Annotated in this window: 41 protein-coding genes (1 of these 41 only partly in view); 5 read left to right on the top strand and 36 right to left on the bottom strand. The window is 64.0% G+C overall.

Going from position 1 to position 48,959, the window contains the following annotated elements; genetic code table 11:
• Positions 1 to 120: 120 nt before the first annotated feature.
• On the bottom strand, positions 121 to 273 hold the full coding sequence (locus ACS5Q0_RS15935; RefSeq protein WP_473127632.1) for a hypothetical protein: 153 nt from the start codon (positions 271 to 273) through the stop codon (positions 121 to 123).
• A 700-nt stretch (positions 274 to 973) separates the two neighbouring features.
• Here ACS5Q0_RS15935 and lexA point away from each other — a divergent pair.
• Positions 974 to 1,678 carry a transcriptional repressor LexA gene (lexA, locus tag ACS5Q0_RS15930; RefSeq protein ID WP_473127631.1) on the top strand — a complete coding sequence of 235 codons (705 nt, stop codon included), beginning with the start codon at positions 974 to 976 and terminating at the stop codon, positions 1,676 to 1,678.
• Here lexA and ACS5Q0_RS15925 read toward each other — a convergent pair.
• Positions 1,656 to 3,926, bottom strand: coding sequence for a ComEC/Rec2 family competence protein (locus tag ACS5Q0_RS15925; protein WP_473127630.1), 2,271 nt, complete (start codon positions 3,924 to 3,926; stop codon positions 1,656 to 1,658). The genes lexA and ACS5Q0_RS15925 overlap by 23 nt on opposite strands.
• A 141-nt stretch (positions 3,927 to 4,067) precedes the next feature.
• On the opposite strand from ACS5Q0_RS15925, the gene gltX reads away from it, so the two are divergent.
• Together gltX and gltA are read left to right on the top strand one after the other, a co-directional pair.
• Positions 4,068 to 5,495 carry a glutamate--tRNA ligase gene (gene gltX / locus ACS5Q0_RS15920; protein ID WP_473127629.1) on the top strand — a complete coding sequence of 476 codons (1,428 nt, stop codon included), beginning with the start codon at positions 4,068 to 4,070 and terminating at the stop codon, positions 5,493 to 5,495.
• A gap of 175 nt (positions 5,496 to 5,670) precedes the next feature.
• Complete coding sequence (gene gltA / locus ACS5Q0_RS15915; RefSeq protein WP_473127628.1) at positions 5,671 to 6,960, top strand: citrate synthase; 1,290 nt, start codon at positions 5,671 to 5,673, stop codon at positions 6,958 to 6,960.
• Positions 6,961 to 7,674: 714 nt separating this feature from the next.
• Here gltA and lpxB read toward each other — a convergent pair.
• From lpxB to ACS5Q0_RS15830, 17 genes are all read right to left on the bottom strand, one after another.
• Positions 7,675 to 8,853 carry a lipid-A-disaccharide synthase gene (gene lpxB / locus ACS5Q0_RS15910; RefSeq protein ID WP_473127627.1) on the bottom strand — a complete coding sequence of 393 codons (1,179 nt, stop codon included), beginning with the start codon at positions 8,851 to 8,853 and terminating at the stop codon, positions 7,675 to 7,677.
• Complete coding sequence (locus tag ACS5Q0_RS15905) at positions 8,846 to 9,730, bottom strand: LpxI family protein (protein WP_473127626.1); 885 nt, start codon at positions 9,728 to 9,730, stop codon at positions 8,846 to 8,848. Before ACS5Q0_RS15905 ends, lpxB begins: the two co-directional genes overlap by 8 nt.
• 8 nt (positions 9,731 to 9,738) lie before the next feature.
• The gene (lpxA, locus tag ACS5Q0_RS15900; RefSeq protein WP_473127625.1) at positions 9,739 to 10,551 is read right to left on the bottom strand and encodes an acyl-ACP--UDP-N-acetylglucosamine O-acyltransferase; all 813 of its coding nucleotides are present in this window, start codon (positions 10,549 to 10,551) and stop codon (positions 9,739 to 9,741) included.
• Positions 10,548 to 11,012, bottom strand: coding sequence for a 3-hydroxyacyl-ACP dehydratase FabZ (gene fabZ / locus ACS5Q0_RS15895; protein WP_473127624.1), 465 nt, complete (start codon positions 11,010 to 11,012; stop codon positions 10,548 to 10,550). Before fabZ ends, lpxA begins: the two co-directional genes overlap by 4 nt.
• Positions 11,013 to 11,049: 37 nt before the next feature.
• A complete protein-coding gene (gene lpxD, locus ACS5Q0_RS15890) occupies positions 11,050 to 12,114 on the bottom strand; it encodes a UDP-3-O-(3-hydroxymyristoyl)glucosamine N-acyltransferase (protein WP_473127623.1) in 1,065 nt (354 codons plus the stop codon).
• A gap of 35 nt (positions 12,115 to 12,149) precedes the next feature.
• Positions 12,150 to 14,513: an outer membrane protein assembly factor BamA gene (gene bamA, locus ACS5Q0_RS15885; protein ID WP_473127622.1), complete on the bottom strand. Its 2,364-nt coding sequence runs from the start codon at positions 14,511 to 14,513 to the stop codon at positions 12,150 to 12,152.
• Between the two features lie 211 nt (positions 14,514 to 14,724).
• A complete protein-coding gene (rseP, locus tag ACS5Q0_RS15880; protein ID WP_473127621.1) occupies positions 14,725 to 15,867 on the bottom strand; it encodes an RIP metalloprotease RseP in 1,143 nt (380 codons plus the stop codon).
• A 31-nt stretch (positions 15,868 to 15,898) separates the two neighbouring features.
• Complete coding sequence (dxr, locus tag ACS5Q0_RS15875; protein ID WP_473127620.1) at positions 15,899 to 17,065, bottom strand: 1-deoxy-D-xylulose-5-phosphate reductoisomerase; 1,167 nt, start codon at positions 17,063 to 17,065, stop codon at positions 15,899 to 15,901.
• A gap of 6 nt (positions 17,066 to 17,071) precedes the next feature.
• On the bottom strand, positions 17,072 to 17,920 hold the full coding sequence (locus tag ACS5Q0_RS15870) for a phosphatidate cytidylyltransferase (RefSeq protein WP_473127619.1): 849 nt from the start codon (positions 17,918 to 17,920) through the stop codon (positions 17,072 to 17,074).
• A gap of 2 nt (positions 17,921 to 17,922) precedes the next feature.
• Complete coding sequence (locus ACS5Q0_RS15865) at positions 17,923 to 18,690, bottom strand: isoprenyl transferase (RefSeq protein WP_473127618.1); 768 nt, start codon at positions 18,688 to 18,690, stop codon at positions 17,923 to 17,925.
• A 27-nt stretch (positions 18,691 to 18,717) separates the two neighbouring features.
• Positions 18,718 to 19,278 carry a ribosome recycling factor gene (gene frr, locus ACS5Q0_RS15860; RefSeq protein ID WP_473127617.1) on the bottom strand — a complete coding sequence of 187 codons (561 nt, stop codon included), beginning with the start codon at positions 19,276 to 19,278 and terminating at the stop codon, positions 18,718 to 18,720.
• 229 nt (positions 19,279 to 19,507) lie between these two features.
• On the bottom strand, positions 19,508 to 20,221 hold the full coding sequence (pyrH, locus tag ACS5Q0_RS15855; protein WP_473127616.1) for a UMP kinase: 714 nt from the start codon (positions 20,219 to 20,221) through the stop codon (positions 19,508 to 19,510).
• An 80-nt stretch (positions 20,222 to 20,301) separates the two neighbouring features.
• A complete protein-coding gene (gene tsf, locus ACS5Q0_RS15850) occupies positions 20,302 to 21,231 on the bottom strand; it encodes a translation elongation factor Ts (protein ID WP_473127615.1) in 930 nt (309 codons plus the stop codon).
• 109 nt (positions 21,232 to 21,340) lie between these two features.
• The gene (locus ACS5Q0_RS15845) at positions 21,341 to 22,357 is read right to left on the bottom strand and encodes a 30S ribosomal protein S2 (protein WP_473127614.1); all 1,017 of its coding nucleotides are present in this window, start codon (positions 22,355 to 22,357) and stop codon (positions 21,341 to 21,343) included.
• Between the two features lie 216 nt (positions 22,358 to 22,573).
• Positions 22,574 to 23,020 carry a hypothetical protein gene (locus tag ACS5Q0_RS15840; protein WP_473127613.1) on the bottom strand — a complete coding sequence of 149 codons (447 nt, stop codon included), beginning with the start codon at positions 23,018 to 23,020 and terminating at the stop codon, positions 22,574 to 22,576.
• 208 nt (positions 23,021 to 23,228) lie between these two features.
• Positions 23,229 to 23,822, bottom strand: a complete 594-nt coding sequence (locus ACS5Q0_RS15835) for a hypothetical protein (RefSeq protein ID WP_473127612.1) — start codon at positions 23,820 to 23,822, stop codon at positions 23,229 to 23,231.
• 166 nt (positions 23,823 to 23,988) lie between these two features.
• Positions 23,989 to 24,939 (bottom strand): LysR family transcriptional regulator, encoded by a 951-nt coding sequence (locus ACS5Q0_RS15830; RefSeq protein WP_473127611.1) that lies wholly within the window; start codon positions 24,937 to 24,939, stop codon positions 23,989 to 23,991.
• A 121-nt stretch (positions 24,940 to 25,060) separates the two neighbouring features.
• On the opposite strand from ACS5Q0_RS15830, the gene ACS5Q0_RS15825 reads away from it, so the two are divergent.
• Entirely contained in the window at positions 25,061 to 26,344 is a 1,284-nt protein-coding gene (locus ACS5Q0_RS15825; RefSeq protein ID WP_473127610.1) for an MFS transporter, read from the top strand.
• Between the two features lie 28 nt (positions 26,345 to 26,372).
• On the opposite strand, the gene dnaE is transcribed toward ACS5Q0_RS15825, so the two are convergent.
• Entirely contained in the window at positions 26,373 to 29,846 is a 3,474-nt protein-coding gene (gene dnaE, locus ACS5Q0_RS15820) for a DNA polymerase III subunit alpha (protein ID WP_473127609.1), read from the bottom strand.
• A 493-nt stretch (positions 29,847 to 30,339) separates the two neighbouring features.
• Positions 30,340 to 30,891 carry a Crp/Fnr family transcriptional regulator gene (locus ACS5Q0_RS15815; protein WP_473127608.1) on the bottom strand — a complete coding sequence of 184 codons (552 nt, stop codon included), beginning with the start codon at positions 30,889 to 30,891 and terminating at the stop codon, positions 30,340 to 30,342.
• A 65-nt stretch (positions 30,892 to 30,956) separates the two neighbouring features.
• Here ACS5Q0_RS15815 and ACS5Q0_RS15810 point away from each other — a divergent pair, with 65 nt between their 5' ends.
• Complete coding sequence (locus ACS5Q0_RS15810) at positions 30,957 to 31,511, top strand: hypothetical protein (protein ID WP_473127607.1); 555 nt, start codon at positions 30,957 to 30,959, stop codon at positions 31,509 to 31,511.
• 31 nt (positions 31,512 to 31,542) lie between these two features.
• Here ACS5Q0_RS15810 and ACS5Q0_RS15805 read toward each other — a convergent pair whose 3' ends face one another.
• The 15 genes from ACS5Q0_RS15805 to nuoG all read right to left on the bottom strand — a co-directional run.
• A complete protein-coding gene (locus ACS5Q0_RS15805) occupies positions 31,543 to 32,238 on the bottom strand; it encodes an ABC transporter ATP-binding protein (protein ID WP_473127606.1) in 696 nt (231 codons plus the stop codon).
• A gap of 2 nt (positions 32,239 to 32,240) precedes the next feature.
• Positions 32,241 to 33,515, bottom strand: coding sequence for a lipoprotein-releasing ABC transporter permease subunit (locus tag ACS5Q0_RS15800; protein WP_473127605.1), 1,275 nt, complete (start codon positions 33,513 to 33,515; stop codon positions 32,241 to 32,243).
• A gap of 6 nt (positions 33,516 to 33,521) precedes the next feature.
• Positions 33,522 to 34,847, bottom strand: coding sequence for a proline--tRNA ligase (gene proS / locus ACS5Q0_RS15795; protein WP_473127604.1), 1,326 nt, complete (start codon positions 34,845 to 34,847; stop codon positions 33,522 to 33,524).
• Positions 34,848 to 36,361: 1,514 nt separating this feature from the next.
• Positions 36,362 to 36,697, bottom strand: a complete 336-nt coding sequence (locus ACS5Q0_RS15790; RefSeq protein WP_473127603.1) for a DUF1467 family protein — start codon at positions 36,695 to 36,697, stop codon at positions 36,362 to 36,364.
• 10 nt (positions 36,698 to 36,707) lie between these two features.
• Positions 36,708 to 37,112 (bottom strand): methylmalonyl-CoA epimerase, encoded by a 405-nt coding sequence (gene mce, locus ACS5Q0_RS15785; RefSeq protein ID WP_473127602.1) that lies wholly within the window; start codon positions 37,110 to 37,112, stop codon positions 36,708 to 36,710.
• Positions 37,113 to 37,143: 31 nt separating this feature from the next.
• Entirely contained in the window at positions 37,144 to 38,817 is a 1,674-nt protein-coding gene (locus ACS5Q0_RS15780) for a ribonuclease J (protein ID WP_473127601.1), read from the bottom strand.
• A 28-nt stretch (positions 38,818 to 38,845) separates the two neighbouring features.
• Positions 38,846 to 39,652 carry a biotin--[acetyl-CoA-carboxylase] ligase gene (locus tag ACS5Q0_RS15775; protein ID WP_473127600.1) on the bottom strand — a complete coding sequence of 269 codons (807 nt, stop codon included), beginning with the start codon at positions 39,650 to 39,652 and terminating at the stop codon, positions 38,846 to 38,848.
• Positions 39,652 to 41,091: an NADH-quinone oxidoreductase subunit NuoN gene (nuoN, locus tag ACS5Q0_RS15770; protein ID WP_473127635.1), complete on the bottom strand. Its 1,440-nt coding sequence runs from the start codon at positions 41,089 to 41,091 to the stop codon at positions 39,652 to 39,654. The genes ACS5Q0_RS15775 and nuoN overlap by 1 nt, the downstream gene beginning before the upstream one ends.
• Before the next feature lie 7 nt (positions 41,092 to 41,098).
• Entirely contained in the window at positions 41,099 to 42,610 is a 1,512-nt protein-coding gene (locus tag ACS5Q0_RS15765) for an NADH-quinone oxidoreductase subunit M (protein ID WP_473127599.1), read from the bottom strand.
• The gene (nuoL, locus tag ACS5Q0_RS15760) at positions 42,610 to 44,643 is read right to left on the bottom strand and encodes an NADH-quinone oxidoreductase subunit L (protein ID WP_473127598.1); all 2,034 of its coding nucleotides are present in this window, start codon (positions 44,641 to 44,643) and stop codon (positions 42,610 to 42,612) included. The genes ACS5Q0_RS15765 and nuoL overlap by 1 nt, the downstream gene beginning before the upstream one ends.
• A gap of 84 nt (positions 44,644 to 44,727) precedes the next feature.
• On the bottom strand, positions 44,728 to 45,036 hold the full coding sequence (nuoK, locus tag ACS5Q0_RS15755) for an NADH-quinone oxidoreductase subunit NuoK (RefSeq protein WP_047187180.1): 309 nt from the start codon (positions 45,034 to 45,036) through the stop codon (positions 44,728 to 44,730).
• A gap of 11 nt (positions 45,037 to 45,047) precedes the next feature.
• Complete coding sequence (locus ACS5Q0_RS15750; protein WP_473127597.1) at positions 45,048 to 45,662, bottom strand: NADH-quinone oxidoreductase subunit J; 615 nt, start codon at positions 45,660 to 45,662, stop codon at positions 45,048 to 45,050.
• A 239-nt stretch (positions 45,663 to 45,901) separates the two neighbouring features.
• Positions 45,902 to 46,390 carry an NADH-quinone oxidoreductase subunit NuoI gene (nuoI, locus tag ACS5Q0_RS15745; RefSeq protein ID WP_473127596.1) on the bottom strand — a complete coding sequence of 163 codons (489 nt, stop codon included), beginning with the start codon at positions 46,388 to 46,390 and terminating at the stop codon, positions 45,902 to 45,904.
• A gap of 14 nt (positions 46,391 to 46,404) precedes the next feature.
• Entirely contained in the window at positions 46,405 to 47,430 is a 1,026-nt protein-coding gene (gene nuoH / locus ACS5Q0_RS15740) for an NADH-quinone oxidoreductase subunit NuoH (protein ID WP_473127595.1), read from the bottom strand.
• A gap of 18 nt (positions 47,431 to 47,448) precedes the next feature.
• A protein-coding gene (nuoG, locus tag ACS5Q0_RS15735; RefSeq protein WP_473127594.1) for an NADH-quinone oxidoreductase subunit NuoG crosses the window boundary here: on the bottom strand, positions 47,449 to 48,959 show its 3' portion. It continues 568 nt past the right edge of the window; the window shows 1,511 of its 2,079 coding nt (coding positions 569-2,079); its start codon lies off the right edge, out of view; it ends in the stop codon at positions 47,449 to 47,451.

Below are 48,959 nucleotides of genomic sequence, written 5' to 3'. Positions count from 1 at the left end.
TACATCGACCTGACGTAACTTGGCGACGATCTCTTCCGGCTTGTGGCGCTTCCTGGGCATTGTGGTCCTCCTGTCTGCCTCAAGACATACTTCAAGGTGGACCAATTCAATGGGGGTGAATCACTGCTTGACGGTCTTTCCGGACGCGCTCTTGCGCGGTTGGACCAACGTGGCGAAGAACGAACCGTCGTTCAGAGCCAACAGTTCTGAACTGAATGCGGATGCCGCCTGGATGAGAGGCTCGAGTTCGCGACCGGCAATCGGCTTCGTCATGGCTTTCCCCTTTATACGCGTCACGCAAATGCATTAACATAACGTAACATATCAAACCGCGATCGCGTTGCAATGGTGTATCAAAAGAGGAATCGCAACCTACTCGTGTGCGGCCCGCATTCTCGCCAGCAAAACCCACCTCAGGTTGCATTTCGATCGGCAACGAACGCCGCCTCCCTCAACCGGCGGTGGATGTATTTTCGCCATCGACACGATCGCCCGAGACGTTCAGGAACAGGAGAAAACCAAGGGATTCCGTGAACGTCAGGTGGTCACGGCTGGGTTGCTTCCCGGCAGACGGTGCGCTTGAAGCGATTCCTCGCGCAATGGAGCAATGCAAAATCCGCAAGCCTCATTTGCGTTTATGCAATCATCCGCGACGCGCTCATGGCCAGACGCCGTTCACCGGCCAGATGGCCGCTGCCCGGGATGTCTCAATCCCGCCCGTTGCCGTGATCGCGAGTAAAAGAATTCCTTGCCGGAATCGGCGGACGTGGAGAAGGTGTCATTCAGCAGATGGAACAGTTGCTGCGAGGCTCCACCGAGCGAAAGCCCGCCGCATCGTTGACTTTCCGGGCCCTGTATTTCGCCCCAGCGACAGAGCACTTTGGCATGGACTTGCGGAACACAGCGAGAACAGCTACCTTGTTCTCGCTTTGTTTTCCAGAATCGCTCCGTTCCGGAGCAGTAAGGGTCTGTCATGCTCACGCGCAAGCAGCACGAATTGCTCCGCTTCATCCATGAGCGGCTGCGTGAAACCGGGGTCCCACCGTCCTTCGACGAGATGAAGGACGCGCTCGATCTCAAGTCGAAATCCGGCATTCACCGCCTCATCACGGCGCTCGAGGAGCGCGGTTTCATCCGCCGCCTGCCGAACCGCGCCCGTGCCCTGGAGGTGATCCGCCTGCCCGAATCCGTCGGCGCGGCCGCCGGTCAGCGCCGCTTCACCCCGAGCGTGGTCGAGGGCGGCCTTGCCGAGAAGAAGCCCGCGCCGCAGCCGGTGGCCGAGGAGCGTTACCGCGACAGCGCGACGATCCCCGTCATGGGCCGGATCGCTGCCGGTACGCCGATCTCCGCGATCCAGAACCGTAGCCATTCGATCACCCTCTCGGGCGATTTCCTCACGCAAGGCGATCATTTCGCCCTGGAGGTGCGCGGCGACTCGATGGTGGAAGCCGGCATTCTCGACGGGGATCTCGTGGTGATCCGCAGACAAGACACGGCGAATACGGGCGACATCATCGTGGCCCTCATCGACGACGAGGAGGCGACCCTCAAGCGCTTCCGCCGTCGCGGCTCCTCCATCGCTCTCGAAGCCGCCAATCAGGCCTACGAGACCCGCGTTCTCGGTCCCGACCGGGTGAAGATCCAGGGCAAGCTCGTCAGTCTGGTCCGCCGCTACTGATGTCCTCTTCAGACCAATCCTGCTCGGGGACCGGCCGCGCCATGCGCGGCCTCTCCCGAGCGGGAGCAGAAGGCGCATCCGCCACCGCTCCCCAAGGTCGGACCTCCCTTCCCTTCTTCACGGATTGAATGTCCAAGGCTTCGGTTTTCAAGCGGATCGCGGTCGCCCCGCGCACGTCGAGGGCCTTGCGGTCGAGCACGACGGCCGCTCTGCAATAATCCGGCGCATCGAGGCGCGTAATGACGATTGCGGCGCGGCGGCAATCCTCCTCGAACGCCGCCGCCTCCAGCACGAAGGCTATGGAGCCGTGCGCCCCATGCTCCACGATGCAGCCCAGCCTATCGCATCGCGCAGCCTTCCTGAGCGATGTGTCGTCGGCGGTGCGGCCATCGCCATCCGCCCGCAGCCATTGCTCGGCCACGAATCCTGACGGCCTGCCGACCAGCGTGAGTTCTCCGCTCGCGGCGCGGATCGCAGCCCCTGCTCCGTCGCGGTCGACGTAGATGTCGTAGCGCAGCGGCGTCGCCGCGACTGCCAGTCCCGCGCCGGCGGGAATGAGCGCAAGCCATCGCAAATGCGAGGCGGAGATCGTCAGGATGAGAAGGCCCGCGCTCAACAGCGCCAATGCGCCTGTTCCGAGCGCGGGCACGACGAGCGTCGATCCGTCGAAAGCACCGACCCATGCGGAGACATCGAGCACCTTCGAGACGGCCAATCCCATCACTTTCCACACCGGCACGTCCAGGCCGAAGGGATAGGCCAGCACGCCGAGAACGGCAGCAGGCATGACGACCAGCGATACGAGCGGCAGAGCGAGCGCATTGCCGATCAGCCCGTAAGGGTTGAGGCTCTGAAAGTGATAGGCCGAGAAAGGCGCCGTCGCGAAGCTCGCGACGAGGGTCGTCGTGACGAGAGCCAGGGCCGAGCGTCCGGCCCAGGACAATCCCCTGTCGAGCAGCGTCGCGGGCCCGCCTTCGGTCCGTCTGCGTTGCATCAACGGCACGAGAGCCATCATCGCGGCGACCGCGCTGAACGACATCTGAAAGCTCGGCCCCAGCAGCGCCTCCGGCTCGCGGGCGAGCACGACGATAGCCGCGATGGACAGATTGCGCATGCTCAGCGCCGGGCGATCGACCAGCACGGCGCCGAACATCACGAGCGTCATGATGAGTGATCGCTCGGTCGCCACATCCGAACCGGAGAAGACGCAATAGGCCGTAGCTCCGATCATCGCGGCAACCGCGGCGATCTTCTTCACCGGCCACAGCAGAGCGAGGCTTGGACTGAGCACAAGAAGCGCGCGCACGAGCCAGAAGAACGTCCCCGCCGCGAGCACCATGTGAAGGCCCGAGATGGAGACGATGTGGTAGATCCCAGCCGCGCGCAGCACATCGTTCGTCGGCTCGCCGATCAGCCCGCGCTTGCCGGTCACGAGGGCCGCGCCGACGCCGCCCGCCGGTCCGCCGATGGCCGTTGCGATGCGGTGGGTGAGCGCATTACGCGCAGCATCGACCCGGGTGGCGAGCCAGAGTGACCAATCGGGTGCGACCGGCGGCTCCACATGCCGCACAGGGCCCGTAAAGGAGCCGACGGCGCCGATCCCCTTGTAATAGGCATCGCGCGCGAAATCATATCCGCCGGGCCAGGCGGGTTGCGGCGGGGGAAGCAGGCGCACGGTGCCCGTGATGAATTGTCCGGCCGAGAGGCTACCGCTCTTTCGGATGGAAACGCGCACGAGCTGCGGTCGCTCGACATCGGCCACGCCGTCCAAGGCAACGACGCGCAGCAGGACGCGCTGACCCTGCTCGCGGTCCTCCACGGCCTCGACGAAACCCGAGACCGGCGCGATCGTCATGCGGGTCAGAACCGGAGCCGCGACGCTGCGTGTGCGGACGACCCCCGCCGAAAAGCCCGCGAACACGGCGGCGAGGCCGATGCTGAGGACGAGGGCAAGGAAGTTCTTGCGCAAGCCTACGGCCGAAGCGGCACAGAGGGCACAAGCGCCGAGGGGCGCCCAGAGGGAAGGCTTCTCGGCCTGAAAGAAGAGGAGCACTCCCATGCCGAAGCAGACCGCGAGCCAGGGAAAGAGCCGTCGTTGCGCGATCTCGTAGGCGAGACAGCGCCGCAGCCATTCCCGCCCATCGAGAGCGCCCCAGTCAAGGGCCAGGCCGGACGGGCGCGGCAGCACAAGGGCCCGCGCGGTGCTGCGCGGGATCCGGCTGGGCTCTCCTTTGTTGTCTACCGTCATGGCTATGGCTTAACGCGGGCTCGGTTGCATGGTAGACGAGCCCACGCTACGGCCCAAGCCGCCCTGTGGATGAGCCGAACGAACGCAGCTTGCCGCCAAGGCCGCGCAATCATTTGAGAATTTCAACGAAGGTTCCCTGCGATGACCGTTGTCACCCGCTTCGCTCCCTCGCCCACCGGCTTCCTGCATATCGGCGGGGGACGCACGGCCCTGTTCAATTGGCTCTATGCCAAGCGCCATGGGGGCAAGATGCTGCTGCGGATCGAGGACACGGACCGGGAACGCTCGACCGAGGCGGCCATCGAGGCGATCCTCGACGGCCTCAACTGGCTCGGCCTCGATTGGGACGGCGACGTCGTCTATCAGTTCTCCCGCGCGCCCCGGCATCGCGAGGTCGCCGAGACCCTGCTCGCTCAAGGACGCGCCTATTACTGCTACGCCACTCCGCAGGAGCTGGAGGAGATGCGCGAGACCGCCCGCAAGGAGGGCCGCCCCTCCCGTTACGACGGACGCTGGCGTGACCGCGATCCGTCCGAGGCTCCGGAAGGCGTGAAGCCCGTGATCCGGCTCAAGGCTCCCACCGAGGGCGAAACCGTTGTCGAGGATGAGGTGCAGGGTCGAGTGGTCTGGCAGAACAAGGATCTCGATGATCTGGTACTGCTGCGCTCGGACGGGACGCCCACCTACATGCTCGCCGTGGTGGTGGACGATCACGACATGGGCGTGACGCACGTGATCCGTGGCGATGACCATTTGACGAATGCCGCCCGCCAGACGCAGATCTACCAGGCGATGGGCTGGGATGTGCCGAAGATGGCGCATGTCCCGCTCATTCACGGGCCGGACGGCGCCAAGCTGTCGAAGCGCCACGGGGCGCTCGGCGTCGAGGCCTACCGGAGCCTGGGCTATCTGCCGGCGGCTCTGCGCAACTACCTCGTGCGCCTCGGCTGGAGCCATGGCGATCAGGAGATCTTCTCCACCGAGGAAATGATCGATGCTTTCGATCTCAAGAACATCGGCCGTTCTCCCGCGCGCTTCGACTTCGTGAAGCTCGAGAATCTCAACGGCCACTACATGCGCCAGTCGCAGGACGAGGATCTGGTGCAGGCCATCGAGGCCATTCTGCCCGAGATCGGTCCCGAGCGCGGCCTCGGCCCCACCTTCAGCCCGGACCTGCGACAGAAGCTGCTGGCGGCCATGCCCGGTCTGAAGGAACGGGCCAAGACCCTCGTCGAGCTCCTGGACAGCGCCTATTATCTCTATGCCCAGCGCCCCCTGAAGCCGGACGAGAAGGCCGCCAGCCTGCTCGCGGACGGGCGCACCCGCCTTTCCGGAATCGTGGAGAAGCTGCGGGCCGTCTCTGACTGGAATCCCCAGAGCGTGGAGGCCGTGGTGCGCGAGCATGCGGACGCCATCGGCGCGAAGCTCGGGCAGGTGGCGCAGCCCCTCCGCGCGGCCCTCACCGGCCGGGCGACCTCACCCGGGCTCTTCGACGTCATGGCGGTTCTCGGCCAGGAAGAAACGCTATTGCGCCTTCAAGACCAGTTGAGCGGTGCGCCTGCTGCATAGCAGGCGCATACCGCCTATAGACATGCTTGCCCCTCACCAACGGATAAGCTACCGAGGGGACCATTCTCCCACCGACCGGCTGACCTCGGTCCGGCAGACCAAGCCCGGGGCCCCTCCTCGGACCGCTTGGTTGCTCTAGGTTATGCCCGGCCTCCTGCTGAAAGGTCGAAGACCCATGAGTTCCAACACAACACTCAATGTCGACAACAAGGCCGTGGAACTAGCGGTGAAAGAGGGCACGATCGGCCCGAGCGTCATCGATATCGCGAAGCTTTACGCGCAGACGGGGATGTTCACCTACGATCCCGGCTTCACGTCGACTGCGGCCTGCGAGTCGAAGATCACCTATATCGACGGCGACGAGGGCGTTCTCCTGTATCGCGGCTACCCGATCGATCAGCTGGCCGAGCACGGCGACTTCCTCGAAACCTGCTACCTGCTTCTCTACGGAGAGCTGCCGACCGCCGCTCAGAAGGCCGATTTCGATTATCGTGTCACGCGCCACACCATGGTGCACGACCAGATGAACCGGTTCTTCACCGGCTTCCGCCGCGACGCCCACCCGATGGCCATCATGGTGGCGAGCGTCGGTGCGCTCTCGGCCTTCTATCACGACTCGACCGACATCTCCGATCCGCAGCAGCGCATGGTCGCGTCCATGCGCATGATCGCCAAGATGCCGACGCTCGCCGCCATGGCGTACAAGTACTCCATCGGCCAGCCCTTCGTGTATCCGCAGAACGACCTGGACTACACCTCGAACTTCCTGCGTATGTGCTTCGCCGTGCCCTGCGAAGAGTACAAGGTGAACCCGGTTCTCTCTCGCGCGCTCGACCGCATCTTCATCCTGCATGCCGACCACGAGCAGAACGCCTCGACCTCGACGGTGCGCCTGGCCGGCTCCTCGGGCGCGAACCCCTTCGCCTGCATCGCCGCCGGCATTGCCTGCCTGTGGGGCCCCGCCCATGGCGGCGCGAACGAAGCCGCTCTGAAGATGCTCGAGGAGATCGGCACGCCGGATCGTATTCCCGAATACATCGCTCGCGCGAAGGACAAGAACGATCCCTTCCGCCTCATGGGCTTCGGCCACCGGGTCTACAAGAACTACGACCCGCGCGCCAAGATCATGCAGAAGACCACCCACGAGGTCCTCAGCGAACTCGGCATCAAGGACGACCCGCTCCTCGACGTCGCCATGGAGCTCGAGCAGATCGCCCTGAAGGACGAGTACTTCATCGAGAAGAAGCTCTATCCGAACATCGACTTCTATTCGGGCATCACCCTCAAGGCGATGGGCTTCCCCACCTCCATGTTCACGGTGCTCTTCGCGGTCGCCCGCACGGTCGGCTGGATCGCCCAGTGGAGCGAGATGATCGAGGACCCGTCGCAGCGCATCGGCCGTCCGCGCCAGCTCTACACCGGCCCGACCGAGCGCAGCTACGTGACCGTCGCGCAGCGCGGGTAATATCTCCGCAAAGGACAAGAAAAGGGGCCGAAAGGCCCCTTTTCTTATTGATCTTCCGGATAAGCGATACCGATCCGTTCTACCCTCGGACGAACGGCTTTTACGAGCGCATTCTGGCAACGCGCATGGATGATGGAGAAGGCGCTAGGCGAGGTCTCAGAGTTTGTATTTAGCCTTTGAACACTTCTGCGACGATCCGCGCCGCGCGCTCGCTCACGCCAAACTTCGGCACTTGCCTATCTGATCAGAGAGTTTTGCAGCAACGTCCCTTGAACTAGATCTGACTGCCTTCCAGTTTCAAGTTCCCTGCGGATCAGTTCCTGTCACAGGCTCCTCAACTAATAAGGCAGACAATAATTAGCTGGATTTTGCGACTCATTGCTGTCGGTTGGGCCATGTTCAGCTTTTGGCTGGTGCTGCTGTCGTCCCTGGAATTTCGCATGCTGGGAAGCCCTTACGAGAGAACAACTGAACCATTCCTCGATATTCTGACCCTCGTTTGTCTCATCCAAGGCCTGTATTTTATCTTCCTGGGATTTAGCCGCGCTGGGCCGAGAGCTGTTTTTTTTGCCTAATGCTTTTCTCGTCAGCGCTCTTGGTCATAGCTCCTCTCATGCTCATCCCAGACTGCCCTCGGTTGACACCGTGTAGGCAGCTTTATGAGAAGATCACGAACACAAGAATAGACGATGGCGAAGGCGGTTAGTTAAGGCGTTAAGCCTTGCGCCCGGACTTCAGAACCTCCTCAACGATCCCTGCCGCCCGCTCGCTCGGGACCTCGTCGCCGATCTTCATGAGTTCATCGAGCTTGGTGAACGCCTCCATCTGCCGTCGCCTCTCGGGGCTGTCATTCATGAGAGGCAGCAAGGCGTCCCTGAGCTTCTCCGGCGTGCAATCCCACTGGATGAGTTCGGGGATGACATTCTCGCCGAGCACCAGGTTGGTGAGAACGATGGATGGCGCCTTGATGAGGTACTTCAGCACTTCCTCGACCTTCGAGACGCGATAGGCCACGACCATCGGCACGCCTGAGAGCCCGAGCTCCAGGGTCACCGTGCCGGAAGCGGCCAAGGCGAGATCAGCCTGGCGGAAAGCGGCCCATTTCTCGGCTCCGCCGAGCACGATCTTGGGCCGCACGCTCCACGTTTGCGCACGCGCCTCGATCTCGGCTGCGAGGTGGGAGACCGCGGGTATCGTGACGTCGAACGGACGAGGCGCCTGCTCCCTCAGGAGGCTCAGCGCTTCGCCGAAAGGCTCCATTAGGCGGCCGACCTCCGAGCGCCGGCTGCCGGGAAGCACGAGCAGCTTCAGAGGGGCGCTTGCATCGGCGCCGCGTTCGCCGGAAGCCGGTCTGATCTCCGCGAGACGCTCGATGAGCGGGTGTCCGACATAGGTCGTCGGCGGTCCGCCGAGGCGTTTATGTGCGTCAGGCTCAAAGGGCAGCAGCGCCAGGACGTGGTCCACATAGGCGCGCATCTTCGCGGCGCGGCCCGGACGCCAGGCCCAGACGGACGGGCTCACGTAATCGACGACCGGGATATGCGGCGCGCGCTTGCGCACGGTCTTGGCGACGCGATGGGTGAAATCGGGACTGTCGATGATGACGAGGAGATCGGGATTGGCGGCGACCACCGCATCCGCCGTCAGCCGGATCCGGTTCAGGATCGTCGGCAGCCGCCCGATGACGGCGACGATCCCCATCACGGCGATGTCCTCGAGCGGGAACAGGCTTTTCAGTCCCTCCGCCTCCATGGCATGCCCGCCGACGCCGCCGAAGCGCAGATGCCCCTCTCCCAGTCTCCCCTTCAAGGCGCGCATCAGTTTCGCGCCGAGCTGGTCGCCGGATTCTTCGCCTGCGACGATCCAGATGGTCCTCTGCGTCGTCTCAGCCATGACCAGCCTCCATCCAGGGCAGCTCGACCGTGACGAGGAAGAGGCCGAGACGATCCGCGAGGCGCAGCGTCTCGTCCTGCTCCAGCACGAAGGTGGAGCCCGAACCGACCGCGATGCCGGAGAGGCCCGCCTTCGCAGCCTCGGCAACGGTCCTGGGGCCGATGGTGGGCATGTCGACCCGTAAATCCTGGCCACGCTTGGCGGCCTTGATCAGGACGCCGCCCTCTCTGCGGCGGCGCAGACCGAACCATGACTGCCGCAAGTGCGCGACACGGGTCAGCATCCGGTCCGTACCCTCCGGCCCCTCGATGGCGAGCACATGGTTGCGGGCAATCACGGCCCCCTGCCCGATGTCGAAGGACGACAGCGAGGCGAGGAGTTCGAGCCCGACCGCGATGGCCTGACGATCGTCTTCGTTCGGTTCCCGGGAGCCCCTCAGGGTCGGGGAGGCAACGAGGTCGGGAGCGAGCTCGTGGGCGCCGATCACCCGGTGCCCACGCTCCTCGATGAGCATCACGGCTCCGCGCAGGACCTGGTCATCGCCCCGGGTGATGACCTCCTTGACCTCCTGCATGTTACGCAGAGCCGAATAGGCCCCGAGCAAGGCGGAGAAACCAGGACGCCGCACGGCTCCGGCGAGGGACACGGCCCGCGGCTGCCACCCGTCGAGGGTTTTCAGGATGGTCTTGAGATCGAGAAGATCCACATTCGCGTGAGCCTTGCCGCGCAGCTCGGCCGCGGCGAAGCCCCGGAAGGCGAGAACCCGATAATCCTGGCCGGTCTTCTCCAGATGATCCACGAGCCGAAGCGGAAGACGTCCTCCTCCCGCCAGCACCGCGATCGGTCCGTTCGCTGGTGTCCTGCTCTCGGGCTGCATGCGCAGCCTCAACCGGCGGAACTGACCGGATCCCGCGGGGTGCAGATCGAACGGTCCTTGCCCTCGCGAATGAAGTCGAGGATTTCGTGCACGAACGGATGATTGCCGAACTCGGCCGCCACGTCCTCGACGCGCTCCGAGAGCGTTCCCTCATCGGCGAACAGCAGGCGGTAGGCGCGGCGGATGTCGTGGATCTGCTCGCGGGTGAAATTGCGGCGGCGCATCCCGATGATGTTGAGACCGGCGAGATGGGCGCGGTTGCCCAAGGCCATGCCGTAGGGAATCAGATCGTTCTCCAGGCCGGACAGGCCCCCCACGAAAGCGTGGGAGCCCACGCGGGCGAACTGAATGACGGCGGAACCGCCGCCGAAGATCACGAAATTGCCGACCGTCACATGTCCCGCCAGCATCACGTTGTTGGACAGGATGCAGTCGTTTCCGACCTTCGTGTCATGGCCCACATGGGAACCGGCAAGAAAAGTGCAGCGGTCGCCGATGATCGTGCGCATCCCGCCGCCTTCGGTGCCGGGATTCATGGTCACGCCTTCGCGGATCATGCAATCGGCGCCGATCTCGAGCGTCGAGGGCTCGCCTCGATACTTCAGATCCTGAGGAATATGGCCGATGGACGCGAAGGGAAAGATGCGTGTCCGGGCACCGATCTTGGTTTTGCCCGCGAGCGCCACATGGCTCACGAGCTGGCAGCCTTCGCCCAGCTCGACCTCCGGCCCAACGGTGCAGAACGGGCCGATCTTCGCGCCGGCGCCGATCTTCGCTCCGTCCTCGATGACGGCGGTGGGATGAATCACGGTGTCCGTCATTCGCTCACCAGCATGGCGCTGACTTCGGCCTCGCAGACGAGCACGCCGTCCACCTTCGCCTCGCCCTTGTACCACCACATGTTGCGGCGATTGTTGAGCTTCTTCATGTGAAACTCGACCCTGTCGCCCGGCTCCACGGGTTTGCGGAATTTCACCTTGTCAATCGTCATGAAAAACACCTGCTTCGGCTTCGCCTGCTCGGCCATCTTGGCCTTCACGCAGATTGCGCCCGCCGTCTGAGCCATGGCCTCGATGAGGAACACGCCCGGAAAAATCGGGCGTGACGGGAAATGGCCCGTGAATTGTGGCTCATTGAAGGTGACGTTCTTGATGCCGATGCACGAATTGTCGCCGTCGATATCGATGATCTTGTCGACCAGCAGGAACGGATAGCGGTGCGGCAGCAGCTCGAGGATCTCGAGAATATCGGCGGTTTGAAGCGTGGTGGGCGCTTCGGACATGACTGAATACTCCGGATAGGCCTGGCGTATCGATATTTTAGGGCGACGCGCCGTCGTCTTTGTCGGAATCGGCCTTGGATGCAAGCTTTTTCAGGGCTGTGATCTCACGGAACCACTCGCGCACCGGCCGGGCGGGAATGCCGCCCCAGCGGGCCCCGGCAGGGACGTCGCCATTGACGGCCGAGGTCGCGGCGATCTGCGCGCCCATGCCGAGCCTCACGTGACCCTTCACGGCGACCTGGCCGCCGAGGACAACGTAATCCTCCAGCGTCGTGGAACCGGCAATGCCGACCTGGGAGACGATGACGCAATGACGCCCGATCACCACGTTGTGGCCGATCTGAACGAGATTGTCGATCTTGGTGCCCTCACCGATCACCGTGTCGCGGCTCGCGCCCCGGTCGACCGTGCTGTTGGCTCCGATCTCCACGTCGTCCTGGATGATGACGCGCCCGATCTGCGGCACCTTCAGATGCCCCTGCGGTCCCATGGCGAAGCCAAACCCGTCCTGGCCGACGCGGACGCCGGGATGAAGAATGACCCGGTTCCCAAGGAAGGCATTGGAGACGCTGACATGGGGCCCGAGGGAGCAGTCCCTGCCGATCTTCACGTGCGGACCGACAACCGCGTGAGCGCCGACGATGGTGCCCGCGCCGATTTCCGCATGGGGGCCGATGACCGCCCCCGGATCGACGGTGACGCCATATTCGAGCCGCGCCGACGGGTGAACGAAGGAACCCGGCGAGACGCCTGTGGCCGCAAAGGACGTCTCCGGCCGCATGGCCGAGGGAAACATCTTGCCCATGACCGCGGCGAAGACCCGGTAGGCCATCGGCGTCACGATTGCGACGGTCGGCGAAGGGACCTTCGCCGCAAAGCGCGGTGTCACGAGGCAGGCCGCAGCCTGGGTCGCGCTCAGGGCGCCCACATAGGCCGGGTTGTCCATATAGGCCAGATCGTTCGGGCCGGCGCTCTCGAGCGGCGCGACACCCTTAAGCAAAAACTCCCCGTCGGCACCGTCGGGGAGCGTCGTCTGCGCCATCTCCGCAACCTGACGCAGGTTCAGCGTCTGGCTTCTCGGAAAGAAATTGGATTCTGTCATGAAAACGTGAGGGCGCCTTCAGGCGCCCTCCCCGGTTAGAAGCGTGTACCGCCGGAGAAGCGGAAGGCCTGGGTACGGTCGCCGCCGACGCGCGTGCCGTTGGGGCCCTCGATGCCTTCTTCCTTGCTGAGAGCGAAGGCGTAGTCGAAGCGGATCGGACCGAGCGGCGAGGACCACAGGATCGAGGCACCGACCGACGAGCGGATCTTGTGGCTATCGAGAACCACGATGCAGTTTTGCGGCTGTCCCGGAGCATTGCAGGTGAAGCCGCCATCGGGGGCGAAGACGCCGCCGACGTTGAACTGCGTCGGCCCTTCGTAGCCGTAGAGCGTGCCCGCATCCGCGAACACGGCGCCCTTCAGGCCCAGCTCCCTCGGCAGACCGAAGATCGGGAACTGCACTTCGAGCGAACCGCCGAAATAGGTCGTGCCGCCGACAGCGTTCGCGCCGGAATCGATGGTCGAGATGTCACGCGGGCCGATGCCGTTCGTGGCGAAGCCGCGGACCAGGGACGGACCCATGAAGAACTGATCGACGATGCGCAGATTGCCATTCGCGCCGATGCTGCTGTTGTTCTCGCCGAAGCCCGTGATGTTGCCACCCTGGACGCGGGCGATACCGACGACGTCTTCCAGCAGCTCGCGATAGTAACGAGCATCGCCGGTGACACGGAAGTAGCGCGAGTCGCCGCCGAGGCCGGCGAAGTCCGTCTTCACCTCGCCATAGAAGCCGTTGCGCGGGTCGCGGGTGTTGTCGAGGGTGTTGTAGTTGAAGGTCAGGCCGGCCAGAGACGTGATCGTCGAACCCTGCGATTCCTTGATCGCAAGCGAAGCTTCGCCGTTATACTGGCAGTCGAGGCCAGGGCGCGTGAAGCCGGGGATCGGGAACGAGCAGTCGTTATACGGCCTCTCCTCGTCGTTCGGGATCTTCACTTCCTGCTGGTACAGGGAGTAACGGGCCGTCACCGAGAACTCCTCCGTGAACGGAAGAGTCAGGCGGAGCTGACCGCCCGTCATGCGGTTCTCGTAACGGGAATACCGGGTCTGATCGCTGAACTTCGAGAACAGATCGATACCGGCAGCCATCCGGTAGCCGAGGAAGTACGGCTCCGTGAAGGAGAAATCGACACCGCTCGTGCGCTGACCGAGCTGGCCCGCCACGCGGACGAACTGTCCACGGCCGAGGAAGTTCGACTCGCTGACGGAGACTTCGCCGATGAAGCCGTCGGCCGTCGAGTAACCGCCCGAGACCGAGAAAGCGCCGGTGGACTGATCTTCCACGTCCACGTTCACGACCACGCGGTCGGCCGAGGAGCCCGGCTCGCTGGAGATGCGCACCTGCTTGAAATAGCCCAGGTTGTTCAGGCGGCGCTCGGCGCGGTCGATCATGACCTGGTTGTAGGCATCGCCCTCACCCAGATCGAACTCGCGACGCACAACGTAGTCGCGCGTGCGGGTATTGCCGCGGATGTTGATGCGCTCGATGTAGATATGCGGGCCTTCTTCGACCACATAGCCGACATTGACCGTGCGGGTGCTGGGATCGCGGGTACCGACCGGGCGGACCAGCACGAAGGGATTGCCCTCGCGGCCGACGGTCCGGGTCATAGCCTGAACCGACTTCTCCACGGCGTCGGCGCTGTAGACATCGCCGGCGGAGACCGAAAGATCGCTGCGCAGGGTCTCGGAATTCACGCCGGGAATGCGGGAATCGATGCTGACGTTGCCGACCCGGTACTGCTGACCCTCTTCGACCGCGATGGTAACGACGTACCCGCCGGCATTGGGGTCGAACGCCACGTCGCTGGAGACGATGCGGAAATCCGCATAACCGTTCTTCAGATAGTAGCGACGGATCAGCTCCAGGTCGTTCGAGAGACGATCCGGATCGTAGACGTCCGAGCTCTTGAGGAAGCTCAGGATGTTCGTCTCGGTGGTCTGCATGATGCTCCGCAGACGACCCGACGAGATCTGGCTGTTGCCGACGAAGCGAATTTCCTTCACGCCCGTCTTGTCACCCTCGACGACGGTATACACCACGTCGACGCGACCATTGGGCAGATCCACGATGCGAGGAGTCACCTGGGCCAGGCCACGCCCCTGACGACGGTAGACTTCGAGAATGCTCTGCACGTCGGCGTCGATGGTGGCCTGATTCACGGCCGTGCGCGCACGGGTCTGCAGCACTCCTTCCAGCAAGGCCTTGTCGACCTTGCTGTTACCTTCGACAGCAACGCGGTTGATCAGCGGCCCCTGGGCGGCGGAAGCCCGGCGGCTCGTCGGCTGCGCCCGCTGAGCGAGCGCGCTGTCCGCAACGGTAAGGCCAGCCATCAGCGCGCTCATGGCGATCACTGCGGTGGCGGCCGGCTTCTTCCGGCGTGGCGTGGTCGTCGACATCATCAACTGGCCCGTTTCTTTTATAATTTGTCCATCGCGAGGCTGGCCCGCTGGTTTGAGACAGGTGTCCCAACCTGATTGGTGCTGCCCCGCTTGTACAAACTTTCGCCGTCATTGCAAACGGCCCATACAAACAGAGTAGCGATTTTTAACCGGCGTGGCGTCCTTGTCACGTTCTGCTCCCCACAAAACTTGTGGCAAGGTGAACGAGCCCTCACCCGAACGAGCGCGTCAGGTCGCTCCAGGTAGCCAGGAGCATCATCATCGCCACGAAGGCGAATCCGATCCTGAAGCCGATCTCCTGGGCCCTTTCGCTCAAGGGCCGGCCACGAACGGCTTCGATGGCATAGAACAACAGGTGCCCGCCATCCAGCAACGGAATGGGGAAAAGGTTAATGAGCCCGATCGAGACCGACATGAAGCCGATCAGGTTCACCAGGCTGTAGAGCCCGCCGATTTCATAGGCGGTGCCCGCGATTCGAGCGATTCCGACCGGTCCGGAGAGCTGATCGAGCGACTCCCGCCCGAGAATGAGGCGGCGCATGAAGTTGATCGTCCGATCAACCTGATTCCAGGTGTCGACGGCGCCAGCCTTCAGGGCTCCCCAAGGGGAATAGGAGATTCTCTTGATCGCCGAGCGGTCCTGCGGAGCCTGGACCCCGAGAAGGCCGATCCGCTGCTTGCCGAAGGGAGTCTCCTTCTCCTCGACCTTGGGAACCGCCGTGAGATTCACCGTCCGGCCATCGCGATCGACCTGGAAATTCAAGGCCTCCCCCGAACTCGAGCTGACGATCATCTGCATGTCGGCGAAGGTCTCGATCCGGGTTCCGTCGATGGAGAGGATCACGTCATGGGGCTGGAAACCCGCCGCCTCGGCGGCGCTCCCGGGGATCACCCGCTCGATGACGGGTTCCAGGACCATGCGACCGCTGAAGTAGTTGAAGCCCGCGAAGATGGCGATCGCCAGGATGAAATTGGCGATCGGCCCGGCCGCGACGGTGGCGGCGCGCTTGGCGACACTTTGATGGGGAAAACTGATCGCCCGCTGCTCGGGCGACATCTGCTGGACCGATTCCGTGTCCGGCACGCTCGCCGCGTTCATGTCGCCCACGAACTTCACGTAGCCGCCCAGGGGAATCGCCGAGATCTTCCAGCGAGTGCCGTTCCGGTCCGTCCACCCGATGAGCTCGCGCCCGAAGCCGATGGAGAAGGCCGTCACGCCGATTCCGCACCGGCGCCCGACCCAGTAGTGGCCGTACTCGTGGATGAAGACGACCACCGTCAGCACCACGAGGAAGGCGAACAGCGTCAGGGCCAAAGACCCGGTCGCTCCGCCGATCGTCGAAAGCCATTCCATTTTCGTTCCTTCCGCCCCCTGTCCGGGTGCTTCAAAGTCTTTTCCCGGGAACGAGCTGCCGCGCCCTGACGCGGGCCTCGCCATCGACGGCAAGGGCCTCCGCGACCGTCGCAGGAGCATTCCCGGTTCCGGAGAAGCTTGAGCAAACCTCCTCAACGATCTCCGAAATCGCATAAAATCCTATTTCGCCGGCCATGTAGGCCTCGACCGCGATCTCATTGGCCGCATTCAGGATCGTGGGGAGCGATCCCCCAGCCTTGAGCGCGGCCTTAGCCAGAGCGAGGCACGGGAAACGCAGCTCGTCGGCCTGCTCGAAGGTTAAACGGCCAATCGCGGCGAGATCGAGACGGGGCAGGTCCATCAGAAGCCGTTCCGCCCCGCGCATGGCGTTGGCGATGGGCACCTTCATGTCCGGAAGCGCCAGACCGGCGGTCACGGCTCCGTCCGTCCATTGCACGAGCCCGTGGACGATGGCCTCCGGGTGAACGAGCACATCGAGCCTCTCGGCTTCGAGATCGAACAGGTGATGAGCCTCGATCAGTTCCAGCCCTTTGTTCATGAGGGTGGCCGAGTCGATATTGATCTTCGAGCCCATGGACCAGACCGGATGGGCGGAGGCCTCCCTGGCGCTCGCCTTCGCAATCTGCTCCCGCGACCAAGTCCGGAACGGGCCGCCGCTCGCGGTGATCACAGCCTTTTCCACACCCCGGCTGTGCCCTGCCGCCAAGGCATGATCGAGGGCGTTGTGCTCGGAATCCACAGGCATGACCTCGACGCCGTAGCGCCGCGCGTCGGCCATGAAGACGGCGCCTGCGCAGACCAGGCTTTCCTTGTTGGCGAGCGCGATGCGCCGTCCCGGCTTGAGGGCCGCATGGGTCGGCTCCAGACCGGCGGTGCCGCTGATGGCCGCGAGCACGATGTCGGACGGCCGATCTACGGCTTCGAGCACGGCGGAGCGACCCGCGCCGCTCCCGATCCCCGTTCCGGCGAGTGCGTCCCTCAGGGCGGGACCGGCGGTCTCGTCCGACAGGGCCGCGAATTTGGCGCCCAGGCATCTGGCCTTGTCGGCAAGCGCCTGCGCATTGGACCCGCCGACGACTGCCTCGACACGGAACTCGTTCCGATGCGCCAGAACCACGTCCGCCGTGGAACGGCCGATGGAGCCCGTCGCCCCGAGAATCGTAAGAGAACGTGCCATAAAGGACTAAGCAGCTCCGTGCGCGGCGAGAAGAACGATGCCGACGATGAGACACACGGCCCAGAAGCCGTCGAGGCGGTCCATTACACCGCCATGCCCAGGAATAAGATGGCTCGAATCTTTGACGTCGCAATGGCGCTTCAGCGCGGATTCGCCCAAATCCCCAATCTGGCTGGCAACGGATGCGACCGCCGACAGCGCAATCGTGCTCCAGGCCCCGAAGGCGTGATCCAGGCCGACGCGCTCGCCTACCGTCACGACCAGGACGCCGACCAGGATTGCGGCGAAGAGGCCGCCGAAGAAACCGGACCAGGTTTTCTTCGGGCTGATGGCCGGACAGAGCTTGGGTCCTCCCAGCGCGCGCCCGGTAAAATAGGCCGCAATGTCGGTCGCCCAAACGACCCCGAACATCCAGACCAGCGCGAGAGGGCCGATTTCCGGATAGGCCCGAACCATGGGAGGCACGAGTACGATGACCGCCCCATAGGCGAAGCCGGACACCGCCCAGAGCCTGCCCCCCCGGCCCTTCGCGAGAACGGCGCCGAGGACGAGGGTGGCCAGTGCCGCCATGGCGCCGGCCGCGACGCTCCCGCCCGAGAGGAAGAGAAATGTCAGGGCCATCAACCCCAGGCCGACAACCGCCTGCACGGTTCGCCGCGGCTCCACCCGGGTCATATCGGTCCATTCGACCATGATCGCGACGCCCGCCGCGAGCCAGAACAGGGCGAAGGGCCATCCGCCCCAATAGGCGGTGCCGAGGGCCAGCGCGACCATGACGATCGCGGAGAGAACCCGGGTCTTCAATTCGCTGGATGGGGCCTTCGGAGCCAAGGCAGGGCCTTCGGTGCTGGCCATCGTCAGCAGGCCTTGGCGCTCAGACCGCCGAACCGCCGGTCGCGCCGGCGATATTCGTCAAGAGCGGCCTTGAACGCGGCTTCGTCGAAATCGGGCCAGAACACCGGAAGGAAAACGAACTCGGAATAGGCCGTCTGCCACGTCAGGAAGTTCGACACCCGCTGCTCGCCCGAGGTGCGGATCACGAGATCGGGATCCGGAATGCCACGGGTATCGAGGCAGGCGCCGAGCATGTCCATGTCGATGGCATCCGGATCGAGCATGCCTTCCTTCACCTTCCGGGCCAGAGCTCGCACGGCGCCGAGGATCTCCTGGCGGCCGCCGTAATTGAAGGCGATCACCAGATTCAGTCCGGTGTTGCCCCAGGTAAGTTGCTCGGCCTCGTCCAGCAGGAGGCGGATGTCGGAGGCCAGCCCCTCCCGCTCGCCGATGATGCGGACCCGGACATTGCTGGAGTGGAGCTCCGCAAGGTCATGGCGCACGAAGCGCTTGAGGAGCCCCATGAGGAAGGAGACCTCCTCCTCGGGGCGCCGCCAGTTCTCGGACGAAAAGCTGTAGACGGTCAGATATCGGATGCCGAGATCGGTCGCCGTGCGAACGGTCCGACGGATCGCTTCGATGCCCTTCCGGTGCCCCTCGAAGCGCGGCAGGCCTCTCTGAGCGGCCCAGCGGCCGTTTCCATCCATGATGATGGCAACATGGGCCGGCAGCCCCTCGCCTGCCCCTTCAGGGGCAAGAATGGGAGCCGACCGCTTGGCTTCGCCGCTCATGATAAGGTTCCGATACAAGTCTAGGGCTTAGACTTGCATGATTTCCTTTTCCTTGGCCACCAGGAGCTGCTCGATTTCAGCCACAAACTGGTCGGTGGCCTTCTGCACCTGGTCGCCGTCACGCTTGGCGTCGTCTTCGCTGATGGCCGAGTCCTTCTCGAGCTTCTTGAGCAGATCGAGCCCGTCGCGACGGACGTGGCGAACGGCAATGCGCGCCTCTTCGGCGTATTTGTGCGCGACCTTCACCATCTCCTTACGGCGCTGCTCGTTCATCTCGGGAATGCGCAGGCGGATGACCTGACCTTCGGTCTGGGGGTTGAGGCCGAGATCCGATTCACGGATCGCCTTCTCCACGGCGGAGACCATCCCCCGATCCCACACCTGCACGCTCAGCAGGCGCGGCTCCGGCACGTTGACCGTGGCGACCTGCGAGATCGGCATCAGGGCGCCATAGGCGTCGACCTGAATCGGATCGAGAATGTTCGGCGAGGCGCGGCCCGTGCGCAGGCTGGCGAGGTCGTTCTTGAAAGAGTTGATGGCGCCCTGCATGCGGCGCTTCACATCGGCGAGGTCAAAGGTCGTAGCCATGAGATCTTTTCCTTACGCGAACTGTCTATGAACGGGCTTACGCTGCCCAGGGGCCCGCATCAAGGCCCCCTGGAGCATCGGACGGGAAAAGTGGCTGCCACTTTGGGACCCGTCCGACGTTCGTTTTTCACGTCCCGCATGGTTTCGGCGGGAAACTGGGGTCCGCATCAGCGGACCGAAGGCCGGCGCCGCCGAAGCTGGAGCCACTTTTCCACACGATGCGCCGGTCTCAGGGGACGACGGCCGTCGATGGAACCTTTCCGAGGAGGAGGTCGGTCACGGAGCTCGGCGCATGGACCGATCCCACGATGATCGAGAGCCTGCTCTCTCGCGCAAGCGCGAAGGCCGCAGTGTCCATCACCTTCAGGTCCTTGGCGATAGCCTCGTCATGGGTAAGCCGATCGAACCGGATCGCTTCCGGATCCTTCTTGGGATCGGCGGAATAGACGCCGTCCACCTGGGTTGCCTTGAGCACTGCGTCGCATTTCAGCTCGGCTGCGCGCAGCACGGCCGCCGTATCGGTCGTGAAGAACGGGTTGCCGGTGCCGCCCGCGAGAACGATCACCTGTCCCTTGTCCAGGTGATGCAGCGCGGGCTGGCGGGCATAGGTTTCGCAGATGGTGGGCATGGACACCGCGGACATGGTCCGGGCGGGCACCCCGGCGGCGTTCAGGGCCGTTTCGATGGCCAGCGAGTTCATGACCGTTCCGAGCATGCCCATGGAATCGGCCGTGGGGCGATCGATCCAGCCGGCGGCGCTCATGCGGGCGCCACGGATGATGTTGCCGCCACCGATCACGACGGCGATCTCGAAGCCCGCCCTGGTGGCGTTGGCGAGATCCTGGGCGAGGCTCGAAAGGACCTGGGTGTCGAGCCAATATCCATCGGGAGCCATCAACGCCTCTCCCGAAAGCTTCACCAGAATGCGCCGGAATTGTGCCACTGTCGGACTCTCCTATAGGTTGATTGATCCTCTCATGAAAACGGCGGCTGAAAAGCCGCCGTTTTTGAGTTTCGTTAGTCTCAGGCCTTGAGACCGGCCTGGGCCGCGACTTCCGCCGCGAAATCCGGGCCCTCTTCCTTCTCGATGCCCTCGCCGAGAGCGTAGCGGGCGAAGGCTTTGAGGGTGACCGGCTTGCCGGCCTTGGACTCGGCCTCCTTGAGGACCTGGGTCACGGTCTTCGACGGGTCGTGCACGAAGGGCTGCTCGAGGAGCGTCACTTCCTTGAAGTAGCTCTTCATGCCGCTCTCGACGATCTTCTGCATGACGTGGTCCGGCTTGCCGGCGTTCTTGTCGCGCAGGATCGCGGTCTCACGCTCGATGGTGGCCTGGTCAACGCCCGAAGCGTCCAGAGCGACCGGGTTGGTCGCCGCCACGTGCATGGCGATCTGACGGCCGAGCGTGCTCAGAGCCTCGACGTCGCCCTCGGACTCGAGCGCAACCAGCACGCCGATCTTGCCGAGGCCTTCGGACACGGCGTTGTGCACGTAGGATGCGATCACGCCCTTCGACACTTCGAGCTTGGCGATGCGGCGCAGGGTCATGTTCTCGCCGATGGTGGCGATGAGCTCCTGCAGACGATCCTTCACCGTGACGCTGGAGCCCGGGAAGGTCGCAGCTTCGAGCGACTCGATGGTGCCGTTGCCGTTCAGGCCGATCTTGGCGGCTTCGCGAACGAAAGCCTGGAACTGGTCATTGCGGGCGACGAAGTCCGTCTCCGAGTTAACCTCGAGGATGGTGGCCGTGTGACCGGAGGACTCGACGGCGACGAGGCCCTCGGCGGCGACGCGGCCGGCCTTCTTGGCGGCCTTGGAGAGACCCTTCTTGCGGAGCCAGTCGATGGCGGCTTCCATGTCGCCGTTGGTCTCGGCGAGAGCGGCCTTGCAGTCCATCATGCCGGCGCTGGTCGTCTCGCGCAGCTCCTTCACCATCGCAGCGGTGATATTCGCCATGGCTTATCCTTTCACAGGTTCTTGCATAGAGGGAGCCCGGCGCTCATGGAACGCCGGGCTCAAGCATTCGTTCAAGCGCCGCCGGTTTTAAGGCGGCGCCAAAAGAGACTTACGCCGCAGCGGCTTCGATCATCGAACGGGCCTGGTCGATCCAGCCGTCGCGCTCGAGGCGGCCGTTCAGCTTCAGGTCCTTGTCGAGCTGAGCGATGTCGCCGGCCTGCATGGCGGCGAGCTGCCAGTAGTGGAAGATACCGGCTTCGTTCAGCTTCTTCTCGAGCTGCGGGCCAACGCCGTTGAGCTTGGTCAGGTCGTCCGGAGCGCCGCGGGGGGCAGCCAGACGCTCGAACTGCTCGCCTTCGTAGGCGGCGGTGTCGTTCGCCGGGAGTTCCTCGGCCATCGGGTTCTCGGACTCGCCGATATCGATGCCCATGGCGCCGGCGCCACGGGAGATGCCGTCGAGAGCCGCGCGGGCGACGAGGTCGCAGTACAGCGAGATCGCGCGGCCGGCGTCGTCGTTAGCCGGAACCGGGAAAGCGATGCCGTCCGGATCGCAGTTCGTGTCGACGATGGCGGCCACCGGGATGCCGAGGCGGTTCGCCTCTTTGATCGCCAGCTGCTCTTTGTTGGTGTCGATGACGAAGATCAGGTCGGGCGTGCCGCCCATGTCCTTGATGCCGCCGAGAGCGCGCTCGAGCTTCTCCTTCTCACGAGCGAGCATGAGACGCTCTTTCTTCGTGAGGCCCTGGCCGCCGCCGCCGAGAATCTCGTCGACCTTGCGCAGGCGCTGGATCGAGCCGGAGATCGTCTTCCAGTTGGTGAGCATGCCGCCGAGCCAGCGGGAGTTCACGTAGTACTGGGCCGAACGCTTGGCAGCATCGGCAACGGCATCGGCAGCCTGACGCTTCGTGCCGACGAAGAGCACGCGGCCGCCCTTCGCCACCGTGTCGCTGACGGCCTGCAGAGCGCGGTGCATCATCGGAACCGACTGAGCGAGGTCGATGATATGGATGTTGTTGCGGGTGCCGAAGATGTATTGACCCATCTTCGGGTTCCAGCGGTGGGCCTGGTGGCCAAAGTGAGCGCCAGCTTCCAGCAGCTGACGCATCGAGACATCGGGAAGCGCCATAGTTTTTCTCCGGTTAAGCCTCCGCGGAACAGTAGGCCGGACCTTCCGGCCACCGGGATACCTCATGGACTCACGAGGCGGTTTCCGCGTGTGGGATGCGGGCGCATATAGGGGTAAAACGATCTGAATGCAAGCTGGGAGCAGCTCTATTATATTATGCTAAAATGTTACGCGTTTTTATGAGTATATTGGGACCTCCGCCGGATTTGAGGCTATTCAATCTGAGATTGCTTTGGATGCAAGGCTGAGGTCTAGCTTTTGAAGTCGCAGCCAAATCGAGCCTAAGAGCATGGGCGTCACGAAGATCGCAAGGCCGAGATCGCGCACCTCCCGAAAGGAAAGATTCAATCGATCAGCCACAAGCATTAGCATTAGAAGAATCGGAATTGACGAGGCGCCCAATAAGCTTAAAAAAGCTGCCTTTTTCCTAAATTGTTCAGGATCTGACCGCATTTTTTTGTTCGCCTGAATGTCGCTTTTCGCGCCCCAGGTTATTCCTACAATCATTAGCATCATGAATAGGAACTCAGCTGAAAAATATATTAAATAATTGGTGGAGATAACGGGAACATACCGTTCGACTATTCCAATCTTATCAAAGGCTTTTAGCCAAAATTGGAGAAGCCAGCAGAGCGGAAAAGCAATGCGCCGGAGGTATGCCATGCAGAATGGCCCTATTCAGATATAACATGGCACCATTGCTGCATTAGGGTCTTCAGGTCAACTCGCCCGGCTTCAGCTCACATGAACGCCCTCGGCACGGCGCGGAGCGCCCCTGCCCGGAACACAGGCTGGAGCGCTCGATCCTGATCGGAACTCGGTGCGAATGCCCGAGGAACGGCACAGGCCGTTACCCAGGGCTACTTGGGTATCAGGGCCTTCCGTTTCCTGCGCCGTTGCCGTTGCCACCTCCATTTCCGGTACCGTTGCTGCCTCTGCCGCCCCCATTGCCGCTGCCGCCGCCTGGGTTGGAAGGATCGGTCCCTTTCACGTCCGTGCTCGTGTTGTCGGCAGGCTCCGAACCGTTACCGAGACCGTTGTTGTTGCCCGGCCCCTGGCCGTTACCGCTCCTGCCGCCGGAGGCTCCAGATGCGACATCGGCGGCCGCCGAGCCCGCAGCCGGAGCCGCGCCCGCGCCGGACATCGATGCCCCTGCACGACCGGCCGAGCGGGTGCCGCCCTCGAAGAAGCCGCCGACAGCCGAAGTCCGTGACGAGGCGATCGACCCCGTGGTCAGGTTGCTCCGGTCTACGGGACCCATACGGCGCAAGGCCTGCGGACGAATGGCGCAACGGCAGACCTCTTGGCCCCGGACGATATGGAGGCGACAATTCCCATACATCGAAGGATCGGCGACCTCCGGCTGACACTGCTGGCCCGGCCGTACGGCCTGGGCATAGGAAGCTGCGGACGTGGCCAAGAACAGGGTAACGGCAGACAAAGCGAGAGCGCATGAACGCTTCATGGTTCACCTTTACGAACAAGTTTTGATGGAGTGCCTGCTCCAGACGATCGGCTCAGGTGATGAGATTACGCTCAGTCAGCAACAAGGTTCCGGCACATTCCTGAAAATATTCAGAGAACGGGAAGACCTCGACGCTCCACATCCTGAGCTGCAGGACCGGCATGGTTCAGCCGCCGACGGGTCCAGCTCCAGCGACGTGCATCTCGCCTCTCCAGATTCCACGTTTCACATAATCAGCCATGATGCCCTTGAGCGATTCGCCTGCGAGTTCCGCCGCCCGCGAGGCGGACCGGTCGGACGGATACGAGAGCACCAGCTGACGGGTGGGTGGAGGATCAGAAATTGGCAGGGCGACGAGACGGCCCGCCGTCACATCCTCGTAGATCGGGGCAAGCGGCAGGACCGTGCAGCCGTATCCTTGGCGCACGAGATCCTTGAGTGCCGCGTAGCTGTCCATTTCCACCGTGACATTGAGGGAAACGCGGGCCTCCTGGGCAAATCGTTCCAGAATGTTGCGCAATCCATGCCGGGCGCTCGGCAGCAGCAGCGGCATGCGGGCCATCTCGGAGAAAGGCAGGACGCTCTCGCCCGGCACGGCGATGTCTGGCGGTCCGATCAGGAAGAGGCTTTCCTGCATCAGCGTCTCCGAGCGGAGCGAGCGTGTCTCCTTGGGGTCATAGAGAACCGCCAGATCGATTTCGCCCCGATACAGCCAATCCAGGAGATGGCCTGAATAGGCGCTGACGAGCTGGACCATGACGCCGGGATACTGGGCTCGGAAGGCCGTGACGAAGGGCACAGAAATCACGTCGGCGACCGTTGGCGAAACGCCGATGGCCACATGGCCGGTGAGGGAAGCCTCGGATCCCGCGACACTGGCCTTGAGCCCGTCCAGCTCGGCCATCACCCGGATCGCATGCGCGAGGGCGTCCCGTCCCCGCTCGGTGATGACCATGCCCCGGCCATGCCGGTCGAAGAGGCGGACGCCGAGCTCCTCCTCCAGCATGCGGATCTGACGGCTCAGAGCGGGCTGGGCGATGCGAAGCCTCCCGGCGGCCTTGCTGAGGCTGCCGAGTTCGGCCACGTAGATGAAGGTCCGAAGCTGCGCGATATCCATGTCGCCTATATAATTTCGCTATAGCTGATCAAAGTAAATTGCTGATGTGGCATGGCTCTCCAGACGCTACGAGCGAGGACAGGCGCGTTGAAGCTTGAGATCCGCCCCTTTGAGCATGTCGATGACCACCGCGAAGCCCCTGCCCCGGCCGAACCCGGATCCGGACCATCCGCCGGAACGTCCAACGGCCGACGCAGCCGCGCCTCACGTTCCGCAATGGACGGAGCGTGGGACCCCGGCCTACCGGCGGATCAGCCTGGCGCTTTTCCTGGCAGGTTTCGCGACCTTCTCCCTGATCTACGCGGTGCAGCCGCTCCTACCGCATCTGGTGGAGGAGTTCGGTGTCAGTCCCACCGCAGGCTCCCTCGCCCTCTCGCTCACGACAGGCTGCCTCGCCTTCGCCATTCTGTGCGCCGGAGCCATTTCGGAAACGGTCAGCCGCCGTGCGCTGATGTTCGGCTCCATGTGCGGCGCGGCGATCCTCCATGTGGGAAGCGCCGTCGCGGCGGACTGGCACATGCTGCTGATCCTGCGCGCCCTCGAAGGCCTTGTGCTCGGAGGCGTGCCCGCGGTCGCGATGGCCTACCTCGCCGAGGAAATTCACCCCAAGGCTCTCGGCACAGCGATGGGCCTCTATGTGGGAGGAACAGCCTTTGGCGCCATGCTCGGCCGGATCAGCGCCGGAGTGGTGACCGAGCTCTTCTCCTGGCGCGTCGCATCGGGCGGCATCGGCGTGCTGGGACTTCTGGCGTCCCTTGGCTTCTTCGCCCTCCTGCCACCATCGCGGAACTTCTTCCCTCGGTCAGCGGGAATGATGACCCACCATCGGGACGCATGGCTGAAGCACCTGTCGACGCCCGGTCTGCCCCTGCTCTTCCTGACAGGTTTTCTCGCCCTCGGGATCAACGTCACCATGTTCAACTATCTGACGTTCCGCCTGAGCGCCGCTCCGTTCAATCTCACTCCCGCCCAGATCGGCGCGATCTTCCTGGTCTATTTCCTCGGCGCGGTCGCCTCGACGCTCGCAGGCAATCTGGCGGACAGGCTCGGGCGCTCCCCGGTCCTGCTCGCCGGAATAGGCACCATGGCCCTTGGAATCGCCCTGACGCTCTCATCGTCCCTCGTAGGCGTGATCGCCGGGGTGATCGCCAGCACCATAGGCTTCTTCATGACCCATTCGGTCGCGAGCGGCTGGGTCGGTCGCATTGCGGTCGGGTCCAAGGGCCACGCCTCGTCCCTCTACCTGCTCGCGTATTATGTCGGCGCCAGCGTCATGGGCTCGATCGGAGGCTGGTTCTGGGCGGCGGGCAGCTGGAACGCCGTCGCAGGCCTCGTCGCGCTGATGATCGCGGCCGCGTTCGTCACCGCCCTGCGCCTGCGGAAAATCGAGCAGAGGAAAACGTGATCCTCCGCTCTGCCGAAAAACCCTTGATCTAGCTCATCTGCACTTCGACCACGCCGGGCACGGCGCGCAGGGCGCCGGCGATCTGGGGCGTGGCCATGTACTTGCCGGGGAGCTTCACCTCGACCTCCCGGTCGCCGTCATCGAGAATCAGCACGAGGGAAACCTCGCCCTCGCCTCTGGCCCTCAGGCGTTCATAGACGCTAGGGATGGGGCGCTCGTCGCGCAGGAAGATCCGCATTCCCTTCTGGTGTTTGGCGATGGCCTCTTCCAGGGGCTCGGCCATGCCGATGCGCGCCCTTACCTCCTCGCCCTCTACGCCCGCCTGAAGCATCAGGACGACGGCGGTCCCGGGCTCCAGCACGTCGCGCAGACGCATGAGGCCTTCCGAAAAGATGATGGCCTCAAACTGCCCAGTCTGATCGGAGAGGGTCAGAATGCCCATCTTGTTGCCGGTCTTCGTGCGGCGCTCCTGCCGGTCGAGAACAGTGGCGGCAACCTTGCCGACGGAGTTGCCGGCTTTCACAGAACGGCAGAAATCCACCCAGGTCTGAACCCGGAGCTTCTGGAGCAGATCGCCGTACTCGTCGAGCGGATGGCCCGAGAGGAAGAAGCCGACAGCGTCGTATTCGCGCTGCAGCCGCTCCGCGGCGGGCCAGGGCTCGTAAGGCCCGATGCGAAGCTGAACGTCCGCCGAGGCCATGCCGCCGAACATGTCGATCATGCCGCCATTGGCTGCCTCATAGGATTGCTGGGCGAGGCTCATCATGGCGTCGATGGAGGCGCAGGCCTTCGCCCGGTCCGGCTCCAGTTCGTCGAACGCGCCGGCGGCGATGAGATTTTCGAGCGTGCGTTTGTTGAGCGCCTTCGGATTGATGCGCCGCGCGAAATCCGCGAGATCCTTGAAAGGCTCGTCGCCCCTCGCCTCCACCACCGCCTCGATGGCCTGACGTCCCACGCCCTTCACGGCTGCGAGCGCATAGAGAATGGAGCCCTTGCCCTCCGCGTCATAGACCACATCGAACACCACGCCCGAGCGATTGACGGACGGCGGGATCACCTTGAAGCCGAGACGCTGCGCCTCGCGGCGGAATTCGGAGAGCTTGTCCGTGTTGTCGAGGTCGAGCGTCATCGACGCGGCGAGGAACTCGACCGAGAAATTCGCCTTGAGATACGCGGTCTGGAAGGCGACAAGCGCATAGGCCGCCGCGTGGCTCTTGTTGAAGCCGTAATCCGCGAACTTCGCGAGCAGGTCGAAGATCTCGTTGGCCTTCGCCTTGTCGAGCCCGTCCTTGGCAGAGCCGGCGACGAAGCGCTCGCGCTGCGCGTCCATTTCGGACTTGATCTTCTTACCCATGGCGCGGCGCAGAAGGTCGGCGTCACCGAGCGAATAGCCGGCGAGGACCTTCGCGACCTCCATCACCTGCTCCTGGTAGACGATGATGCCGAAGGTCTCGCGCAGGATCGGCTCCAGCTTGTCGTGGGGATACCAGTCCTTCTTGTTGTGCTCGTCCTTTCCGAGCTTGCGCGCGCAATAGACGGGGATGTTCGCCATCGGGCCCGGACGATAGAGCGCCACGAGCGCGATAATGTCCTCGAAACGGTCGGTCTCCATCTCGACGAGCGCCTTGCGCATGCCGACCGATTCCACCTGGAACACGCCGACCGTTTCGCCACGCCGGAGCATCTCGTATGTCTTACGGTCGTCAAGCGGCAACGCCGACAGATCGATGTGGATGTCTTTCCGCTTGATGAGATCGACCGCCGTGCGCAGCACGGTGAGCGTTTTGAGGCCGAGGAAGTCGAACTTCACGAGGCCCGCCTGCTCGACCCATTTCATGTTGAACTGGGTCACGCGCATCCCGGTCTTCGGGTCTCGATAGAGCGGCACCAGTTCCTGCAGCGGACGGTCGCCGATCACCACGCCCGCGGCGTGGGTCGAGGCGTGACGATGCAGGCCTTCGAGCTTCTGCGCAACGTCGAGCATGCGCTTGACGACCGGCTCTTCATCGATGGCAGCCTGAAGCTTCGGCTCGCCCTCGATGGCTTGGGCGAGGGTCACCGGATTGGCCGGGTTCTGCGGGACGAGCTTGGTGAGCTTGTCCACCTGGCCATAGGGCATTTCGAGCACGCGGCCCACGTCGCGCATCACGCCGCGCGCGAGCAGTGTACCGAATGTGATGATCTGCGCGACCTGCTCCTCACCATAGCGCTTCTGCACGTATTCGATCACGCGCTCACGGCCTTCCACGCAGAAGTCGATGTCGAAGTCGGGCATCGAGACGCGTTCCGGATTGAGGAAGCGCTCGAAGAGCAAGGTGAACCGCAGCGGATCGAGATCGGTGATCGTGAGCGCGTATGCGACGAGAGATCCCGCACCCGAGCCGCGGCCCGGGCCGACGGGAATGTCGTGCTGCTTGGCCCATTTGATGAAGTCCGACACGATGAGGAAGTAGCCGGGAAACTTCATCTTGCGGATGATGCCGATCTCGAACGCAAGACGATCGCGGTAATCCTGCTCGGTCAGACCGGGCGCCGGACCATGCGCTGCAAGCCTGTTGGCGAGCCCCTCCTCCGCCTGGCGCTGGAGTTCCTCGCCTTCATCGAGCGCCGCGGCATCGGGACCGGTGCCGAAGCTCGGCAGGATCGGCTTGCGGGTCCGCACGCGCGTGGAGCAGCGCATGGCGATTTCGACGGTGGCACTGAGCGCATCGGGCAGATCGGAGAACAGCTCCATCATCTGCTGGCGCGTCTTGAAGTAATGCTCGGGCGACAGGCGGCGGCGATTGTCGTTGGAAACGATCTGGCCTTCCGCGATGGCCAGCAGCGCATCGTGCGCCTCGTAATCCTTCGGGGAGGAGAAGAACGGCTCGTTGGCGGCGACGATGGGAAGGCCGTTGCGGTCCGCCAGCGCGATCAGCTCGCCCTCCACCATCCGCTCCTCATCGAGCCCGTGGCGCTGGATCTCCACATAAAGCTGGTGGCCGAACGCGCTCTTGAGCATGTCGAGGCGCGCCTGCGCCAGCTCGTGGCGACCACCGTTGCGCAAGGCGGAATCGAGAGGACCGGTGAAGCCGCCGGTCAGCGCGATGAGGCCCTCGCTGTGCGTCGAAAGGATGGGCGCGGCGACGCGTGGCGCCTCGCCCAGCGGCACGCCGAAATAGGCATGGCTCACGAGCCGCATCAGGTTGCGATAGCCCTCCTCCGTCTGCGCGAGCAGCACGATATTGGCGGGCTGGGGCACGACCCGGGCAACCGGGTCGGGCTCCTCGAAGCAGACCGAAAGCTGGACGCCGGCGATGGGCTGGATACCCGATCCGGCCATCTTCTCCGAAAATTCGAGCGCGCCGAACAGATTGTTGGTGTCCGTGAGCGCCAGGGCCGGCTGCTTGTCGGCCATAGCCAGCTTCTGAAGCTGCGCGACCTTCAGGGCCCCCTCGAGCAGCGAATACGAGGAGTGCACGTGCAGATGAACGAAGCCGACGTCTTGGAGAATGCGCGCCATGAAACTCTACTCAGACAATGGCGCGCATATTGCCACGATTCTCGCCCCTGAATCTCTAACGGGGCGTGGGAAGGACTATCCTCCTGTGAATCCCGTGGATTTGTGTATATTGCGGGTATCAGGCGACCGGCGAAAGGACCAGGGCCCAGATTGCCACGGCCGAGCCGAACACGGCGAGAGAGGTGATTTCAGCGGCGGTTTCGATGATGATGCGAAGCATGTCTGATCTCCTGTTCTCTATGCGTTCATTTATGTTCGTTGAATGTTCCCTGTAAAGTGAATGTGGAGCACGCTGTGGAGACACGGTGAATCGGGCATTAAAGAAGTCCTGGCGGGTTCTGATCCCTCGCCCGTCACGGGCGCAGGTGTTGCGCCCCTCCGCGTCTTCTCGAGCCAGTGGATAAGTGGTGCATGCCCGGTGCAAGATCGGACATGACGCTCGGATTCCCTTCCGAAAGGAAGAAAGCGCCCGGGTCGTTGCACGATCAGCCCGTCACGGGAGGTCTTGCAGGGGCCCGTAACGCCGCTTTGCCATCTCCCGGTAGAGAGCTTCCGGACTCACGCCGATCTCCGCTGCCAGCGCAGCCCACCGGCCTCGTGGCGGAAGAGCGCCATGGTATTCCACCCACGCATCGAGACGTGCGGCGACCGTTCGCATGGAGACGATCTCGGCCTGCAGACGCGCCTTTTGGACCTCATGGGCCAGCCTTCGCCCCCAGGCCCATGCCAGTTCGTGGTTCTCTGCCAGCCGCTTCAGGAAATCGCCTTTGGGAATCGCGCATGTACGGGCTTCGGCATCCGCACGGGCGTCGCAATGGTACCTCTCCGAATAGACCGAGGCTTCCGCCAGAACGTCGCCCGCCGCTGCGCGCTGGAGAATGAGGGGGAGCCCGTCTGCCTGGTGACGCACCAGATGGATCGTCCCGACCTGGACCCAATGGATGAAGCTCACCGGAGCCCCAAGCCGGAAAACCGTATCGCCCGCCTGGTACTCGAACCTGTGGCGGGAGGCGTCCAAAAAGAGGCTCTCGATGACGTCGGACATGATCACTATCATGTAGGCCGAGAGCACCCCCGTGCAAGACAATCCTCCTTTGAAGGAGATGTCTCATGTTACGAAGAGCGACTGCCCTTGCCGTCCTGATCCCGCTGAGCGCCTTTGCGCAGGGGGCCGGTAACAGTCATCACGGTATCCACGCGATGCACGGTGGAGGAGCCAGGGTTCCGGAGCAGGCTGGACAGAGTGCCTTTGCGGCCATTCAGGAAATCGTCGAGATCCTGGAAGCCGACCCGAAGACGGATTGGTCGACGGTCGATATCGAAGCCCTGCGCCAGCACCTCGTGGACATGAACAACGTGACACTGGCGTCGAATGTCACGAGCGAGCCCGTGAAGGGCGGAATGCGCTTTACCGTGAAGGGCTCAGGCCCTGTTATCGATTCCATCCGCAGGATGGTTACCGCTCACGCGGCCACGATGTCCGGCGTTTCAGGCTGGACTTTCCACGCGGAGGACGTCGACGGCGGCGCCTCCTTGACGGTGCTTGTCCCCGAACAGGACCTCACGAAGCTACGGGCGCTCGGCTTCATAGGCGTGATGACCCGAGGCATGCACCATCAGCAGCATCACATGAGGCTTGCGAGAGGCGAGCACCCTCACCAATGACCGCGCTTGATCCGCTCGGGTGATCGCGCTGTTACGGCAGCTGCACGATCAGCCCGTCACGGATCGTGACGCGCCGGTCCATGCGGGCCGCGAGATCCATGTTGTGGGTAGCGATCAGCGCCGCGAGGCGCGACGCGCGCACGATGGCGACGAGCGTCTGGAAGACGCGGTCCGCCGTGTGCGGATCCAGATTGCCGGTCGGCTCGTCCGCCAGCAGCAGGCGCGGCGCATTGGCGACGGCGCGGGCGATGGCGACCCGCTGCTGCTCGCCGCCCGAGAGTTCACCGGGGCGGTGCTTGAGGCGCTTGCCCAACCCGAGGAAGGTCAGGAGCTGGGTCGCGCGGTCCTCGGCCTCGGCCTTCGGCAGGCCACGGATGAGCTGTGGGATCACCACGTTCTCCAGCGCCGACAATTCCGGCAGCAGATGGTGGAACTGGTAGACGAATCCCAGCTCCTCCCGGCGAACGCGGGTGCGTTCCTTGTCGCTCATATGCGATGTCGGCTTGCCGCCGACGAAGACCTCGCCCCCATCGGGCTTTTCGAGAAGGCCCGCGACGTGCAGCAGCGTGGATTTTCCCGTGCCCGATGGGGCGATGAGGGCCACGATCTCTCCCGGCCAGATCGCAAGCTCGGCCCCGCGCAAGACCTCGAGGAACGTGTCCCCTTGAGGATAGCGGCGCTCGACTTGTGAGAGGTGGAGTGCTGGCTGGGTTTGTCCGGACGCCATATCTAACCGTAACGCAACGCTTCGACGGGATCGAGCTTCGCAGCCCGCCAGGAGGGATAGAGGGTCGCCAGCAGCGACAGCACCATCGCCATGATGAGAATGGTGGCGACCTCGGTGGGGTTCACGTCAGCCGGCAACCGGCTGAGGAAATAGAGCTCCGCCGGAAACAGGTTGGTGTTCGTGAGCCTGGAGATGAAATCGCGGATATGTTCGACGTTCAGCGCGAGCAGCAGCCCGAGCCCGAATCCCGCGAGGGTACCGACGATGCCGATGGATGCGCCCGTGATCAGGAAGATGCGCATCACCGCGCCGCGCGTCGCCCCCATAGTGCGCAGGATCGCGATGTCGCTGGACTTGTCCTTCACGAGCATGATGAGGCCGGAGATGATGTTCAGCGCGGCCACTAGCACGATGAGCGTGAGGATGAGGAACATCACGTTCCGCTCCACCTCCAGCGCGCCGAAGAACGTGCGGTTGCGTTGCCGCCAATCGGTCATGAGGATCGGCCGGCCCGCCGCCTCCTCGATGGCGGCGCGGGCCTGATCCACCTTGTCGGCGTCGTTGAGATACACCTCGATCAGCTGCACGTCGCCCTGGCGGTTGAAGTAGTTCTGCGCCTCGGTGAGCGGCATGAAGACGAAGGTGGAGTCGAACTCCGACATGCCGATCTCGAACACGGCCTTGACCGGATATCCCTTGACCCGTGGAGCGGTGCCGAACGGCGTCGCGGCGCCGCGCGGCGTGATCAGGGTCAGCGTGTCCCCGGCCTGGATCGACAGGGCTTCGGCCAAGCGGCGGCCGATGACGACGCCCTCGCCTTCGTCGAACTTGTCCAGCGATCCCTGGCGAATGTTGCCGGCGATGTGCTCGATCTGGCGTAGATCGTTGCCGCGGATGCCGCGCACCAGAACGCCGCTGCCGTTGTATTGCGAGGAGCCGAAGGCCTGGCCCTCCACCAGCGGAATCGCCCGCCTCACGCCGGGCACGGCAGAAATGCGCGCAGCAACCTCGGGATAATCCGTGAGCGGGCTCTCGATGGGCGCCACAAAGATATGGCCGTTGATGCCGACGATCTTGTCGAGCAGTTCCTTGCGAAAGCCGTTCATGACCGAGAGGACCACGATGAGCGTCGCGACGCCCAGCATGATGCCTAGGAAGGAGAAGCCCGCGATGACCGACACGAACCCTTCCCGCCGTCGCGTACGCAGGTAGCGCCCGGCGAGCATCCACTCGAAGAGCGAGAAAGGCTTGGTTCCGGTCGGTGCTTCTTTGGCCATGTGGGCTTATTTATGCGCCGTCAGCCGTGAGACCACCTCGTCGACCGACAAAAGCTCGCGCTCGCCGGTCGCACGGTTCTTCAGCTCCACCTTGCCCTCGGCGAGGCTCTTCGGCCCGATCAGCACCTGCCACGGAACGCCGATGAGATCGGCGGTGGCGAACTTGCCGCCCGGACGCTCGTCGCGGTCGTCGTAGAGCACGTCGCGACCGGCGGAAAGCTCGCGATACAGACGCTCGCTCGCCGCATCCGTGCCGGAATCGCCCACCTTGAGGTTGAGGATCGCCACGTCGAACGGAGCCACGGCCTCCGGCCAGATGATGCCGCTCTCGTCGTGGCTCGCCTCGATGATCGCGGCGATCAGGCGGCTCGGGCCGATGCCGTAGGAGCCCATATGGACCGGCTTCTCCTGCCCGTCGGGTCCCATGACCTTCGCGCCCATAGGCTCGGAATACTTGGTTCCAAAGTAGAAGATGTGGCCGACCTCGATGCCGCGCGCCGACATCTTCTTGTCTTCGGGGACGGCGTCGAAGGCCGCCGCGTCATGCATCTCCGATGTCGCGGCGTAGAGCGACGTCCACTTGTCGACGGTGCTCTGCAGGCCGGAAACATCGTCGAAATTCGTGTCCGCCGGCGGGATCGCGTAGTCGAGATAATCGGCGTGGCAGAACACTTCGCTCTCGCCGGTGGCGGCCAGAATGATGAACTCGTGGCTCAGGTTGCCGCCGATGGGGCCGGTATCGGCGCGCATCGGGATCGCCTTCAGGCCCATGCGGGAGAAGGTGCGGAGATAGGCCACGAACATCTTGTTGTAGGAGTGGACCGCGCCCTGCTGGTCCAGATCGAAGGAATAGGCGTCCTTCATCAGGAACTCACGGGAGCGCATGACGCCGAAGCGCGGGCGCACCTCGTCGCGGAACTTCCACTGGATATGGTAGAGGTTCAGCGGCAGGTCCTTGTAGGAGCGCACATAGCCCCGGAAGATCTCGGTGATCATCTCCTCGTTGGTGGGGCCGAAGAGCATGTCGCGCTCGTGCCGGTCCTGGATGCGCAGCATCTCCTTGCCATAGGCATCGTAGCGGCCCGATTCCCGCCAGAGGTCGGCGGACTGGATCGTCGGCATCAGAAGCTCGATGGCGCCGGAGCGATTCTGCTCCTCGCGGACGATCGCATTGACCTTGTTGAGCACCTTCAGGCCCAGCGGCAGCCAGGCATAGATGCCCGCCGCCTCCTGGCGGATCATGCCGGCGCGCAGCATCAGGCGGTGGGAGACGATCTCCGCCTCTTTCGGCGTCTCGCGGAGAATGGGGAGGAAATAGCGGCTCAAACGCATAGGACGCCTTCAGTCTCGGTCAGGAATGGAACGGTGAGTCACGACTCGTTTTCAGCACACAACACAGGCGACGGCGAAAAGACAAGCTGCCATCCTGCCCCGAGGCCTGCGACGCAATGGATTAGACCAAAGATCAATACAACAAGTGCCGTAAAATGCATCAGGGCCTGCCCAAGAATAGTGACACCATTGAGGAAGCCAACTATAAAACAGTCGCAACGTCTCAGACCTTCAAATAGGCAGAGGCTGCGGTCCGAGTTTCGGGAGGAACGCGATCCCCAAGCGCCGGTTCAGGCGCTGGTGCTAAAAAGCCAGGGGTCAAAACAACGCCAAAAGGCAGTTGAGCAAGGCGAAAGCCTTGCTTTTTTCTTTTGTTTTCAAGGTTTTTTCAAGTTCTTCCGGTCGCGCCCGGCCTCATGCCGGAGCCAATGGGCCGCGCCCGTGAGAATTGCGCCCGGGTTGTTCCTCAACGCCACCCTGCCCGTCGCTGATGCAGCCCTTCGGATCCGCTCCACCGATGCGCTCTTCAAGACAGCGGGGCGTCGGATGGGCCCCAAAAGCGCCAATCCATTTTCATGTCCGTTGCTCTCGAGGCGCGGCCTCCCACGTCTTCGCCTCTCGGCTGTCGTCCGGGCCGCAGCGGAGCCCGGAAGCCATAAAAGCACTCTTTCAGAATGAAACGGGCAATTCCCGCAGTGCCCTTTCCCAAGATGGCGAGGCTCCGGATCCCTGTCTGCTCCGGGATGATGGGCAGCAAGAGACGCTCCGATAGTGTTAAGCCGCCTGCCCGGCCTCACTCCGGGCATCCAACCCGCCTCGTCATCCCCGGCTCGTGCCGGGGATCCATGTCATTATGGCGCGGTGTGTCTCAAAACGTGGATGGCCGGATCAAGTCCGGCCATGACGAAGGAGCATGGCGGAAGGAGCGCCAGGACGAAGCGGAGCTGTCAAAGAGCGCAGGGCATGAAGGATCGGCCTCGGGGCTGATCGGCACCGAGGGGAGCAGTCGAGGGGTCACGCGAGGAGCGGTCCGGCTCGATGGAGAATGGTGATGGCTGGGGAACCCGACGGCTCCTCGCGCACGGTTCTTTTAGGCGGCCAACGCATGAACGCGATGGGCGAGCCCACCGGCCGCGGGCGGCCTCCCGTCAGCCCAGGCTGCGTGGCCTGGAGTGCGGGACCGTGCCCCGGCTCCACAACCTGCGACGCCTCGCGAGCGCGCCCCTCGGTGAGCTGGGACAGGTCACGATATAGCTTAGCTTGCCGAGCCCGTCAAGAACAAAAACGGAACATGCCCCTCGCGCCATCCCTCGACGCCTCTGCCGCTTCCGCCGCTCGCCGTCATGGCCGTCTCCGGACTTGATCCGGGGATCAGACCCGGCCACCCACGTCTTGAGAACCGCAACCGCAGAAAGACGGGGATCCCCGGGACAAGCCCGGGGATGACGAGAAGACCCAAACGTCGGAAAGGGGCACGACGACAGCCGTGACGAGAGGGCAGCGTGCCGCGGCCCTCAGAGCCCCGCGAGCGGGAAGACGGCTGCCACGAAGACAAGGACGACTGCCGAAACCAGGCTAGTCCAGATCGCCTTCTCCTGAAGTCCATGGGCCATCGGCGCCCCCGGCTCGGTACCGGCGACCACATCCCCGCTCTCGGCTTGGCTGCGCACGCCGAAGGGCAGGATGGCGAAGAGCAGGATCCACCAGATCACGAAGTAGAGGGCGAGCCCTCCGCTCACCCGCAGATCGAAGCCTGCAACCACGATCGCAACGGCGATGCCTGTGACGACGATCACGACGGCCAGAGTGGACCAAAGGGTGGACGAAAGAGTTTTTACCAGACCTGTCAACAGCTTATCCTCAGGCTTGCTCAATTTCGATGAGGGTTCCGTTGAAATCCTTGGGGTGCAGGAAAAGCACCGGTTTTCCGTGAGCTCCGATCCTCGGCTCGCCGGAACCCAGCACCCTCGCCCCGGAATCCACAAGCCGGTCCCTCGCAGCCAGGATGTCCTCCACCTCGTAGCAGATATGGTGGATGCCGCCGTCCGGGTTTCGCTCAAGGAACTTGGCGATGGGCGAATCTCCGCCGAGAGGCTCCAGGAGCTCGATCTTGGTGTTCGGCAGGGAGACGAAGACCACCGTGACCCCGTGCTCCTCCAGTGCTTCCGGGTCGGAAACCTGCGCTCCGAGCGTGTCGCGATAGAGCTGCGAGGCCGCCGCGATGTCGCGGACGGCAATGGCGACGTGATTCAACCGACCGAGCATAGTGTCTCCCTCAAGGATCGAACGTGCCGTCTTATACCTCGATGACGAGCACATGACAGGCGGGCTTCTTGCCCCATTCCTGATTGACTGCGGCGCGCACGGCCCGGTGGACGGCATTCTCGACGGTTTCGGGGTCGCGGCGCTTGGCCTTGGGCAGACCATCGAGCAGATCGGCCACCGTATCGGCGACGATGTCGGTCAGATCGCGGCCCTGCCGGTTCTTCTCGGGCAATCCCATGACGTCCACCACCGGATCGCCCGCGATCTCGCCGCGATCGTCGATGGCGATGGCGACCGTCACGATCCCGGCGAAGGCCAGCTTCCGGCGCTCCGGAATCGCCCGCTCGCCCGCCGGGATGACGATGTTGCCGTCCTTGTAGACGCGTCCCGCGGGAATGGTGTCGATGATTTCGGGTTTGCCCGGCGCGAGGCGCACCAGGGTGCCATTCTTGGCGCACACCACGTCCGGCACGCCCTGCTGGCGCGCGAACTTGGCGTGCTCGGCGAGATGCAGCGGCTCTCCGTGCGCGGGAACGGCGATGCGCGGCTTCGTCCACTCGTACATCTTCGCCAGTTCGCCCCTGCGCGGATGGCCGGAGACGTGAACCAGCTCTGTGCGGTCCGTCACGACCTCGATCCCCTGGTCGATGAGGCTGTTCATGATGGAGCCGATTGCCTTCTCGTTGCCCGGAATGGCGCGAGACGAGAAGATCACGCGGTCGCCCGCGGTCAGCGTGATGTCGGGATGCTCGTCGGATGCGATGCGGGCGAGCGCAGCGCGGGGCTCGCCCTGCGAACCGGTGAGGATTGCGACGACCTTGTCCCGGGGCATGTACCCGTAATTCTCGGTGGAGCGGAATTCCGGCAGACCGTCGAGATAGCCGCATTCCTTCGCAACATCCACGACGCGATCCATGGCGCGGCCGACCACGACCACCTCCCGCCCGCATTCGCGCGCCGCCTCTGCCACGGAGCGGAGGCGGGCCACGTTCGACGCGAAGGTGGTGACGGCGACGCGATGCGGCGCATCCTTGATGAGCGTCGCGAGATTCTTCGCCACGTCCGCTTCGCTCGGGCTTTCGCCCTCCCGCACCACATTGGTGGAATCGCAGACGAGGGCGAGGACGCCCTCCTCGCCCAGCTTGCGGAAGGATTCCTCCGACGTGAGGCTGCCGAGATACGGCGTCGGATCGAGCTTCCAGTCACCGGTGTGGACGACGAGCCCTTGAGGCGTGCGGATCGCGAGCGCGTTGGATTCCGGGATCGAATGGGCCACCGGCACATATTCGACATCGAAGGGGCCGAGCTTCAGGCGCTGTCCGGGGACGATCTCGTTGAGATCGATCTTCGGCGCATCCGCCTCCGACAGGCGGCGGGTCTCGAGAAGGCCGATGGCGAACTTGGTGGCATAGACCGGCGCGCGCAGGCGCGGCCACATTTCGACGAGGGCGCCGATATGGTCCTCATGCGCATGGGTGATGAAGATGCCGAGCAGATTGTGCCGCTCTTCCTCGATGAAGCGCAGGTCAGGATAGACGAGGTCGATCCCCGGCAGCTGCTCCTCGCCGCCGAATCCCATGCCGCAATCGACGAGAATCCACTGCCGCTCCGCCTCGGGTCCGAAGCCGTATAGGGCGGCGTTCATGCCGATTTCGCCGAGTCCGCCGAGGGGCAGAAAAACCAATTCGTCCTGAGGGGAAGCCATACTTGATCGAGACCTTGTCATGCCAGTGCTAAGGCCTGGCTATATCGTGTAGCAAATGAGGAAAATAAAGATCGCCCGCGTCAATCAGTTCGGCACCCGAGCCGGTTTTCAGCTGCAGGCGTCCGAACCGGTCGAGCCCTTCGAAGACACCATGCTTCTCACCGGACGGAAGGCGAAGGGTCACCTCCTGCCCGATGCCTGCCGCCCGCTCCAGCCAAAGCCGCCGAATGGGGCCGAAGGGATCGGCTGCATTCAAGCGCGCTGCGTTGCGCCATGCCGCGAAGGTCTGCGCAAAGGAAGCGGAGAGCGCCCGGAACATGTCGGCGCGTGTCAGGCCGGGCCTGGCGGTTGTCAGAGCGAGAGCCGGATAGGGCGTGCCGGTCGGCGCGAAGGCCACGTTTACGCCGAAGCCGACGACGATCGCGAGCGGACCATGGCCCGCGAGCCTGTGGCCCTCGAGGAGAAGGCCTGAAACCTTGGCTCCGTCGAGCAGAAGATCGTTCGGCCATTTGAGGGACAGCCGCGGAGCGCCGATTCCGGTGACCGCCTGAACGGCCTCGTGCAGGGCGAGGCCCGCAACGAAGCCGAGCTGCGGCGCATGCTGCGGCTCGCAGGGGTCGGTCAGCAGAAGGCTGGCATAGAGATTGCCCTGAGGGGACGACCATTGACGGCCGTGCCGTCCCCTGCCCGCGCGCTGCTCCGCCGCGACGATCCAGAGCGGCCCCGGATCGCCGGAGCGCGCGGCCTGGAGCGCGTCGTCGTTGGTCGAGTCCGTCGCCTCGATCGAGATGAGCCGATAACCGGCGGCCTCGGCTGCGGGCGACAGATCCACCATCAGAACAGGGAGCGCGCAGCCTCGCCCGCGGCCGCGACGAGCGGAGCCGGGACGATGCCGAAGAGTACGACGAAGATGCTGGACAAGCCGAGCACCAGCTTCACGCCGGCGGGCATGGAATCGTAGGCCGCCCCGGGCTCGTCGAAGTACATCACCTTCACGATGCGAAGGTAGTAGTACGCGCCCACCACGCTGGTCACGACGCCGATGATGGCGAGCGCGACGAGATTGGCGTTGATCGCCGCGGTGAACACCGCGAACTTGGCGAAGAAGCCGGCCAGCGGCGGAATGCCCGCGAGCGAGAACATGATCATCGCCAGGCAGAAGGCGAGGACCGGATGGGTGCGTGCCAGCCCCGACAGGTCATCGACATTCTCGAACATCACGTTGCCGCGACGCAGTCCGAGGATGACGGCGAAGGCGCCGAGCGTCATGGCGAGATAGATCGCCATGTAGACGGCCACGCCCTGGACGCCCTCCACCGTGCCGGCGGCCAGGCCGATCAGCGCATAGCCGACATTGCCGATCGAGGAATAGGCCATCAGGCGCTTGAGGTTGCGCTGGCCGATGGCAGCGAAGGAGCCCAGCGCCATCGACGCGATGGCAATGAAGACGATGATCTGCTGCCACTGGCCGACGATGTTCGGGAACGCGTCGATGAAGACGCGAATGGCCATGGCCATGCCGGCCATCTTGGGGGCGGCGGAGAAGAAGGCGGTCACCGGAGTCGGTGAGCCCTCGTACACGTCGGGCGTCCACATGTGGAACGGCACGGCCGAGATCTTGAAGGCGATGCCGGCGGCCACGAACACGATGCCGACGACGGCGCCGAGGCCCACCTGCCCCTGCAGGATCCCCGCGATCGCCGGGAACGACACGTTTCCGGTGAAGCCGTAAACCAGCGAGGCGCCGTAGAGCAGCATGCCGGAGGCCAGGGAGCCCAGCACGAAGTATTTCAGTCCGGCTTCCGTCGAGCGGACGTTGTCGCGATCGAACGCCGCGATGACGTAGGACGAGAGGCTCAGCAGTTCGAGCCCGAGATAGAGCGCGATCAGGTCGTTGGCCGAGATCACCATCATCATGCCGAGCGTCGAGAGCACGATCAGGATCGGATACTCGAAGCGGCTGATACCCTCCCGGCGCATGTAATCCATCGAGAGGATCACGCTGCCCGCGGAAGCGATGAGCGTCAGGGACTTCATGAACTTGGCGAAGCCGTCGACCACGAAGGAGCCGTACATGGTCTCGACACGCTCGCCGGGCAGCATCTGAACGGCCACGAAGGCGACCGCCAGAAGCGCGAGGGCGATGATGTTCATGCCCTCTCCGGAGCGCTCGCCGCGGATCGCGCCGAACAGGACCAGGGCAAGGGCGCCCGCCGCGAGGATGATCTCCGGCAGCACGGGGCCAAAAGCGGGAATGGTGAGGACGGGGTTCATCATGACCTCAGTGTGCGGTGAGAGCCGCCGTTTTAACGGTGGAGAGCGCTGCCTGGACGCTCTGCATGAGCGCATCCGTCGGCACGGCGAAGGTGTCGAGGATCGGACCGGGCTGCACGCCGTAATAGATGACCAGCAGCACCAGCGGCGCGAAGGTGATGATCTCGCGACGGTTCAGATCCGTGATGGTCTGGAGCGCAGGCTTGTCGAGCTCTCCGTAGACCACGCGGCGATAGAGCCAGAGCGCGTAGGCGGCCGAGAGGATCACGCCCGTCGTGGCGAAGAAGGCCACCCAGGTGTTCGAGCGGAACGCGCCCATGAGGGTCAGGAACTCGCCGATGAAGCCCGAGGTGCCGGGAAGCGCCACGTTGGCCATGGTGAGGATCATGAACACCACCGCATACATGGGCATCCGGTTCACGAGGCCGCCATAGGCCTTGATCTCGCGGGTGTGCATGCGGTCGTAGATCACGCCGACGCAGAGGAAGAGCGCGCCGGAGACCAGACCGTGGGAGATCATGGTGAACATGGCGCCCTGGATGCCCTGCTCGTTCATGCTGAACAGGCCCATGGTGACGAAGCCCATATGCGCCACGGAGGAATAGGCGATGAGCTTCTTGATGTCCTCCTGCATCAGGGCGACCAGGGAGGTGTAGATGATCGCGATGACCGAGAGGGCGAAGACGAGCGGCGCGAAATACACGGAGGCGTCCGGGAACATCGGCAGCGAGACTCGGATGAAGCCGTAGCCGCCCATCTTCAGGAGCACGCCCGCCAGGATCACCGAGCCCGCCGTCGGCGCTTCCACGTGCGCGTCGGGCAACCAGGTGTGGACCGGCCACATGGGCATCTTCACCGCGAAGGACGCGAAGAAGGCGAGCCACAGCCAGATCTGGAGGTTGTACGGGAACTTGAACGCGAGCAGCGTCGGGATGTCCGTGGTCCCCGCCTGCCAGTACATGGCCATGATGGCGAGCAGCATCAGCACCGAGCCGAGCAGCGTGTAGAGGAAGAACTTGAAGCTCGCGTAGATGCGGCGCTTGCCGCCCCAGATGCCGATGATGAGGAACATCGGAATGAGGCCCGCCTCGAAGAACAGGTAGAAGAGCACGAGGTCGAGCGCGCAGAACACGCCGATCATCGTGGTTTCGAGGACGAGGAATGCGACGTAATACTCCTTCACCCGATGCCCGATCGAGTCCCACGAAGCCAGGATGCAGAACGGCATCAGGAACGTCGTGAGCAGGATGAGCGGGATGGAGAAGCCGTCGACGCCGAGCTTGAAGCGGATCGTGTCCGTCAGCCAGGTATGGCTCTCCACCAGCTGGAAGCTGGCGGACGAGGCGTCGAACCGTCCCCACGCGACGAGCGAGAGAACGAAGGTCGCCAGCGTCGTGGCGAGAGCCGCCCAGCGGGCGTTGGAGCGCGCCGCCTCGCTGTCGCCACGAAGCGTCAGGATGAACGCCGCACCGACCAGCGGCAGGACGAGAAGGCCGGAGAGGATGCCGAAGCCGAGCATTAGTGGGCTCCCCTGAAGAGATAGAAGGTCACGAGAGCCGCAACGCCGATCAGCATTGCGAAGGCGTAATGGTAGACGTAACCGGACTGCAGGCGCACCGTGCCGCGCGTCACGTCGAGCACGCGGGCGGAGATGCCGTCAGGCCCGAGCCCGTCGATGATCCGCTGATCGCCCGTGCGCCAGAAGAAGCGGCCTATGGCCATGGCGGGACGCACGAAGATGGCGTCGTACAGCTCGTCGAAATACCACTTGTTGAGCAGGAAACGGTAGAGGATCGGGTGATCCGCCGCGAGCTGCGCAGGACGCTTGGCGTCGACGACGTACATGTAATAGGCGAGCACGAAGCCGAGCGCCATCATCACGGTAGGCAGATACGGCACCCAGCCCGGGATGTGATGCATCGCTTCCAGGATGTTGTTGTCGGGACGGGTGAAAAGAGCGCCCTTCCAGAACTCCTGGTAGCCGTGGCCGAGGAAGGCATCGTGGAAGACGAAGCCGGCAACGACCGCGCCGATGGCCAGCACGACGAGCGGCAGCACCATCACGAGCGGGCTCTCATGGGGCGTGTGAGCCCCGTGATGGCCGTGCTCGTGGTCCGCATGGGTGGCGGGCTCGACGTCATGACCGCGCACGTCGTGCTCGGCTCCCTCATGGTCGGAGGGAGCATGGTGATGGGCGTCGCCCCAGCGCGCATTGCCTTCAAAGGTCATGAAGAACAGGCGCCAGGAGTAGAACGAGGTCATCAGGGCCGCGATCACGGTCGCCAGGAAGGCGAAGGAGCCCGCGGAGCTGTGAGAGGCGTAGGCCGCCTCGATGATCGCGTCCTTGGAATAATAGCCTGCCGTGAACGGGAAGCCGGTGAGCGCGAGCGTGCCGATCGCCATCATCGCCGTGGTGAGCGGGATGTAGCGGCGCAGAGCGCCCATGTTCCGCATGTCCTGCTCGTGGTGCATGGCATGGATCACCGAGCCCGCGCCCAAGAACAGGAGCGCCTTGAAGAAGGCATGCGTGAACAGGTGGAACACACCGGCGCCATAGGCGCCGACGCCGAGCGCGACGAACATGTAGCCGAGCTGCGAGCAGGTCGAATACGCGATCACGCGCTTGATGTCGTTCTGCACCAGGCCCACGGTCGCCGCGAAGAAGGCCGTGATGCCGCCGATGACCGTCACGACGGTCAGGGCGTTCGGGGCGTACTCGAAGAGCGGCGACAGACGCGCGACCATGAACACGCCCGCGGTCACCATGGTGGCGGCGTGGATGAGCGCGGAAACCGGGGTCGGGCCCTCCATCGCGTCCGGGAGCCAGGTGTGCAGCAGGAACTGCGCCGACTTGCCCATGGCGCCCATGAAGAGCAGCAGGCATGCGATCGTCAGGGCGTGCCACTCGATGCCGAGGAAGTGGAACCGGGCGTCGGCGAACTCCGCCACGCGCGGGAAGATCCCGTCGAAGGTGACGCCGTTGAACAGCACGAAGACCGTGAAGATGCCGAGCAGGAAGCCGAAATCACCAACGCGGTTGACGATGAACGCCTTCATGGCCGCGGCGTTGGCGGAATCCTTCTTGTACCAGAAGCCGATGAGCAGGTAGCTCGCGAGACCCACGCCTTCCCAGCCGAAGAACATCTGCACCAGATTGTCCGCCGTCACCAGCATGAGCATGGCGAAGGTGAACAGAGACAGATACGCGAAGAAGCGCGGGCGGTGCGGATCCTCGTGCATGTAGCCGATGGAATAAAGGTGCACGAGCGCCGACACGGTGTTGACCACCACCAGCATCATGGCGGTGAGCGTGTCGATGCGGAACGCCCAGTCGACCTGAAGATCGCCGACGGACATCCATTGGGCCACCTGGATACGGAGCATCGGCTCCTCGCCGAAGCCCACGTGGATGAACGACACCCACGAGAGGACCGCCGCCACGAAGAGCAGCGCCGTGGTGACGATCTCGGACGGCCTGGGGCCGATGACGCGGCCGAAGAGGCCTGCGATGAGGAAGCCGACGAGCGGCAGAAAAACGATAGCGTGATACATGTTCGTCTACTTTGCCGTACGGGCTTGGCTCATGGCCGCATGATCTTGGTCAGAAAACCGGGTCCCACTTTTCCGGATCATGCTTTAGCCCTTCATCATGTTGACGTCTTCGACCGCGATGGAGCCGCGGTTGCGGAAGAAGACCACCAGAATGGCGAGGCCGATGGCCGCCTCGGCCGCTGCGACCGTCAGGATCAGCAGGGCGAAGACCTGGCCGACGATGTCGTTCAGGTGGGTCGAGAAGGCCACCATGTTGATGTTCACCGAGAGCAGGATCAGCTCGATGGACATCAGGATGACGATGACGTTCTTGCGGTTGATGAAGATGCCGAACACACCGAGCGTGAAGAGCACGGCGGCGACGGTGAGATAATGGCCCAGTCCGATAACCATCGCGTGTCTCCTTAGATACCCTGACGGAAGGGAACCTTCCGCACCTGGACGGCCGTTTCCTGAGTCCGGGCGTTCTGCATCGAGATGTTCTGGCGGCGCACGCCGACGCGCTCGCGAAGCGTGAGCACGATGGCGCCGATCATGGCCACGAGCAGGATCAGGCCGGCCGTCTGGAAGAAGTAGAAGTAGCGGGTGTAGAGCACGTGGCCGAGGGCCTCCGTGTTGGTCATGACGTCGGCGGCCGGAATCGGAACCGCGGGCGCGCGGACCAGCCCGGGATCGACCACATAGGCGCTCACGACGAAGATGAGCTCGATCAGGAGCACGATGCCGATCAGCGCCCCGAACGGCAGGTACTGCAGGAAGCCCTGGCGGAGCGCCGCGAAATCCACGTCGAGCATCATGACGACGAAGAGGAAGAGCACCGCGACCGCACCCACGTAGACGATCACCAGGATCATCGCGAGGAACTCGGCCCCCATCATCAGGAACAGGCCCGCCGCGTTGACGAAGGCCAGGATGAGGAAGAGCACCGACTGCACGGGATTGCGGGACGCGATCACCATGAAACCGGAAGCGATCGTAATGGTCGCGAACAGATAGAAGAAGGCGGCGGTAACCGTCATGCTCAAACACAAGCCGCCTCGAGTGCGGCCCCTTCCGACGTGGCCAGGAATCCCCGGCGGGAATCCAATGGCGTGTCTATAAATTCCGAATCCGGCGGGAACAACCCACCGGACATGCATGCCCCCTGCCCTTTGCCGGGCAGGAACTCCGGAACCGGCCCCTTTTCGTGGGACCGGCTCATTCTCCCAGAGCCACTTTCCGCCGTGAACCGGGGTTCACGCCGCGGAAAACGCTCCGCTTACCGATAGGGCGCGGTCTTCGCGATGTTCTTCGCGATCTCACGCTCCCAGCGCTCGCCGTTCGCGAGAAGCTTGGCCTTGTCGTAGAGAAGCTCCTCGCGGGTTTCCACGGAGAACTCGAAATTGGGGCCCTCCACGATGGCGTCCACCGGGCAGGCCTCCTGGCACATGCCGCAATAAATGCACTTCACCATGTCGATGTCGTAGCGCGTCGTGCGGCGGGTGCCGTCGTTGCGGCGCGGACCGGCCTCGATGGTGATGGCCTGAGCGGGGCAGATGGCCTCGCACAGCTTGCAGGCGATGCAGCGCTCTTCCCCGTTGGGGTAGCGGCGCAGCGCGTGCTCGCCGCGGAACCGGGGCCCGCGGTGGCCCATCTCGAAGGGATAGTTGAGCGTGGCCTTCGGCTTGAAGAAGTACTTCGTGGTCAGGATGAACCCGGCCACGAATTCCTTGAGCAGAAGGGCGTTGAAGAATTCACGGGTCTTCATGTCGCCTATCTCCTTTAGCGCATGCCCGGCGCGTTGCCGGTGACCATCAGCACGCCTGCCACGATGACGACCATGGCGAGCGAGAGCGGAAGGAACACCTTCCAGCCCAGACGCATGAGCTGATCGTAGCGGTAGCGAGGCACCAGGGCCTTCACCATGGCGATGAGGATGAAGAGGAAGCTCGCCTTGAGCACGAACCAGATCACGCCCGGCACCCAGGTGAAGGGCGCGAAGGGGATCGGGGACAGCCAGCCGCCGAGGAACAGGATCGTGCCGAGCGCGCACATGGTCATGATGGCCACGTATTCGCCGAGCATGAACAGCAGGTACGGGGTGGAGGAATATTCCACCATGTAGCCGGCCACCAGTTCCGATTCCGCCTCCGGAAGGTCGAAGGGCGGGCGGTTCGTCTCCGCCATGGCCGAGATGAAGAACACCACGAACATCGGGAACAGCGGCAGCCAGTACCAGCCGAGGATGCCTAAGCGCGTGTTCTGCGACTCGACGATCTGCGACAGGTTGAGGGTGCCCGCGCACATCAGCACGGTCACGATGACGAAGCCGATGGAGACCTCGTAGGACACCATCTGCGCCGCCGAGCGGAGCGCGCCGAGGAACGGGTACTTCGAGTTCGAGGCCCAGCCGCCCATGATGACGCCATAGACGCCGAGCGACGAGATCGCGAAGATGTAGAGAATGCCGACATTGATGTCGGCGATCGCCCATCCCGCGTTGAGCGGAATGACCGCCCAGGCCGCGAGCGAGAGAGTGCACATCACCAGCGGCGCCAGGAGGAACATGCCCTTGTTGGCGGGAGCCGGGATCACGGGCTCCTTCAGCACGAACTTGAGAAGGTCGGCGAAGGACTGAAGCAAGCCCCAGGGACCGACCACGTTCGGGCCCCGCCGCAGCTGAACCGCGGCCCAGACCTTGCGGTCGGCATAAAGGGCATAGGCGATGAAGATGAGAAGCGCGACCAGCATGAGCACGCTCTTGCCCAGCATGATTGCGACAACGAGGAGGATATCTCCAAATTCCATGGTTCTTTCTCTCCTCTCTTACTCGGCCGCTTCGAGCTTCAGTTCACGGGCGAGCGCCGAGCACTCGGCCATGACGCCGGAAGCGCGGGCGATCGGGTTCGTCAGGTAGAAGTCCTTCACCGGGCTGGCGAAAGCATCGCGCCCGGGGGTGCCGCCGATTCCGGCGAGCGCCTGGACGGCAGAGGCACCGTCGGCCAGCTTGACCGTGGCAAGGGCCGCGAAATGCGGGTGAGCCGCGTAGAGCTTGGCCCGCAGCGCATTGAGCGAGTCGAACGGCAGGCGGCGGCCCAGCACGTCGGACAGGGCGCGCAGGATCGCCCAGTCCTCACGGGCCTCGCCCGGCGCGAAGGCCGCGCGGTTGGCCATCTGCACCCGGCCTTCCGTGTTCACGTAAGTGCCGGACTTTTCCGTATAGGCGGCGGCCGGCAGAATCACGTCGGCGCGGTGTGCGCCACGGTCGCCGTGGGTGCCCTGGTAGATCACGAAAGCGCCGGGGGCGATGTCGATCTCGTCCGCGCCGAGGTTGAACAGCACGTCCACGCCGCCCTGCGCCATCTGCTGAGCCGTCAGGCCGCCCTCGCCCGGCACGAGGCCGAGATCGAGCGCGCCGACGCGCGAGGCTGCCGTGTGCAGGACCGAGAAGCCGTTCCAGCCGTCCTTCACTGCGCCCACGTCCTGAGCGAGCTTCGCAACGGCCGAGAGGACCGCAAGGCCGTCAGGCCGTGCGAGAGCGCCCTGCCCCACGATGATCAGCGGACGCTCGGCCCCGCGCAGCTTCTCCATGAAGCTGTGGCGGCCGGAGGCCAGCTCGGCCAGGGTGTCGGGACCCGCGCCGAGATACTCGTAGGGATAAGTCAGGTCGGCATTCTCGCCGATCAGGGCGATCGGCGGAGGCGCCGCGCGCCAACGCTTGCGGATGCGCACGTTGACGAGGGAAGCCTCAAAGCGCGGATTGGCGCCCACGATCAGGATCGCATCCGCATCCTCGATGCCGGGGATAGTGGTGTTGAACAGGTAGGAGCCCCGGCCATAGGCGGGGGACAGGACCGTACCGTCCTGACGGGCGTCGACGTTCGTCACGCCGAGGCTCTCCATGAGGAGCTTCAGGGCGAACATCTCTTCCACGGCGGCGAGGTCGCCGACGATGGCGCCGATCTTCTTCGCATCCGTCCCCTTCACCTTGGCGGCGATGGCCGCGAAGGCCTCCTGCCAGGAGGCCGGACGCAGGCGGCCGTTCTCACGCACGAAGGGACGGTCGAGGCGCTGCAGGCGCAGGCCGTCGACGATCTGACGGGTCTTGTCGGAGATCCATTCCTCGTTCACCGCCTCGTTCACGCGCGGCAGGATGCGCATGACCTCGCGGCCGCGGGAATCCACGCGGATCGAGGAGCCGACCGCGTCCATCACGTCGACGGAATCGGTCTTGGTGAGCTCCCACGGACGGTAGTGGAAGGATTCCGGCTTATGGGTGAGCGCGCCCACCGGGCAGAGATCCGCGATGTTGGCCTGAAGCTCGGAGCCGAGCGCCT

This window comes from Microvirga sp. HS2 (genome assembly GCF_055792805.1).
Note: the sequence above shows the minus strand (reverse complement) of the source record. Positions and strands in the feature narration are given on the sequence as shown.

What these genes read in the sequence shown, in the direction of transcription:
- ACS5Q0_RS15935 (WP_473127632.1), bottom strand. Translation starts at nt 273, where the DNA reads ATGACGAAGCCGATTGCCGGTCGCGAACTCGAGCCTCTCATCCAGGCG.
- lexA (WP_473127631.1), top strand. Translation starts at nt 974, where the DNA reads ATGCTCACGCGCAAGCAGCACGAATTGCTCCGCTTCATCCATGAGCGG.
- ACS5Q0_RS15925 (WP_473127630.1), bottom strand. Translation starts at nt 3,926, where the DNA reads ATGACGGTAGACAACAAAGGAGAGCCCAGCCGGATCCCGCGCAGCACC.
- gltX (WP_473127629.1), top strand. Translation starts at nt 4,068, where the DNA reads ATGACCGTTGTCACCCGCTTCGCTCCCTCGCCCACCGGCTTCCTGCAT.
- gltA (WP_473127628.1), top strand. Translation starts at nt 5,671, where the DNA reads ATGAGTTCCAACACAACACTCAATGTCGACAACAAGGCCGTGGAACTA.
- lpxB (WP_473127627.1), bottom strand. Translation starts at nt 8,853, where the DNA reads ATGGCTGAGACGACGCAGAGGACCATCTGGATCGTCGCAGGCGAAGAA.
- ACS5Q0_RS15905 (WP_473127626.1), bottom strand. Translation starts at nt 9,730, where the DNA reads ATGCAGCCCGAGAGCAGGACACCAGCGAACGGACCGATCGCGGTGCTG.
- lpxA (WP_473127625.1), bottom strand. Translation starts at nt 10,551, where the DNA reads ATGACGGACACCGTGATTCATCCCACCGCCGTCATCGAGGACGGAGCG.
- fabZ (WP_473127624.1), bottom strand. Translation starts at nt 11,012, where the DNA reads ATGTCCGAAGCGCCCACCACGCTTCAAACCGCCGATATTCTCGAGATC.
- lpxD (WP_473127623.1), bottom strand. Translation starts at nt 12,114, where the DNA reads ATGACAGAATCCAATTTCTTTCCGAGAAGCCAGACGCTGAACCTGCGT.
- bamA (WP_473127622.1), bottom strand. Translation starts at nt 14,513, where the DNA reads ATGATGTCGACGACCACGCCACGCCGGAAGAAGCCGGCCGCCACCGCA.
- rseP (WP_473127621.1), bottom strand. Translation starts at nt 15,867, where the DNA reads ATGGAATGGCTTTCGACGATCGGCGGAGCGACCGGGTCTTTGGCCCTG.
- dxr (WP_473127620.1), bottom strand. Translation starts at nt 17,065, where the DNA reads ATGGCACGTTCTCTTACGATTCTCGGGGCGACGGGCTCCATCGGCCGT.
- ACS5Q0_RS15870 (WP_473127619.1), bottom strand. Translation starts at nt 17,920, where the DNA reads ATGGCCAGCACCGAAGGCCCTGCCTTGGCTCCGAAGGCCCCATCCAGC.
- ACS5Q0_RS15865 (WP_473127618.1), bottom strand. Translation starts at nt 18,690, where the DNA reads ATGAGCGGCGAAGCCAAGCGGTCGGCTCCCATTCTTGCCCCTGAAGGG.
- frr (WP_473127617.1), bottom strand. Translation starts at nt 19,278, where the DNA reads ATGGCTACGACCTTTGACCTCGCCGATGTGAAGCGCCGCATGCAGGGC.
- tsf (WP_473127615.1), bottom strand. Translation starts at nt 21,231, where the DNA reads ATGGCGAATATCACCGCTGCGATGGTGAAGGAGCTGCGCGAGACGACC.
- ACS5Q0_RS15845 (WP_473127614.1), bottom strand. Translation starts at nt 22,357, where the DNA reads ATGGCGCTTCCCGATGTCTCGATGCGTCAGCTGCTGGAAGCTGGCGCT.
- ACS5Q0_RS15840 (WP_473127613.1), bottom strand. Translation starts at nt 23,020, where the DNA reads ATGGCATACCTCCGGCGCATTGCTTTTCCGCTCTGCTGGCTTCTCCAA.
- ACS5Q0_RS15835 (WP_473127612.1), bottom strand. Translation starts at nt 23,822, where the DNA reads ATGAAGCGTTCATGCGCTCTCGCTTTGTCTGCCGTTACCCTGTTCTTG.
- ACS5Q0_RS15830 (WP_473127611.1), bottom strand. Translation starts at nt 24,939, where the DNA reads ATGGATATCGCGCAGCTTCGGACCTTCATCTACGTGGCCGAACTCGGC.
- ACS5Q0_RS15825 (WP_473127610.1), top strand. Translation starts at nt 25,061, where the DNA reads ATGACCACCGCGAAGCCCCTGCCCCGGCCGAACCCGGATCCGGACCAT.
- dnaE (WP_473127609.1), bottom strand. Translation starts at nt 29,846, where the DNA reads ATGGCGCGCATTCTCCAAGACGTCGGCTTCGTTCATCTGCACGTGCAC.
- ACS5Q0_RS15815 (WP_473127608.1), bottom strand. Translation starts at nt 30,891, where the DNA reads ATGTCCGACGTCATCGAGAGCCTCTTTTTGGACGCCTCCCGCCACAGG.
- ACS5Q0_RS15810 (WP_473127607.1), top strand. Translation starts at nt 30,957, where the DNA reads ATGTTACGAAGAGCGACTGCCCTTGCCGTCCTGATCCCGCTGAGCGCC.
- ACS5Q0_RS15805 (WP_473127606.1), bottom strand. Translation starts at nt 32,238, where the DNA reads ATGGCGTCCGGACAAACCCAGCCAGCACTCCACCTCTCACAAGTCGAG.
- ACS5Q0_RS15800 (WP_473127605.1), bottom strand. Translation starts at nt 33,515, where the DNA reads ATGGCCAAAGAAGCACCGACCGGAACCAAGCCTTTCTCGCTCTTCGAG.
- proS (WP_473127604.1), bottom strand. Translation starts at nt 34,847, where the DNA reads ATGCGTTTGAGCCGCTATTTCCTCCCCATTCTCCGCGAGACGCCGAAA.
- mce (WP_473127602.1), bottom strand. Translation starts at nt 37,112, where the DNA reads ATGCTCGGTCGGTTGAATCACGTCGCCATTGCCGTCCGCGACATCGCG.
- ACS5Q0_RS15780 (WP_473127601.1), bottom strand. Translation starts at nt 38,817, where the DNA reads ATGGCTTCCCCTCAGGACGAATTGGTTTTTCTGCCCCTCGGCGGACTC.
- ACS5Q0_RS15775 (WP_473127600.1), bottom strand. Translation starts at nt 39,652, where the DNA reads ATGGTGGATCTGTCGCCCGCAGCCGAGGCCGCCGGTTATCGGCTCATC.
- nuoN (WP_473127635.1), bottom strand. Translation starts at nt 41,091, where the DNA reads ATGAACCCCGTCCTCACCATTCCCGCTTTTGGCCCCGTGCTGCCGGAG.
- ACS5Q0_RS15765 (WP_473127599.1), bottom strand. Translation starts at nt 42,610, where the DNA reads ATGCTCGGCTTCGGCATCCTCTCCGGCCTTCTCGTCCTGCCGCTGGTC.
- nuoL (WP_473127598.1), bottom strand. Translation starts at nt 44,643, where the DNA reads ATGTATCACGCTATCGTTTTTCTGCCGCTCGTCGGCTTCCTCATCGCA.
- nuoK (WP_047187180.1), bottom strand. Translation starts at nt 45,036, where the DNA reads ATGGTTATCGGACTGGGCCATTATCTCACCGTCGCCGCCGTGCTCTTC.
- ACS5Q0_RS15750 (WP_473127597.1), bottom strand. Translation starts at nt 45,662, where the DNA reads ATGACGGTTACCGCCGCCTTCTTCTATCTGTTCGCGACCATTACGATC.
- nuoI (WP_473127596.1), bottom strand. Translation starts at nt 46,390, where the DNA reads ATGAAGACCCGTGAATTCTTCAACGCCCTTCTGCTCAAGGAATTCGTG.
- nuoH (WP_473127595.1), bottom strand. Translation starts at nt 47,430, where the DNA reads ATGGAATTTGGAGATATCCTCCTCGTTGTCGCAATCATGCTGGGCAAG.